We start from the raw sequence: 57,671 nt of genomic DNA, 5'->3' as shown, positions 1-57,671 counted from the left end.
AACAAAGCGGAACTGGATGAAATTGTCGAATCGTCGCTGACACAGGCGGATTTATGGAAAGAAGTGAAAGACCGGTTGTCGAATTCTGCGCTGGATTTATCCGGTGGGCAGCAACAGCGGTTGTGTATCGCCCGGACGCTCGCCAACAAACCGGAAATTATTTTGATGGACGAACCGGCTTCCGCACTCGATCCCATTTCCACCGGAAAAATTGAAGAAACGATCGACGAATTGAAGAAAGATTACACAATTGTGATCGTAACGCACAACATGCAACAGGCTGCGCGGATTTCCGATTACACCGCATTTATGATGCTCGGCGAGTTGATCGAATTCGATAAAACGAAAAAAATCTTTACAAATCCGTCCATCAAAATGACAGAAGATTACATCACCGGACGTTTCGGTTGATCTTTTTTTTTGAATAAAATATATCTAAGCGATTATATTTTATTAAATTGCAACTTGCATGAAATGACGGAAAAAAGGGATGATGCGTCAAAATAGTTTAAATATATTTTGCGAAAAACCATCTTTTTCGAAATAAAATGCTGTACTTAAACACGTTTACGGGTGAAGAGAATATGAAAGAAAAATTTCAACATTTATTAGAAAATATCAAAAAAGACCTCATTTTTTTGGCGAATGAGGTTGAGCACAGCATTCGCCAGGCAATTGTCGCGCTCGAACGCAGCGACGTAGCGCTTGCTGAGCAGGTAAAAGCCCGCGATAACGAAATCGACCGGATGGAAGTGAACATCGAAGATCAGATTTTGACGTTGCTTGCTCTGCAACAACCGGTTGCTATCGATTTGCGCTTTATCGTTGGCGGATTGAAAATGAACAACGATCTCGAACGAATCGGCGATCATGCGGTAAATATTGCCAACACGGTGATCGAATTGGGCACAACGCCGTTGGTGAGCGCCATCGGTGATATTTCTCAAATGAGTGAAATCGCCTGTAAAATGCTCCACGATGCGGTGAGTGCATTTGTGCATCAGGATTCGGATTTGGCTCGAAAAGTGTGTGCAATGGATAACGATGTGGATGAATTTTATGATCGGATTGTTGCAAATACCATTGGATCGTTGCAAAAAGATCATGATAAAATCCGGGAAGGATTTGCGATTGCCCGGGTAGTGCGGTCGCTGGAAAGGGTTGGCGATTTGTCTACCAATATCAGCGAAGATGTGGTTTTTATGAAAGAAGCAAAAATTATTCGCCACAAATTTGATGTGAGCTAAAATTTTTGGGCAAGCCCGCGTTTTTCGCTGTTTAACTCATTCAGCGAGCGTTGAATTGCCATTGAATTAAAACGAATAATAAACAATTTACGAAGCTGTTTGGTGACATCATCAACAGCTTTTTTTGTTTGTTCATCTTCTAAAATTTGGCGGATTCGCGCAAATGCCGCAGATTTTTGCATTTGTTTGAATGTGTCAAAATGCTCGCCGTAGTATCCCTGAATATCTGCATCAGTCACGCTAATTTTATCTGCGATAAACTGTTGATAATATTGTGCTTCAACAAGGCTATCCTGTAAAGATCTCATTGCTGCGTCAAAATGTTCGTGTTTGTCTAATCCGCGCAAAAGGACATCGTGAAACATCAAATCAGACTCAATTGTCATTCGTGCCAGAGCGTGTGCATCCGCAAGTTGCAGGATGGGAAAACTCGCTTCCCGAGACATTGATTCATAAAATGTGACCAGATCAGCCACTGTTTTTTGCCCGGCGTCGCTGGTGATGGCGGGTTCATCCAAAAATTTCCGCAATCGCTGAGAATTCAATTTGTAATCGCCGTTTCTGTTTTCAAATGTCCGGCAAATTTCCTGTAACACTTTATCGTTATATTTTTCGTTAAATTGCCGGTGAAGATCCTCAAAATAACTGCTCATGAATAATGCTTTTTTTATCCCGGCGAATTGCTCACTCAGGCTGTCCCGAACGCTTTCAAATGGCGGCAATTGGCGTTCGCGGGATTCCAGCAATTTGATAATAAAATATCCGTTGGCATTTTTAAAAGGTTTGGAAATCTCTCCGACAGCCAATTCGAATGCTGCCATTTCATAAATCGGATCGCGCTCGCCGATACCAAAAAATTCGTTTACCCGATAATTGTGTGCATAATTTTGCGCCAGTTGCTCAAAATTTTCGCCATTTTTTAATAGTTGATACAGCGAATCTGCCAGCGCTAATGATTGAACCCGAATATGATTCACCCGCAATTCAAGCCTGTTTTTGATATAAAACGCTGTTAATTCCTCTTCTGAAATTTCGATGTTGGCGGGGACAATCGACTGAAATAGCACGCCGTTTTTTCCGATGAGCAAATGCCGTTTCCGGTTCTGCAACATCGTTTGAACCTCGGGATTTTTTTCCAGATGTTGTTCGTATCCCGCAACCCGAAACAGCAAATCCCCAACAAATTTTTCATTCACAAATTTAATCAGCGATTGTCGCTGAACCTCTTTTTGTGTTTTGAATTCATCTGAGTTTCGATATGCCTTAATTACCGCGTCTGTTGCCAAAACCTGTCCATGAACTTCCACAAAAATATCCGGACTGGTGTCTGCACAGCCGAACACCAACACGGATGACAGTAAAAATAAATATCGTAAGTAGTTGAAAATCATCAGATAACGCCTTTATTTACCCAGCAGTTAGCTCGCTTTGTTTTTTCGAATCGGTCTAATTATAACATCGGATCAGATTGTCACAAACGAAATTTTTGGAAAATATTTCTCTTAAAGTTGTAAAAAACTATACCGAATAATTATAGCTCAGCCGAAAAGGGTATAAATTTTTGTTTCAGCTGAAATTGCGGCTTTTCTCCGTAGTAAACTCGCATTAATTGACATGAATAATTTAACAATCGAACATAACATGGAGGTTATGCTCATGTATTTTTGCCGTTCAAGGAACCACGTGTGGTCCAACAAAAGTGATGCAGAAAAATGTTGTAACGGATATAAACGAATACCGGTTTTCGGGAACAGCGTTCCGGATGATGCCGATAAAATTTATGTTGACGAAAAAACGGGTGTGCGTTACGCAAGGGTGTGGGTCAAAGAGGAAGAATTAGACAAAATCTCGAACTAATCCGATAAAAATCAATATGTTGGCGAAAAAGAACGACGCTCCGACAAATATGGAAATCGCCGGAGCATCGCTGAGGAGATGGCTAAATTAGTTCATTTGGCTGTTGATGGCATTCTGGATTCGGTTTTTTTGCCCATCCGGCGCCATTGCCATTGCTTTTTGATACAGTTTGATGGACTCAGAAGTATTGCCCTGTTGTTGATACGCTTCCGCAAGACTGTCGTAAACATTCCACGAATCTGGGTGCTTTTTAATATTCAATTTGAAAATTTCGATCGCCTGCTCTGTTTTATTATTAAATAAAAAGTTGTAACCCGCAGTATTCAAATCGGCTTCGATATCCGTATTTTTGGCTAATTCCAGGGTTTCTTTTTCAACCTTTTTCGATTCAGCCGATTTTCCGGTTTGCTCCAGCAACACAGCTTTGATCGCAAGATTTCGCACATCGCGGTTTCTGGCAACCGAATTTTCAATCCAAACCAGTCCTTCTGCCTGATTAATTTTGTTTTGGGCACAATAATTGGCAGCTTGCATCCACGCTTGCCAGTTGAACCCTGCCAAATTGGTTAATTGTTCACGATAGCTCGCCAAAACAGTCTCGTGCAAATCGATTTCCACCGTAAACGGCACTTTCAATTCCGCCCAGTGCAAATAGCCAACAGCAGAATTTTGGGATAGATTTTCGAAACCGTAATACAGCCATTCACTGAAGGGTGCGGAAACCGGTTTGGTTTTAACCCGTGCCTGATCCTGTTTTTCATCATAAAAGAAGCTGCCCCACGATGCGTTATCTTTGTTAAAAATAATTGTCCACTCGCCATTTTCGACGGGGAGCATGTGTAAACCGTATTTTCCGGCAGGTATTTGAGCGCCGTTTACGGTAACATCTGTCGAAAACGTAATGGTAGTGTTTTCGTTTGCACCTGCTCGCCAGGGGAACGGTTTGTTAAAATTGAACGGTTGACCCGGTGCCATCCCATAAGGCACCAGCCCGCCCCACACTTGCCGATTATTCACAGCCGGGCGATGATAATCGATTGTAATTTCAGTAAAACCAATTGTTTGTGAAACACTTGCGTGTGGGCTGACCCGCAGTTGAGTGAGGTTCGTTTGTGCGAAAACGGAAAACGAACCGAGCAGCATCAGCAGTGCAAGCACGCCGGCAGATCTGTTGAAACGCTGTTGCATCATAAAAACTCCCATTTAGGTTTGATGATATTTTGATACACAGGCGGTGAAATTTTCAAAATTGAATGAAATTGTTAACCAATAAAATATCGGGTAAAAACGAATCTGGTAGGCGGCTCAGATGGGGAGTAAGACGATAATTGGCTATAAAAGTTTCAAAAAAATAAAAATTTTTCGACAAAAAAGGCGGGAAAAATTCCCGCCTGATGTTCAAAGAAAATGTGATGCTGTATTACAAACGTTGAACGCCTAATCCGGGTTTATCGGAAATGGACATCATCCCGTCTTTGATGGTAAATCCACCGGAAACGATATCGCGGGCGAGATCGAGACTGCCGTCCAGATCCAGATATTTGGTTGCCGGGCTGGCGAACGCCGTATGCAACGCTGCGCTGATGCTCACAATGCTTTCATCCATGCAGCCCCACATCAGTGAAATGCCGGCAAGTCGCGCAATTTCGGCGATTTGCATTGCCGGATAAACACCGCCGCATTTCATTAATTTGATGTTGTAAATGCCGAACGGCTGCGGTTGGGCAGCCAGTTTTAACGCATCGCCGGGGGATTGAATGCTTTCGTCCGCTGCGCAAACCGCACGAACAGCTGCGTCAACTTCTTGCATCAATTCCGGTTTTTCTTTGGGAACCGGTTGCTCGATCAAATCCAATCCCAAATTTTTTGTGGCGTTGTAATATTTGGTCAATTGTGCCGGGGAATATCCCTGATTGGCATCGACGCGGATTTTCATTTTTTTGCCAACCAGCTCGAACAATTTGCTGGTGGTTTCGATATCCTGATCCACATTGATCCCGATTTTCAATTTGATAATGCGGAAACCGCGTCCCAAATATTCATCCGCTTCGGCGAGCGTTTCGTAAATATTGGGTTTGATGCCGATGGTGATCGAGGTCGGGATTTCGCGGTGCGATTGCCCCAAAAATTTTGCCAGCGGTAAATCAAAATGTTGCGCAAGTGCATCAAATAACGCAATATCGACGGCTGCGCGAGCGCCGGGTGTTTTGGGCAATTGCTCAATTTGGGTTCTGCTGATATTCACATATTCGCGGATATCTTTCCCCAACAGCAATGCTTCGGCGTGTTGCTGAAGCGCGTTCTGGCACATCTCAAACGTTTCGCCGGTGACATACGGTCCCGGTGATGCCGCCCCGATCCCGGTGATGCCGGCGCCGGTTTCGATCTGCACAAATGCGTTCTCAACAGCATCGACCGTTTTGTATGCGATGGTGTATGGTCGGGTGAGTTGCAAGTCTTCGACCCAGGTTTTTACAGATTTGATTTGATATTTCCCGTTGCTCATGGATTCCTCTAAAGCGTAAAATATGGTTGTTTATTCAAATGTCGCTTGCGATAATTTTGTGATTAGTCCGGGTGGCGGATGCATACCGGCGTCGAGCATTGCGCTTCGGGCGGCAGCGGCAGCGGGTGGCATACTTTCTGCGATGATTTGAACCGGTAACGCCGCTTTACGGAGCAATTTTTTGAACCGTTGGCTGACAATTGAGCCGTCCGACAACACGCTGCCGGCCAAAGCCATCGGATATTCGGACATTTTTGGGAGATGTTCGGTGGCATGTTTGAACAACGCCAGCAGCGATTTTGCCGCGCCATCAACAATCGTTTTGGCATCCGGTTCACCGGATTCTGCCAAATCGCAAACCAGCTTTGCGCACGATGCGACTACATTTGGCGGGTTGGCTGCAGTGTAAATGATGCTCACCAATTCTTCCGGTTGCTGTAAGTTATAAAATTCCAATAGTTTGCGTGTCAATTCGCTGATGGCGTTTCCGTCCTCCGCATCGCGGATGGATTTGCGGATTGCCCGGTTGCCGATGTCAAATCCACTGCCTTCGTCGCCGAGCAAATAGCCGCGCCCGCCGATTTGTTTGAACGCGCCATCGCTGCCACGAACAAGGCAGATCGAGCCGGTTCCCGCAGACAGCAAAATGCCGGACATATTGCCGAGCGTTGCATGATACAAAATTTCCGCATCCGTTAAAATCGAAAATTGGCGAACCCCGGCGGTGCTGATAATTTGGCGCACGTTTTCCCGCTCTTTGGCTCTGCCGGCGCCGGCGAATGCAAAAACTGCGTTACCGATCGATTCTCGGGGGATTTCTTTCAACAAAATATCCAGAATCGATTCAATAATAGCGGCGACCGCATCTGTCTTCAGCACAGCAACATTGCACGCGCCTGTCCGGCATGTCCGGAATATTGAACCGTCCGCGGTTGTCAAAACGGCTGTCGTTTTGGTGCCGCCACCGTCCACACCGATAAAAACTGGTTTTGCATCTTTCGTCATTTAATTCCAATCCTGTCAATAAATGCAGCATATAAAATGCGCAAAAACGGCTTGTGTTTTCCACCTGTAAATTAGCAAATATTGGTTGTAAAACGAATGGAAATCGCTTTTTGGGCGATAAACGCACCGATTTGAACAGTTTGGCACAGAAATCAGTTAATTAGCATTTTATTTTTCAATGCAACATTTTTAATTTCAGACAACGATAAAAATCACGAAATATCGGCACTCATCCACTTTTTTGTGCCGAAATTTTCAGATACAACATCAACGGAAGGAAAAAACATGTTGCGATTTTGTTGGATTTCCGTTTTCGCATTGGCGCTGATTTTTGGTTGCGAAAAACAGCAACCGGCGGCAACCCAAACCGTGCAAACCGGACTCGATCGCGTTGCGGAATTTACCGAGCTGTTCGCCGGAAAACGTGTTGGCATCGTCACCAACCACACCGCATACGATGCAAATAATGCGTATATCTTCGATATTATCAATAACTTACCGGATGTAACCGTAACCGCAATGTTCGGTCCGGAACACGGCATTCGCGGACAGGCGGAAGACGGTGCGCCGATTTACACCAAATCCGATCCGCTCAACGATGTTCCTATTTACAGCCTTTACGGGCAAACCCGCAAACCTACCGCAGAAATGATGGAAAATGTGGATGTGCTCGTTTTTGATATTCAGGATATCGGTGCGCGATATTACACCTACATTTACACAATGGCGTACGCGATGGAAGCCGCCGCAGAATTTGGAAAACCGTTTGTGGTGCTCGATCGCCCCAATCCGATCACCGGTTCATTGGTGGAAGGTAATATTCTGGATACGGCATTTGCCACATTTGTCGGGCGATTCCCGATGCCCGTTCGCCACGGCATGACGGTTGGCGAATTGGCAAAAATGTTCAACGGCGAAGGCTGGCTGGGCGATGGGCTGTATGCGGATTTGACCATTATTCCAATGAAAAACTGGAAACGCAACATGTGGTTCGATGAAACGGGGCAGCGGTTTATCAAGCCATCGCCGAACATGCCGTCGCTGTTGGCGGAAACCACTTATCCCGGCACCTGTTTGATCGAAGGCACCAATTTTTCCGAAGGACGCGGCACACCGACGCCGTTTGAACATATCGGTGCACCGTGGGTGAACGGAAAAGAATTGGCTGACAAGTTGAATGCACTCAAATTACGCGGCGTAACTTTCGTAGATACAACATTTACGCCGATCCCGATTCCCGGCGCTGCAACCAATCCCAAATTGCGGGATCGCGAATGCGGCGCGGTTCGGTTGAACGTGACCGACCGGAACGCGTTCCAGCCGTACCGAACGGGGATTCACATTATTAACGCCATTTACCAGCTTTATTCGGATAGCCTGGAATTTCGTGTGGCGCATTTTGACCGGCTTTGCGGCACTGACAAGATCCGGCTGGCCATCCAAAATGGCGAAGATATGAATAAACTGATCGATAGCTGGCAGGATGATCTGGAAAATTTTCTGGTGGTTCGCCAAAAATATTTGATTTACGAGTAAGTTTCTGTTTTTGAATTACCGAACCAAAACCAACTTTTTAGCGGCGGAACTATTCCCGTCGCTAAATTGGTAATAATAAATTCCTGACGGTAAATCGCGACCGTTGTTGTCCTTTCCATCCCAGATAAAATCATAAAATCCAACCACTTGTGGCGGCAAGCTTTGTGCGAAAACCTGCTGCCCGCGCACATTGAAAATCGTGACGGTGACGGCAGTTCGGCGCAAAATGCCATATCGAATGATCGTTGTACCGTTAAATGGATTCGGGAAATTTTGGGCAATTTCGAAGCCACGCGGAATGCTGGAAATATTCCCGCCATTGAAAATCAGGCGTTTGAGCACCCAATTATCAGGATCAATTTCCAGATTCGCAGGTGAAAAATCCGTTTCAAACACAAATTGTTGTTCCGGCAAACTGTCCCAAATTGTCACGGTTTGCGTTTCATTTCCGGCTGAAAGCCGCACTTGCAGCGGCATCCTATAGGGCAGATTATTCTCGTACGGCTGCGAATTCATTTGGTCGATGCGCAGCGTTGTTTGATAGGGCGCAGCATCGCCGGAAACGTCCCAATGGTAATCGTAAACCGGTCGCCCCACCCGAAACAGCCATTGTTCAAAAAACCAGGTCAGATCTTTTCCGCTGATTTGTTCGCAGGTTCGCACAAAATCGAGGGTGGTTGCGTTGCCGAATTGCCAGCGCGGATCGGTGGCGAAAGCGTTGAGCGCATCGAAAAAAACGGCATCGCCGAGCACACCACGCAGCATGTGCAGCACCCACGCGCCTTTTCGATATACCGTTGCGCTGAACATTACCGGCAGGTTGACGGTGTCGGTTACCACTACCGTTCCGCTGAACGATCCCGGATCCATGTTTCGCATTGCTGAAACATACGCGGAATCGCCGCGTGCGGATTCTTCCCAAAGCGCTTCGCAATAGCTGGCGAAACCTTCGTGCAGCCAAATATCCGGCCAATTTTTTAGCGTGATCAAATCGCCGAACCAGTGGTGTGCCAGCTCATGAGCAATTGCCCATTCGCCGGTGTGCGCGCCGTTGATGTGTCGCGCCGCCAGCGTGGTGAGCGTCTGGTGCTCCATCGATGCGCCGCTGGTCACCGACGCCATCCCGTATTTTTCGCTGAAAAACGGGTATTCGCCAAACAGCGCGGAAAACGCGCTGAGCATGTCAATCGTGGGTGCAAAATCAATTTGCGCCGCGTCCAGCAATTCGGGATAGACAAAATATTCGACGGGCATTTCCGCGCCGCCGGAAAAATAGGTGTCCGAATACCGCGTATAATCGGCAATTGCCAGCACAACCAGATATGTACTGATCGGGTATCGCGTTTTCCAAACCCATGTTTTTCTTTGATTTGGTGCAATGTCCGCGCGAACCAGCGATCCGTTGGACGCTGCCACCAGATTTTCCGGAACGGTGATGTCCAGAAAAACAGAATCGGCTTTGTCCGCCGGATCATCTTTACACGGCCACCAGGTTGGCGCACCATACGGTTCGCTGAGTGTCCAGATGCGCGGCGTTCCGTTCGATTCCGTCCAGTTGAACGAGCCGAAACCGATGCGCTGCGGATTGCCGCGATAATGCACGGTGATCGAAAATCGTTCTCCGGCGGACAACGCCTGCGGCAATTGCACAACCATCTGCTGAACCACTCGCGAAAATTGGAGCGACACACCGTTTGCCGTTACTGAATCGACAATCATGTTGTCGTATAAATCAATCGCTAAATCACGCAAATTGGCTGCTTGGCTAAATCCGTCGATTTGTACCGATCCGGCAATTTGCTGCACATCCGGACGAACATCCAATTTTAAATGATAAAATGTGACATCGTAAGGCTGTGCCAAATGGTTAATTTTTTGGGGGAAATATTTGCGTAATTCGAGATCGTGCGGTAGCGATTTATCGCCGTGAACGGTAACTTGCGCAATTGCAGCGCTGCAAAAAAACATGGCGATAGAGATCAAAAAGCCAACATTCGACGCAGTTAATTTGAGGGGATTCATCAAATCGATAGGTTTGTGACCGGATTTTTGCGAAAATTTCATCTGCGTTCAGCCGTAAGTTTTGCCCGATTTTCCCCGGAAATATACGATGCGCTGCGGCTGCCGATCAATCAAATACCGCTTTTGTATTGATTTTGGGTGCAAAGTGGCTTGATTGTTTTGCAAATAAACGGTATTTTTGCGAAAAATCGTCAGAATAAAACCGGCAAACCTGTTGCTCGCCGCCGCCGGAAATCGACGTTCAACCAGACTAATGTGGAGATAAAATGAAGTTAAAATGGCTGATACCGCTTTGCCTGCTCGCAGTGTTGATTGCGGGTGTGATTCCCAATCAGGGATCAAAAAACAGCGATTTGAAAAGCAAGCTGGAAGTGCTGGCAAAAAATTTTCACGGTGACGTGGGCATTTACGTTCGCCATCTGAAAACAGGCGAAACCATTGAAATTAATGCAGATACGTTGTTTCCCACCGCCAGTATGATCAAAGTGCCCATTTTGCTTAAGATTTTTGACAAACTGGACAAAGGGGAGTTGAATTACAAATCTGAACTGGCGTATTACGCGGATTCCATCAAATATCCGTATGACGGGCAAGTGTTGTGGTCGTTTCGCGACGGGCAAAAGCTGGCGCTGGACGCGATTGTTTCGCTGATGATCACTTACAGCGACAATCACGCCAGTTTGTGGTTGCAAAAACTGGCGACCGGCGAAGCGATTAACGAATGGCTGGATGCGCACGGATACAGCAAAACCCGGGTGAATTCCCGCACCGAAGGGCGTCGCCCGAACTGGGAAGTTTACGGTTGGGGACAAACCACGCCCCGGGAAATGGCAAGTTTATTGGTGCAGATTCGTGAAGGCAAAGCCGTTTCCAAAGCTGCCAGCGAAGAAATGTATCGGGCACTGACGCGCATTTATTGGAATGGCGAGGCGTTGTCGCAAATTCCGCCGTATGTGCAGGCGGCGTCCAAACAGGGTGCGGTTGATGCCTCACGTTCGGAAGTGGTTTTGGTAAACGCGCCGCACGGCGATTACGTATTTTGTGTGATCACCAAAAATCAGCAGGACCAAAGCTGGGATTATGATAACGAAGGCTATGCGCTGATTCGCAGCGTTTCGCGGATGCTGTGGGAAACCTTCGAGCCGGATAGCGATTGGCAGCCGAACCCCGAATCGCGGAAATTGAAAGAGTAGAAAAACGCTGTTTGTATAAATTGTTTCTATGAAAGCGTTGTCATTCCTGCGAATGCAGGAATCTTAGTTTTTATCTCAACGACCTGTTGTTCTTTTTAGTTTATGTTCAATAAAAATAGAAGTTTATCAAGTTGAAAAATTACAAATTGACCAATCAAATTGAGTGTTTTGTGAAATGGTTCTGGAATGCTAAAACCCTCTAAATCTCCCCTTGATAAGGGGAGACTTTCTTCTTTCCCCCCTTACAAAGGGGGGACAAAGGGGGGTAAAAATAAACCCGCAACACTTTTCATAAACTCAAAACTCTTTGCAACAATTGCTGCAATCAGCATTTTCGCCGGATGCGCCGGTGTGAAAATTCCTGAAAAATTCCCGTATGAAATTGCCGCGTTGAACAGTGAAACACAGCGGGTGTATCTGGCGACGCATCAGTTTCTGCGCGATGGCATCGACGGTAAATTCCCGTTTGAAGTTAGTCGCATCGCGAAAATCGATACGATTCGCTTCGACGAAAGCGCCAAAAAAATTGACATCGTGTTCAACAAAGAATTCGGTTTCATCCCGTTTCGCGAGGAAAATGTGGCGCGGATGCGCCAAACATTGCAGGCGCGATTGGGTAAAAAATTCGCTGATTTCTCGCTGAATCTTTTCGCCGAAAAATATACCATTGAACAACTGATCCCCAATTTTTATCGCGAGCAATTGCCGCCGGATGTGACGCGATTGCCAAAATCGCTGCCGGAGCAGCCGCCGGTTGTTCGCAATCTCAGCAAGCCGTTTGCAATCGAAAACGGGCTGCAAAACCGGCACATTGCGGTGTGGGGCAGTCACGGCTGGTATTTCGATGCGGCGGAAGATCGCTGGAAATGGCAGCGTGCGCGGGTGTATCAGATTGTCGAGGATTTGTTACCGACATCGTTTGTGCAGCCGTATCTGCTGCCGATGCTGGAAAATGCCGGAGCGAATGTATTCATGCCGCGCGAACGCGATTTGCAGCGCAACGAAGTAATTGTTGACGTGGCGGGTGAGGGGAGTGGTCAGATGATTTTCGCCACCGGCGATACCGTGTTGAAAGCGACGACTGCGCAGCCCGGATTTGCTATCGGCGAGCTGCCGTATTCGGATCGCGAAAACCCGTTCCGGCAGGGCAGCCATTGGCAATTTCCCGCCAGCCCAACCGAAACAGCGACGGTGCTCTGGGTGCCGGAAATCCCGGAATCCGGCGAATACGCGGTTTATGTCAGTTATCGCTCGTTGCCCAACAGTGTGGCGGATGCAAAATACACCGTGAATCATCGCGGCGGCGCGACGGAATTTTCTGTGAATCAGCAAATTGGCGGCGGCACCTGGATTTATCTCGGCACGTTTCCGTTTGAAAAAGGCATCAATCCGGATGCCGGATCCGTAACTTTGAGCAACGAAAGTGAGTCGTCAAATGGCGTTATTACGGCGGATGCGCTGCGTTTCGGCGGCGGGATTGGCATCGTTTCCCGCAACGGGAAAACCAGCGGGCGCCCGCGATATATGGAAGGGTCGCGCTATTATCTGCAAACTATGGGCATGCCGGATACGTTGGTTTACAACCTCACCGAAGATTGGCAAAATGATTACGTGGACGATTACCGGAGCAGGGGAGAGTGGGTGAATTATCTGCGCGGAGCGCCGTTTGGACCGAACAAAAATCGCATGGCAAATGGGTTGAACATCCCGATTGATGTATCGCTGGCATTCCACACGGACGCGGGCAGTACGGGCGATAGCAGCACCATTGGCACGCTGATGATTGTTGGTGTGGAGGGCGCAGATTCCACCGATTTGTTCCCGGATGGCGTTTCGCGACTGGCCAGCCGCGATTTTGGCGATGTGCTGCAAACCCAGATCGTCGATGACATTTGGCAAAATTACAACCCGCAATTCAAACGCCGCAGCATTTGGGACAAAGATTACAGCGAGGCGTTTCGCCCGAACGTTCCGGCGGCGCTGCTGGAATTGTTGTCCCACCACAATTTTGCGGATATGCAGCTTGCGCTCGATCCGCGATTCCGTTTCGATGCCAGCCGCTCGATTTATAAAGCGATGCTCAAATTTCTCGCGACCCAAAACGGGCAGGATTTTGTGGTGCAACCGCTGCCGGTCACCCATTTTTCGGCGACTTTTTCCGGCGATGGCGTCCGGCTGAGCTGGCGACCGCAAACCGATCCGCTGGAGCCGACCGCAACGCCCGAAAAATATCTGGTTTACAGGCGCATTGGCGATGGCGGATTTGACAACGGCGTGTTGGTCGAAGCACCGGAATTTTATTTGCCGAATTTGCCGTTCGGAAAAATTTACAGCTTCAAAATTGCGGCGGTGAACAGCGGCGGCGAAAGCTTTCCATCGGAAATTTTGGCGGTTTGCCGGATGGAAAACAGTCCGGCAACGGTGCTGATTGTCAACGGATTCGACCGGATTTCTGCACCGGCAGGTTTTCAAGTTCAGTATTTACAAGGGTTTGCGGATTTTTGGGATGAAGGCGTGCCGGATGTCCGGGATATTGCCACAGTCGGCAGCCAGATCGAATTTAACTCGGGTGCGCGGTTTATCAGCAACGAATCGCCGGGACGCGGTGCCAGCCACAGCAATCTGGAAACCCAGATGATCGCCGGAAATACGCACGATTTTACGATCGCCCACGGCGCAGCCATCCGCGATGCGGGCTATTCATTTGTGTCTGTAAGTGATGAAGCGATTTGGGATTCGCTGGTCAGTTTGCGCGATTATCCGGTAGTCGATTTGCTGTTGGGTGAGGAGAAAACTACGCCGGCGATGCATCCCGGGAAGCCAGCGGACTTTGAGGTGTTTCCGCAATCGCTGCGCACGAAAATTGCAGATTTTCTGCAAAATGGCGGCAGCCTGATTGTTTCCGGTGCGCATTTTGCCAGCGATTTGGTTGAGGGGAAAGAGCGCGAACACCCGGATATCGCATTCGCGAAAGATGTTCTAAAAATTCGCTGGGTGACCAATCACGCCGCGCGAAACGGCTCGGTTTCCGTCATCGATTCGACAGTTTTTCCCGGCATCAGCAATGTGCAATTCAACAGTGAATTCAGCGAAAAAATCTATCGCGTGGAAGCGCCCGATGCCTTTGCGCCAGCGGATTCGCTCGGTAAAGTGGTGATGCGCTACGCTGAAAACGGGCGTCCGGCGGCGATATTTTTTTCGGATAATTCGCGGATGTTTGCATTCGGATTTCCATTGGAAACCGTTTCAATCACCGAGCGTAAATTGTTGTTTAAACATATGTTACATCAATTGAATCCAGGGCATTTCCCGCCGTCGCAGGAATAATGTAGCGGCAATTCATGAATTGCTTTTGCGTTGAAATTTATGAATTGCCTTTGCAGAAACCGTTAACCAAACCGATCGTAACATGAAAAAAATCATCCATTTATCAGATTTACATTTAGGTTACGAAAATCTGGAAGAGCGGTTTCGCGATATGCTCGCCCGGTTGGTGTTCCACAAAACACCGGCGGAGGATTACGTTGTGGTCATCACAGGCGATCTGGTGGAAAATGGCTCCGACCCGATGCAATTCGACAAAGCCCGGTTTTACATCGATCACCTCACCGAAAACGGGTTTCCCGTACTGGTTGTGCCAGGCAATCACGATTACGGACCCGGATCGTTGGGCAATTCTGCAAACGTTGCCAAATTCAAAAAAGCGTTTTTTGGCGATGCCGAAATGATGTACCCGAAGCTGGATATTATTGAAAATATGGCATTTATCGGTCTCGATTCGATGGCGGAAGAATTGCACTGGTACGATCGTTTGTTCGCCGAAGGCGAGCTGGGAGAGGCGCAATTGCGTCGCTTACAGGATTTGTTGAATCATGATTCCGTCAATAAATGTGCCGCCACAATCATTTATTTGCACCATCACCCGTTTCATCCGCTCATGTTTCATCAATTAAAAGATACTGACAAATTTCGCGAAGTGTTGGCTGATCATCGCGTTGATGTGCTGCTGTTTGGTCACAATCACGAAGGGCAAATCTGGAACGGCGGTTGGGGCATTTCGCGTGCATACGATGGCGGCACCTCCACCGCGAAAGACGGAAAACCCTGCCCTCACCGAATTATCAACCTCGATCAATCGCCGGCATTTGATTACGACGCCAGATTTTAAAACGCAGTTTTATCGTCCGAGAATTCATTCCAACGCCTCCCAAATAACCCGACAATTTTATTTTATGTTTGAAACGAGCGGAAATATTGCCGTAAATAAAGGTATATTTTTGACTGAATCGTTGTGAGAACAAACGATTAATCTCGAAAAACATTAGCAAAAGGAGCTTCACGAATGGAAAAAATAAAAAAATTGATAGATTACGGCCAGAGCTATTGGCTGGACAACCTGTCGCGGGAAATGATCCGCAATGGCGAGCTGCGCCGCCGTGTTGAAAAAGAAGGGTTGCGCGGAATTACCTCAAATCCGGCGATTTTCAATAACGCGATATCCAACAGTAATGCGTATGATGAGCAGATTCACGAACTGTTTGCAGCGGGCAAGTCCGTCGAAGAAATTTACGAAGTGCTCGCGGTGCAGGACGTGCAGGATGCCTGCGATCTGATGCGCCCGGTTTTCGATGAATCCGACGGTCTGGATGGGTTTGTGAGCCTGGAAGTATCGCCGCATTTGGCAAATGATACCGAAGGTACGATCGCCGAAGGGCACCGGCTGTATCAGGCGGTCAACCGCCCGAATTTGATGATCAAAGTACCCGGCACCGAAGCCGGCGTTCCGGCAATCGAACAGTTGTTGTTTGATGGTGTCAACGTAAATGTAACGCTATTGTTTGCGATAGACAGTTACAACGCAGTGGCAAAAGCATATTTGCGTGCCCTGAAACGGCGTTTTGATGCGGGTAAACCGGTGAATAAAATTCGTTCGGTTGCCAGCTTTTTCCTCAGCCGGATAGATGTTTTGGTTGACAAACAGTTGGAAACCATTGTCAATTCTGCGGAAAATGCCAAAAAATCGCACAAAGCACAGCAATTGATGGGCAAAGTTGCCATTGCGAGTGCCAAGCTGGCTTATCAGGATTTCAAAAAGATATTTTCCGGCAGCGATTGGCTGGAACTGGTGGAAAAAGGCGCAGCCGTTCAGCGTCCGCTGTGGGCGAGCACCAGCACCAAAAACCCGGAATATCGCGATGTGATGTATGTTGAGCCGCTGATCGGACCGGACACGGTGAATACGTTGCCGGAACAAACCATCGAAGCATTTGCCGATCATGGCGAGCTGGTTGCCAATACCATCGAAGATGGCATTACCGAAGCGCGGCAGGCGTTGGAAGATTTGGCGGAAGTTGGCATCGATCTGGAAAAAGTGACCGATCAACTGGTGGAAGAAGGCATCCAAAAATTTGTCGATCCGTTTGTTACCCTGCTCAATTCAATCCGCGAAGAAACGGCAAAAGTGCAAATGCAATAGCAGTTGTGGCGAACATTTTGAAACATAACCGAAAACCCGGGCGATAGTCCGGGTTTTTGGTTTTTTGAGATGATCCTGTCATTCCTGCCTTCGCAGACATTTACTTTTTCTATATGAAACCGTTGTCAGAATCCAAAATAACCCCTATCTTTTTTTTGTGAATCGATAATGGGAAAACTTCGTTTGAGATCAATCGGGAAATCAAAATTATGAAACACATTACCTCGCTTTTCATTCTGGTCGTCGGGTTGGTTACAGCCGCAAACGGACAGCAAAGCTGGATCAGAATCAATCAGGTTGGCTATACGCTGGATGCCGTGAAAGTGGCTGTTTTGGGCAGCAAAGCAGAAGATCTGTCCGTTACATCGTTTGAAATTGTTGATGTGCTAACCGGAAAAACGGTGCATAAAAGCAATAAAATCAGGAGCTTCGGCGCTTACGCCAGTTTCGGAAAAATATTCCGGTTGGACTTTTCTGATTTTTCTGAAAACGGTACGTTTTTTATTCGCGCCGGAAAAGTTGAATCGCCACCGTTCCCAATCGATGAAACGGTGTATAACGGCGCGGCGGATTTCCTGCTGAAATACATGCGTCAGCAGCGCTGCGGATACAACCCGTTTTTGCGGGATTCCTGCCACACGCAGGATGGTTTTATCGTGGATTTTCCGGCGCGGGATTCGATGCACATCGACGTAACCGGCGGCTGGCACGATGCCTCGGATTATCTGCAATATGTCACCACATCGGCGAACGCAACCTATCAAATGATGTTCGCGTATCAGCAAAACCCCGCCGCTTTCGGCGATATATTCGACAAAAACGGCGATCCCGGTGCAAACGGCATCCCCGATGTTCTCGACGAAGCCAAATGGGGATTGGACTGGCTGGATAAAATGAATCCGGAAGATGGCATCATGTTCAACCAGATTGCCGACGACCGCGATCACACCAAATTTACGCTGCCGACACTCGATTCGGTGAGTTACGGAAAAGGGCGGGAACGTCCGGTCTATCTGGTTACCGGCAAGCCGCAGGGATTGGGGAAATACAAAAATCGCTCTACCGGCGTTTCGTCAACTGCCGCAAAATATGCGTCCGCGTTCGCGCTCGGCGCAGATGTGATGGCGCAATTTTATCCCGGATTTTCTCAAAAAATCACTGCAAAAGCCAAAGCCGCTTTCACATTTGCCAAATCCGATTTGGGTGTGAACCAGACTGCCAGCAACCGTGCACCCTATTTTTACGAAGAAGATAACTATGTGGATGATATGGAGTTAGCTGCTGTACAATTATTCCGGCATTCAGGGGATTCCGCATGGTTGGCCGAAGCCGTTTATTGGGGCGAACTGGAGCCGGTGACGCCGTGGATGAGCGCCAACACCGCCCGACATTACCAATGGTATCCGTTTGTGAATCTGGGGCATTTTCATGTCGCGCAGGCGGCAGACAGTTTGAATCGCGCCAAATTTATCGCATTTTTGAAACAGGGCATCGATGCAATTTACAACCGCGGACAGGAAAACGGCTTTTTGATGGGCATTCCGTTTATCTGGTGCTCGAACAATCTGGTTGCAGCAGCCTTGACACAACTCCGGATTTATCAACAACTTACGGGCGATAATCAATACGCGGAAATGGAAGCAGCACTGCGCGATTGGCTGTTCGGCTGCAATCCGTGGGGCACCAGCATGATTGTCGGTTATCCCGAAGATGGCGATACGCCGGTTGATCCGCATTCAGCGTTGACCGCCGTTTTCAATTTTGACATCGATGGCGGATTGGTTGACGGACCCGTTTACTCCTCGATTTTTAACCGGTTGCGCGGGCTGCGCATTGTGAACGGCGATGAATACGCCGAATTTCAGTCGGAACTGTGCGTTTATCACGATGATTACGGCGATTACTCCACCAACGAACCGACAATGGACGGCACCGCCAGCCTCACGTTTTATCTCTCTTCGCTGGAAAATCACGATCGATCGCCGAAAAATATACAGATGCGCCACGGTGCCATCGTTCGCGGCGATACAACCGCGAAAAAAATCCATCTGGTATTCACCGGACACGAATTTAGCGAAGGCGGCAAGCACATCCGAAACGTGCTGAAAAATAAGGGAATTCCGGCGCACTTTTTTTTCACCGGCGATTTTTATCGCAATCGTGCAAACAAAAAGCTGATCGAACAGTTGCGAAAGGACGGGCATTATCTCGGTGCGCATTCGGACAAACATTTGCTGTATGCAACTTGGGAAAACCGCGATTCGTTGCTCGTTGATAAATCGTTGTTTATTAGTGATTTAAAAAATAATTATCGCGAAATGGCAAGGTTTGGCATCACCCCAAAAGACGCCCCATTTTTCCTGCCGCCATACGAATGGTATAACAGAACCATTGCCAAATGGACCCGGGAACTGGGGCTGACGCTGATCAATTTTTCGCACGGTACGCGCTCGAATGCGGACTACACCTGGCCGGAAATGGGCGACAAATATGTGAACAGCGAGGTTATTTACCAATCCATTCTGGATTACGAACGCACATCGCCAAACGGGCTGAACGGGTTTATTTTGCTGCTGCACATCGGCACCGATCCGGCGCGAACCGATAAATTTTATCTCAAATTGGAAAATTTGATCGATGAACTCATGAGCAAAGGCTATCAATTTTCAACGATTGCCTTTTGAAAATCCGGTTGCTTTGCGAATTTCTGAATCATTTTTCGCCGCCGGTAACAGGAATAAAGATTCTGTATTTCTTTTTTGAGATACAATTCATTAAAATTAAGTATTCAAAACAATGAATTTAAGAAAATTGAAAATAACGCAATTGGAGATTTTATCATGAAAATGTTTTTCAAAATCGCTGTGCCGGTGTTGCTCTCAGCCGTTTTTTTGATGGATTGCAGCTCCGTTCCGCTAACCGGACGCCGCCAACTGGATCTGGTGCCGAGTTCAACCATGTTGTCCATGAGTTATCAACAATACGATCAATTTTTGAATGAAAACAAATTGAGCAACAATACCCAACAAGCTGAAATGGTAAAACGGGTTGGTCGCGGTATACAGGCAGCTGTTGAAAAATATATGGCAGAAAACAATTTGAGCAGCCATCTCGATGGCTATCAGTGGGAATTTAATCTGGTGGAAAGCGGCGATGTGAACGCGTGGTGCATGCCCGGCGGAAAAGTGGTGGTGTACACCGGCATTTTGCCGATCACGAAGGATGAAAACGGTTTGGCCGTTGTGATGGGGCACGAAATTGCCCACGCCATCGCCAAACACGGCAACGAGCGTATGAGCCAGGGATTGCTTACCCAGCTGGGCGGCGTGGCATTGGCGGTCGCGTTAAAAGATAAACCGCAGCAAACCCAGCAGCTGTACATGGCAGCTTTCGGCGCAGGTGCCCAGGTGGGCGTTTTGTTGCCCTTCAGCCGGTTGCAGGAAAGCGAAGCCGATCGCCTCGGGTTGATCTTTATGGCGATGGCGGGATACGATCCCAACGGCGCAGTTGCCTTTTGGCAGCGAATGGCGGATCAGGGCGGCGCAAAACCACCGGAATTTTTGAGCACCCACCCATCGGATGAAACGCGTATCCGCAAAATCAAAGAGCAGATGCCGGAAGCTTTGAAATATTATCAAAAATAGCGGTTTGATTATTTCCCGATAAACATTTGACCAATAGCATTTTCGATTGGAAATGCTATTGGTCGTCCAATTTTCTCGCACAATTTTTCATAAAATAGACTGCAGCTCGCCTTTCGATGCCTTTTGGAGGCATATCATGCAACACCGCAAATATCTGATTTGGGTAGTTTTTTTCTGTTATTTTTCAACGGTTTATGCAACGGCACAGCATCATTTCGCGACGAATCCGGTGAATGGTGATTATTTTAGGGAATGGCTGGTCATCGGTCCGTTTTTTCCGGACGATTTGGCAGCGGATTTTTTGGCCGATGTCGGCGGTGAAACGGGAGTTGCGCCCACAGCCGGCGACACTGTTTTGACTGCTAACGGAACACCCCTCATTTGGCAAAAATACCAAACCAACAGCAGTGTCATCGATTTTTTTGATACGATCGGGAAAAATGATCATGCAACCGCATATGCATATTGTTCAATTCAAAGTGAAAACAATGAAGCCGTACAAATCCAAATTGGCAGCGATGACGGTGTCTCGGTGTGGATTAACGGCGAAAATGTGCATCGGAATGCGGTTAATCGCTGGCTAACCATCGATGAAGAACAGTTTGAAGCACAGCTTTTGACCGGTGAAAATCGGTGTTTGGTAAAAATATCGCAATACATCGGCAGTTGGGGATTCTCAATGCGCGCCTCACCGGCCAGTCAACCACTACCCAACATTCCCAAATTTTACATGTCGTTAAATGATCTGGAAATCGGCTATTATTTATCCGAAGGGAAATGGAAATATCATCCGGGTGATAATATTGCATGGGCAACGCCCGATTTTGATGATACCAATTGGCAAATTGTTGATCCAAAACTTACTGAATCCGGTTTGACAGATATCGACTGGCAGGGGATTGGCTGGTTCCGGCTGCACATCGAAACGGATTCGCTGTTGATCAACAAACCGATGGGTTTGACCATTATGCAAGCCGGAGAATCACAATTCTATCTCGATGGCAAGCTGAAATATTCATTCGATGAAAACAATAATAGCTGGAATGGTGTTCCAAAACTCATCTCGCTGAACGGCGGACTGCGCCACGTAATTGCGATGCGTTATTCCAATCCGTCCGTCCAGAAATTTAAGAATGCGGGCTTCTATTCAGGATTTATCCTGCGTTTGGGAAAAATGAGCCAGATGGTCGAACAAAAAATCCAAAGTTTGGGCAACCTCACCAGATACCAGATGTTTTTAACCGCACTTCCATTTGCGATCGGTTTGCTGCATTTAATTTTGTTCCTGTTTTATCCGGCATCGAAACAAAATCTGTTTTTTGCATTCTTTTTATTTTCCTATGCCGTTGCCATATATTATGATTATCAAATTTCGTTATCGACAGATATCGGTCAGCAATTGTTCTCATTCCGAATGCACTGTGCCGCAATTCCCTTTTGGATATTGTTTCAATTGCGATTTGTATATTCGCTTTTTTATGAAAAATCGCCAAAACATTTTTGGTTTATTTTGTTGCTGGCGGTTGGTTTGAGTGCGTTTATCATTTACAAACCGAATGAGAATTTTGATTATTTTAGCATGCTTTACCTGGTGTTGTTTCTGGAACTTTACAGAGTCATCCGCATTGCTATTTTTACAAAAAAAGATGGTGCGTTGATTATTGGGTTTGCATTTCTATTTCTTGCCGTTTTCGGGATTTTGGACACACTGATGGATGCGGGTATTATTGTCGCTTTTAGGGAAATGGAAAATCCCTATGCATTTGGTTCTATTGGGTTTATCATTGCGATGTCCGTTTATTTATCGCGCGATATTGCTCGCACGAATCAAAAAATCGTTGAGCAGGAAATGGAGCAGAAACTATTGGAAATGGAAAATGACCGTCAATCAAAAGAGCTTGAGGACGCTCGCCAGCTGCAGCTTTCCATGTTGCCTAAAAAGCTGCCACAGGATCCGAATCTCGAAATTGCTGTATTTATGAAAACAGCAACAGAAGTCGGCGGCGACTATTATGATTTCAAACAACAGGATGGCGATAAGCTGACTGTAGCTATTGGCGATGCGACCGGTCACGGGCTGGGTGCCGGAACAATGGTATCGGCAACAAAAAGTTTATTTCATGCGCTCGCAGATCAACTGCCACCCGTTCAATTCCTGAAAAAAAGTTCCGAAGCGATAAAAGCAATGGGTCTGAAAAAAATGTTTATGGCGTTAACCATCGCAAAATTTGAAAATCAAAACTTGCAGATTGCGGCTGCAGGGATGCCTTTTCCACTGATTTATCGCTCAGCGACCGGAAAAGTTGAGGCGGTTGAATTGAAAGGGATGCCATTGGGCGGCTTTGTCAACTTTCCGTATAAAGAGAAAAAACTACATTTGAAAAAAGGGGATACAGTGCTGCTCATGAGCGATGGATTTGAGGAGATGTTTAATCCCCAAAATGAAATGCTCGGCGATGAAAAAGTAAAAACGCTTTTCGAAGAAACCGCTGCAAAATCGCCTGAATCAATCATTAATCATCTGAAAAAAGCCGGAGAAACCTGGGCAGCCGGAAGAGATCAGGAAGACGATGTTACATTTGTTGTCGTAAAAGTTAAACAATAGGGATAAAATTTATGTTGAGAATACAAGATATATCGGAAAATATGAATTTGGAATGGTAGAAAAGCGGAACAGTAAACATCTGTAAACGTTGCATTTAAAAACAGAGCCGGAAATCGGATTTGAACCGACGACCTACTGATTACGAATCAGTTGCTCTACCAACTGAGCTATTCCGGCTTGTTTTAATTTTGCGGGTCAAATATAAAATGATTCGCAATCCAAATCAATTCAATAATTAAAAATCGGAAGTTGGGATTATGTTAAATCGGAAATTTTGCTCACTTGCATCCATGTCTGGCGATGAGGCGCTTTTTGGCACCGCACCGAATTATAAAATATGGGTGTTGATCGAATACCGGCTGCCGTGGCGAAAAAAAGCAGTTACAGATAACGAATTATCTGAAAATCAGCAGGCGCATTTATCTGCGTTGATGGAAAAGAACCCGGATCTCCAGATTTTGTTTATCAAACAAAAAGCTAATTCCCACCCTTCAATCAATATATTTATTGCGCGATTGGGCATTCAGTCCACATTATCCAGAATTATATTGACGAGCCATGCAGATATGTTGAATATCTCTAATGATCAAATAATCAATGGGCATCCCGATGAAATTATAGTGAATGAACCCCACTTTTTTGTGTGCACAAACGGCACCCGGGATGTTTGCTGCTCGAAATTCGGTTTACCGGTTTATCAATCGTTAACTGAAATTGCCGGTGAGAATGCCTGGCAGTGTTCACACATTGGCGGACATCGATTTGCACCAACGATGCTGGTTTTTCCGTTGGGAATCGCATTGGGGCGTGTGCAGCCAGATGATATTCCGGATGTTATCCAATATATCAATTCCGGAAAACTGCCGCTTGCGCATTTGCGGGGACGGTTGAATTATCCGGGTGTTGTGCAAGCTGCGGAATATTTAATTTTATCCAATCACAAAAAATCAGCGGGAAAACTGACATTCTTGGAAAGCCGGAATATCGAAAAAGATGAGTGGCAAGTGAAGATGACTGACAGCGAAAATAATATTTACACTGTTAACCTGCTGGAAATAAAGAAATTACCTGCAATCCAATCGGATTGTGATCCCACCATCCCAAAGCATGTAAAGCAATACAAGCTAATAAAATTTTCATGATGATGTTGTGGTGAATGGCGCTTCGGTAAAACGACAAATGCCCGTCGGATAAGGACGAGCATTTGCTGTGTATCTTTGTAACAACTTTTTTTCCGCAAATCCGGTAAAATTGATTACCGGGAGTAAAATTCGATAACCAGCGAGATTTCACCAATCACCGGAACTTGTTCGCGGGTGGGCATATCCGTTAAGGTTACCGACATGTTCGGTTTGGATAATTCCAGATATTCCGGCGGATTGGACATTTTAACAGCATCTGTAAATCCGGGCATCCGGCGGCTCTTTTCGCGAACGGTTACAACATCGTTCGGTTTAACCTGATAGGATGGGATATCTACTTTTTTGCCGTTGACCAAAATGTGTCCATGAGAAACAAATTGACGAGCAGCATAAATGGAGCGTGCCAAACCGCCACGAACAACTACAGCATCCAGTCGTGTTTCCAGAAACTGAACAAGGTTGTCTACTGTGTTGCCGGCTTTAGCGGAGGCTTTTTTGTAGTAGTTAACCATCTGACGTTCGCCGATATTGTATTGGGCGCGAACGCGTTGTTTTTCCAAAAGCTGACGTTTGTAATCAGACATTTTTCCATCAACCCGTTTGGTCGGACCATGCTGACCGGGCGGATAGCTTTTCTTTTCCAAAATTTTGGATGCTTTGGGAGAAAGCGGAATACCTAAACTGCGCGAAAGTTTAACTTTCGAACCTCGATATGTGGACATACAACAACCCTTCTTTAACGTTCAAGCTCACAGTGTTAAAATTCGTGCCGAAGATACACACTTCTCCGACCGTTTTCAAATGTTTTTTTATTTTCTGGCCAGCTAAACTCTATTTTCCTGACAGATTTCAAATATGCAAAAAATAATTTCGAAAAACAACAGCAGGTTCAGTTTTATCTGCAAAAAAACCTTTTTGGAACGATTGCAATTGCATTCTAAATTCAAGTTTCGTTTAATCCAGTGGATGAAAAAAATGCGAGATAAACATGACCGATAAAAATATGCACGAAAATGTTCACAAATTACAGCTTCGTTACCTCGAACCGGGAGATTATCTGACGGTTCGTGGGATGATGACAACGATCTTTTCCGAAATGGGTGGCGCATGGACAAAAGCGCAATACCAATCGATGCTCAGTCGTTTTCCCGAAGGACAAATTTGTGTGGAGGATCAGGGAAAAGTGGTTGCAGCCGCATTTAGCCTTGTAGTGAAATTTGATAAATTTGGCGCATCGCATACATATGAAGATATTGTTGGCGACGGGCATTTGCGAAATCACGATCCGAAAGGGGACTATCTGTACGGCATCGATATTTTTGTTGATCCGGAATACCGTGGGATGCGTTTGGGACGCCGGTTATACGATGCACGAAAAGAACTCTGCGAAAAGCTGAATTTGAAGGGTATTTTGATTGGTGGGCGAATTCCCAATTTCCGGCATCATGCCAGCCAGATGAGCGCTGCGGAATATATTCAGATGGTAAAGCGAAAGGAAATTTTTGATCCTGTGCTCACTTTTCAGTTGTCGAATGATTTTCACACAAAAGCGTTGTTAAAACGATATATGCCGGAAGATACCGATTCCAAATCGCATGCAGTGCTGTTGGAATGGAGCAATATTTATCACGAAGATCGCCCGAAATTGATCGGCGGGAGAAAAACGTATGCACGTTTGGGTGTTGTGCAATGGCAGATGCGCATCTTCAATTCGTTTGAGGATTTTTTGCAACAGGTTGAGTTTTTTGTCGATACGGTTTCGGGATATAAATGCGATATCGTGTTGTTCCCGGAATTTTTTAATGCACCGCTGATGTCTGCTTTTAACAAAGAGGAGCCGCACGAAGCTGTTCGGAATCTGGCGGATTACAGTGAAACGCTGCGCGTTGCATTGCAGGAAATGGCGGTGTCATACAATATTAATATTGTTGCGGGGAGCATGCCGGAGTATTATGATAAACGGCTGTATAATGTGAGTTACCTCTGTCGGCGGGATGGCACGCACGAGCGGCAATACAAACTGCACGTTACGCCTGACGAAGCTCAATATTGGGGATTGCAGGGCGGCGATTCGCTTCGGGTGTTTGATACGGATATCGGAAAAATTGGCATTTTGATCTGTTTCGATGTAGAATTTCCCGAACTGTCGCGCTATTTGGCGGATAAGGGCATGCAGTTGCTACTGGTGCCGTTTTGGACGGATACCAAAAATGCCTATTTGCGGGTGCGGCGATGTGCGCAGGCACGCGCCATCGAAAACGAATGTTACGTTGCCATTTCCGGCAGCGTTGGCAATATTCCTCGCATCGAAAATATGGATATTCAGTATTCACAGGCGGCAGTGTTCACACCCTCGGATTTTGCATTTCCGCACGATGCCATTGCAGCGGAGGCAACGCCAAACACTGAAATGACGTTGGTTGTAGATCTCGATATGGATTTGCTGGAAGAATTGCGCCAGCAGGGGAGTGTCCGTAATCTGCAAAACCGGCGCACCGATTTATACCAGATTCGCTGGATGAATCAACTAAAATAAAATCCCGACAATTTCTGTTGAAAATGAAAAAGGCGCGAAGTACATTTCGCGCCTTTTTTCGTTTACACTAATTTTGGGATCGCCGATGAACATCATTTTACAAACCGTTTTACTGCTGATTTGTTCAAATGTTTTCATGACATTTGCATGGTACGGACATCTGAAAAGCCTCGGTAACCGGACCTGGTTGTATGCCGCAATTGTGAGTTGGTCAATTGCACTGTTCGAATATTTATTGCAGGTGCCTGCAAACCGGATCGGATTCACCCAGCTATCATTGCCGCAACTTAAAATCCTGCAGGAGGTGATAACGCTGTCGGTTTTCGCGCCGTTTGCTATTTTTTACATGAACCAGCCGTTGAAATGGGATTATCTCTGGGCTGGTTTGTGTATGGTTGGTGCGGTGTATTTTATTTTCCGAAGTTAATTTCGGCGACCGCCTTTTAGTTTATCCTGCAATTTTTCCAGTTCTTCCCAGGCTTCTTTGGCTGCCAATGCAGCCTGTTCCGGCCAGGTTGTGGGATCTGCCAGGTTAAACCGTCGTCCGGCCTTTTCGATGATATTTTTCAAATTATTGACTTCGGTTTTGGCCAGCACTGCCAGATCGTTGATACCCGAATCCTGCAGAATGGATGCCAGTTTCGGTCCAATCCCTTCGATGATCGTCAGATCAACTTTTTTTGGCGCTTTTTTCTTTGGTGCAGCAGCTTTTTTTGCGGATGCTACTTTTTTGGCAGGTGCTGCTTTTGCGGGTGCCGCTTTTTTGGTCGATTTTTTGGCAGCACTACCTTTCGGTAAATCGCGAACGATAGCGCCCAACTGGTCCAGATGCCAATCGGCACGTCCGTAAAATCCGGCCAATTCTGTATTCTTCGGCGCATCAATCTGGAAATAGGTTTCGCCGCCTGTGCCGCCGTAAGTTTCGGAAGATCGCTTGTTCGTGTTGAATTTCAGGCTGTCGATAAACCAGCCGGAACGCCCGCTGATGCCGGTCAGATATTCGCCATCTTCGAGCGTGAACACCTGCAATTGCCCCGATAAGCCGCCAACCGGTCGAAGCTCGCCAATGTTGCCGTCTGCATCTGTATAAATCAATTGAAGTGCGTTGACATATTGATCGCAGAGCAACCGGATTTCCCGCAAACGCGCACCTTCGGGCACCTGATAATTATCAAAAGCCAGCCCGCCTTCGCCGCCGGTGGTGCCAATTTTGTTATAAGCCATTGTCATTTCCTCCATTAATAAAGTCTTTTGGTTTCGTAATTAGTGTTTAACAAAGATTCAAAAAATGTTGAATAAATTTTTACAAATATTAGAATTGTCTATTGCACAAAAAATCCATAACTCAGTCGATTTCGTTATCTATCAATCTTCCCGTTTGACAGAAAAAACATGGGTGGGGAACATAAAAACGCATTCAATTGGTGCAATGTTCTCGATTTATCGGTTCATAATAAAATTAAAAAGATATTCAACATTTCGCAAGCGATCGTTCAGTTATTGCGCAATTTAAGAGCAATCATTCCTGACTTTCGGACAGCACCAGACCGGTTGGGAGCGATTCGCCAAACAGCCAATCCTGCTCCTCTTTTCCAAATTGATGCTGCGATTGGGACAGTCGTTCAACCAGTGTTTTGCCCTGCGGTAATTCCGTCAGAAATGTTGCAACGCGTTGCCGCAAATCTTCCGGAATATCACGGCTGCGATCGCCGGTGTGTCGTGCCAGTTGCACCAAAGTATTGCCCAATAATTCGGGTTTTCCGGTTTTTTGTTTCAGCAAATGTTCGATCCAATGGGCAGCTTCGGTTGCCGGAATCAGCTTGTCCAGCGTGCCGTAAAACGGTTGGCGGGCGCCAAAACGGCTAATAGCCCACAAATCACGCGGATTGGTGAGGCTTAATTTTCGGAGCAGCGCATTGCCGAGCAGTTGTTTGTCAGCAGCGGGAAGCCGCTCGAAATTGGCAAGCGCCATCCAGATTTCCTGTTCTTCGTGCGGATTCAGTTTTGGTCCGCTCTTTTTCTTTTTGCTTTTTCCAGATGCGGAAATTTGCAGCGATGGCTGAATTTTCTGGAAAATTTGCAACTGTTTGCCCGGCGTCAATCCGCCGGCGATTCGCCGCCAGAATGTCCACCATTCGGTTCGCGCCTGTGCGTTGTTGGCAAACGCGAGTTCCTCAAAATACAATTTCCAGATTTGTTTCATTCGCCAGTCGTCCAGCGGATCGCCAAAGCCGGGACGCAAACAGTAGCCGAGCAGGTTCAGCCAACGGGCTTCATGGGCAGCGCTCAGTTTGCGACCGTCCATTTTTTCGAGCAGTTTGTCTGCCATTTTGCGAATCAGTGAAGTTGGCCAGCGTTCTTTTTTCATTTCCAGCGCATTTTCGAGCTGTTTGGTGAGGCCTTCGGGATGCGCCGAACTGTCGCCGATGGTAAATGTTGATTCGATGAGCGCCAGCGCCGCGTCAATCAATTGTTGATCAACCGTTTCGCCGACGGATTGCGGCTGTCCGTCGCCGGAACGATCTGCATCCTGTCGTACATCGAACTGCAATTGCCAGCGATGGTGGGTTTGTTTCGATTCGCAGAACAGATCCAACGTGCCGATTTCCGTCAGCCGGACACCCAAATTCACCGGAATTTTGCGGGCTTCGTCGCGTTTGCCAAAGCGCAGCACTGTGCGGATCGGCGGCAGCACGGTCGTTTCATCTTCCGCCAAAGTGACGATATCGCCCAGCTGATCGCCCACCCGGGTGCTCGACGTGAACAATTGAAATGCCACCGGCTGATTGGCAAGCGCCTCAAAATTGAGCTGATCCAGTTTGATCTCAAAACCTTCTTCCGTGCCGCGCGGAACGAGGCAAACGGATTCCTGTTTCCGGCTTTCTTTTTGGGATGCAACCGCAACGTAATACGCCCGGGGGCTGCCGCTGCCGACGCGAACGCCTTCGCCAAGTCGTACCATTCCGTAATATGCGGCACCGATCGCCACCGATAATTCCGGGCGCGGATTGGGCAGTTCCTTCGGCATCCAGTTGCTGCCGGCGATGGGCGAAAACCAGTTGCGCATCAGCATCGTCAAATGCCAGCGCAGCGATTGCGGTGTGAGCGCCCCGCCATTGAACAACACAAAATCCGGGAAAACGGCATCGCGTCCGGTTTCCTGGCGCATCAGCGGTTCGAATCGCCGCCAAAATGCGGCCATGTGCCGCGTAACTGCCGGATCCGCCACATACGGCAAACCGAATTCGGTGAGCCCGCTGCGTTTGGTTTCCGGCGTTTCATCAGCGGAAACTTCCGGGAAAAAGCCTTCAAAAATGATATTCTGGATTTCCTGCTGATCGAGGTTGCCTTTGAGCGTTCCGCCGATCAGGCTGCCCGCCTGACCCATTACGGTGATGTCCATTTTGGATTGACCGTCCGCGGAGCCGAGCAGGGTTTCTTTGGCTTTGCGGCACTGATAAACGAGCTGGTGCCAGCGCCGTGCATCCAGCTTTCCGGCGCTGCCGGTAATTTTTTGTTCGAGATAACGCCCGAGCGCCAAATCCATATTATCGCCGCCGAGCATCAAATGGTCACCGACTGCCAGCCGGTTGAATCGCAGCCCTTTTTCGCCTTCGCGAATACCGACAATCGAAAAATCCGTTGTGCCGCCGCCGACGTCGCAAACCAGCACCAGTTGCCCGTCGCTCATTTGGTTTTGCCAGCTATCTTCGTTATTGGAGAGCCATGCGTAAAACGCGGCGAGCGGTTCTTCCAGCAAAATTACCCGGCTGATGCCGGCATCGCGGGCAGCGGCGATGGTCAATTCCCGGGCAACTTCGTCAAACGATGCGGGAACGGTCAGCACGATCAATTGTTGGTCGAACTGCCACTCTTCTTTTCCGCGACGCATCAAATGATCCCACGATTCGCGGATGTGCTGCAAATAGCGCATACTGGCGTCCACCGGCGACACTTTGGGGATGTCGCCTTCTGCGCCCCACGGCAAAATATTTGCGCGACGATCCACACCGCCGTGGCACAGCCAGCTTTTCGCTGAAGCCACCAGCCTTCCGGGCACTTTTGCGCCCTGTTCGCGGGCAAATTCGCCAACGATAAATTCTCGCTGATCATCCCATTGCAACGCAAAACTGCCTTCCGGCAGATCGTATTTCCCCGGTAAATATAAAAATGACGGGAGGATGGAGCGTGCCCCAACTTCATTCGGGGCAACCACTTGCGGCACTTCGAAAAAGCGGATTTTGCGTCGCGCTTTTGGCGAATCCTGGGTTAGATCCACATAGGCGACAGCTGAATTTGTCGTGCCGAGATCGATACCGATGATATAAGAGAAATCGAGATTCTCAAGTTGAAAAAGGTCGTTCATCTGTTCAATTCTGTCAAAAAGTTAACGGATCAATTTTGCATCCCAAAGATAAAACGCAGGATTGCCCGGGCAAGTGAAAAAACAAAATAAGCAACGATATTTCAATTTATTGCTGCTGTTTATCGAACAATAAATGATCCAGCGAAAATCGCCCGCTGCCGCCGATGAGCAAACACATATAAATGAGCAGATACAACAACCCGAGTTCCTGTTTGCTGAACGGATCTGCGGCGTGCTGAATGAACACCGCAACCCCCATTGTAACAATTAACGGAATGGCAGCCAGCCGCGTTCCCAGCCCCAGAATGATGAAAATGGAGCAAATTACTTCTGCGAAAACAGCCAGCACTAACGAGACTTCCACACCCAAACCGATTGGATCGGCAAATTTAAAATTTCCGTTAATGAGTTTGATTAATTTCGGAATACCGTGAGTTAGCATTAGCGAGCCAACGCCAACTCGCAACACCAGAAGCATTGCATGTTTGTAATCTGCAATCGCCCGCGTGTCTAATAATTGGTTCAGCATGAATTCTTCTCCTGTTTCATTGAAAAAGATTGTTGTGCAATATTGATTTCGATTTGTATAATTGGCATCTGAAAAAAGCAGTGTTACAGGTAATTTCAAAAATAAGGGAGTTTACACGTTACATGGAAAACCTGATGTCCTATCTGAATCCGCTGATCGAAAATGTAATTTTATTTGCACCAAAATTATTAAGTGCGATAACCATATTAGTGATTGGATTTTGGCTGATCAAGAAAGTTCATATTTTGCTGGAAACGGCGCTTCATCGCATCAATTTTGATGCTGCAATCACTTCATTTCTGATTTCGATGGCAGAAATATCGATGAAAGTGGTGGTGATTCTGATCGCCGCCGGTGTGATCGGTTTCGAACTGGCAGGTTTGATGGGCATTATGGCCGGCGCTGCGTTCGCGATCGGGTTGGCGCTGCAGGGCAGTTTGAGCAATTTTGCGGCGGGTATTTTGATCGTCGTATTTAAACCGTACAAAGTGGGCGATTGGGTAGAAATCCAGGAAAAATTTGGCAAAGTTGAAGAAATACAAATATTTAACACAATCATCGCGACGCCGGGAATGAAAACGTTGATCATCCCGAACGGGCAGGTGATTGATGGGGTGGTCACGAATTTCTCCAAAAAAGGGTTTATCCGGCTGGAGCTGACCGTGACAATGCCGTATGCGGAAAGCTTTCCGAAGGTGGAGAAAATCATTCGCGAAGTGCTCAGCGATACACCGGGCGTTCTGCCGGAGCCGCTCCCGGAAATTGGTATCGAAAGTTACGACAGCCACAATCTCATCGTCGCGGTTCGGCCGTATGTAACGCCTGATAATTATTGGGAAGTGACATTCGAAGTTCACCGGCGCATAAAAGCGGCGTTTAGCTCAAACAATATTGCCGTTGCCTATTCCGAAGGCGTGGAAATGGGCAAAATTGGTGAATAATAAAAAACGCCCCGAAACCGTTGCCGGTGCGGGGCGCAAAGATGGACAGTTGCAAATCAGTATTTTTTTTAAAACGAACAATCAATCACCACCCCCGTAGTCCATCAGATATGCCGTTTCAATAATTCTTCCTTCGGCAGCTTCGTGCTCGGCTAAAAGTGCTAACAAATTTTCGACATCGTTACAAATCAGCGACATTTTCTGTTCGCTCAACGTTTCCATATTTTTTAACTGATGGATGATGCCTTCCAGATCTTTGGCTATTTTGTGATGTTCCATTTCCAGTTTGTCAATTGCGCCGATATGCTGCGGGGCAATCCGCACAACATCACTCATGAAACCGCCCTCTTCTTCCAGATCAAAATGTTTTTGCAGATCGTTGTAAAAATCGCGCATTAACCAGATAAACTCCAGCCGCCATTTTGGGAACTCCGCAGCAGTAATATCGCAATTCATCATTTCGCGAATGGTGTTCATTTCTTTTTTTAAGTATTCATGTTCTTCATGAATTTTGTCTGCAATGATGTTTTTATTTAACGGCATTCTGTTCTCCTTAAGTCTGGATATCTTGTTGTTTATATTGAACTAATGTTTTGCAAATGACAAGATCCCATAATCTATTTGGCGGGTTTTACCTGCCCGTAAATTTTCGGATGGGTAACCCGGTTGATCAGCGGTGTTGCGGCATTCATCAGCAAGATGGCATACATTACGCCCTCCGGCAAGCCGCCGAAATTGCGGATGACGATCACCATTATTCCGATTCCGGCACCGTAAATCCAGCAGCCACGCTGGGTAATGGGCGAAGAAACCGGGTCGGTTGCCATGTAAACAGCTCCCAACATTAATCCGCCGGAAAATAAATGAAACAGCGGTGGTGCAAATTTATCCGGGGAAATGAAGTATAAAACGCCGGACAGAACAAAAACCGTCAGAAAAATGCTGACGGGTATTCGCCAGTTCATAAAATTGCGCCAGATGAGATAGAGCCCGCCTAACAGGATGATGAGTGCGCTGGTTTCGCCAATTGAACCGGTGACGTTCCCAAAAAACAAATCGCTGGCTTGGGCGATTTTGCCCTCAAATTTCATCTGCGAAAGCGGTGTTGCGGATGTTACGCCATCGGCTGCAGATTTCAGAAATGGCAGCGCAAATGAGTTCCCCCGAACCGTTGCAAATGTGCCGAAATCGCCGAACGGCGACCAGGTGGTTATCGCAACCGGAAACGATGCCTGCAAAAATGCCCGTCCCACCAGCGCCGGGTTGAAAATATTGCCACCCATCCCGCCAAACAGCAGTTTCCCGAGTGCAATCGCGATCACCGATCCGGAAAGCGCAATCCACAACGGAATACCCGGCGGTAAAACGAGCGCCAGCAACAACCCTGTAAGCGCAGCACTGCCGTCTTTACGGTGTTTCGCTGATGCCGGGTGAGCAGCCATTCCGTAACCATAGCGCCGGTTACGCACACCACAATTACCATCAACGCGCTGATGCCAAAATAATAAATTCCCGCAAACGCCACCGGCAGCAACGCATAAATGACGTGCCGCATAATGGTTGGCGTATCTTCCACCTGTTTCAAAAAAGGGGAAGTGGTGAGTAGCAGCCGGGCTTCAGTTGATTTCATTCAAATATCACAATTTTTTGATAATTTCGATTTTTTTTGCCGGAAATTCCAATCATCCGGCTTTTTTCTGCCGTGCCTGTTTTTCGCGGAGCAGCACTTTTGCTACGCGGAATCGTTGAACCAATGGAATATTGGACGGACAAACATACGAACACGAACCGCATTCCACACAATCCATAATATGGAAATCCATCATTTCTTCATAATTCCGGATTTTTGCCAACGCACCCAATCGGCTGGGATTGAGATAAACCGGGCAGGCGTCCACACAGCGCAAACAGCGGATACACGGATATTCCTCCCGAACGCCAACCTGCTCATCCGTAAGGCAGAGAATGCCGGATGTGCCTTTCATTATTGGCACATCCAGGTGCAGTTGCGGGCTGCCCATCATCGGCCCGCCGAACAGAATCTGGCGGGTGTTATCTTTGATGCCGCCGCAATAATCGAGCACATCTACCAAACGGGTGCCGATGGGCACCATCAGGTTTGCAGGGCGCTCGATGCCCGGTCCGGTCACCGTTACAATCCGTTCGATGAGCGGTTGCCCGAATTTAAACAAATCGCCGATGCCCGCAATTGTGCCGACATTGTTGACAACAACGTGCACATCGATGGGCAATTTGCCGCTGGGCACCTGCTTTTGCAGCACCGCTTCGATGAGCATTTTTTCCGCACCCTGCGGATATTTCGTTTTTAGCGGAATCACTTCGCAATTTAAATCTTCCGGAACCCGGCGCGCCAAAAGCTCAATGGCGTCCGATTTGTTCAGCTCAATGCCGATATAAACTTTGCTAACATTCAATATTTTCTGATAGATACGGATACCGTTGAACATCGAATCGTAATGCTCGAGCATCAGCCGGTGATCGCTGGTGAGATACGGTTCGCACTCCACGCCGTTCACAATCAGGCAGTCTGCATGTTTGCCTTCCGGGATGGCCAGTTTTACGTGAGTGGGGAACGCCGCGCCGCCCAACCCGACAAATCCGGCTTCCTGAATGATGCCGAGTATTTCTTTAACACTCAGTTTTTCCCATAACATCTGGTGTTCGTTATACAAGGTTTGCGGGGAAAACGGATCGGTTTCGATCGTGATGGATTCAACCATTTTGCCGCTGGGGTGATGCCGTAAATCCAGCGATTTTACCGTTCCGGTAACCGATGCGTGCAGCCCGACAGACACAAATCCGCTCGCTTTGGCGATCAGTTGCCCGCGATACACTTTGTCCCCGGTTTTGACCAACGGTACGGAGGGCGCACCAAGATGCTGGCTGAGCGGCAGCACAACTTCGCTCATAAACGGCATGCGCTCGATGGGCAAATGGCGCGTCATCACTTTGTAATCTTCCGGATGAATGCCGTGCCCGAACGATTTTGCGGCTGTTTGCAATGCGTTCATTTATGGGTGATCCTGTTTTATCTGATCGTTGTTATTGTTAATCATTTTCACCGGCAAATTCCCGCAGCGATTTTTGGAGTAATTCCGGTGATCCGTTGGCATAAAGCCGGATCAATTTTTCGGTTAATCGCTGATGATAAATTTGCCAATGTTGCGCATCCAGCGCAGCCAACTGTTCGCTGTATTCGGCAGCAACAGCTTCCGTTTGGCTTCGGGTTTCTGCGTCGGCTTCCGCCCGGATTTGATCGATGATTACCCGATTGACTGCTGCGCGGGTGCCGGCCAACTCCTGCAATGTTTGCCAAAAACGCAATCGTTGTTCGGCGATTGCCACCAGTTTTTCGGAAACGCGAATGCGAACTTTTTGTTTTTGCTGATTTTCCAGGGTGATAACGGCTGTAAATTCCGCCCGTTTTTGCGGTTCCAGTGCCAGATATTCGGCAAGCGGCAGCTGATTATCCTGCCATTCTGATTTATCCAGCGCCCGGAATTCATTGCGAAAACGCCCTTCGCTGACCGCCCAATGCGCCACAGTCAATTGGTCGTCCACCGTACGGGAATTTTGGCTAAGCTGTTGTTTTTGTTGAACCCAATCGTTTGAATAATCGATGTTTCCGGATAAATCAAGTCGTTCCGAAAAGCTGCCGGCAACGGACGGATCATACAAAAATAGCGGAAACGCCCGTGTCGCAACAGCCAATCTTTCCTGACGCACCACCATATTGGTATCGATACCGTGTTGAAACGGTTCGGCTGTGTACAAATGGAAAACTGCTGCGCCGGGATAACGGAATCCCCTCCGCAAGCCCGTCAAACTATGCGCCGGAACACCGGGGGTAGATTGCAACACAAATGTTTCCGGGTGGGTTAGCGCCCAAAGTCCGGTTTCCGGTGGCGTTTGCGGATTGCCGTTCAAAATTGCCAGTTTCACTGGAAAATGACCGGAGAGCATTTTGGCAAATCCCGTTAGCGATTGCGATGGCAGGGTAGATTCTTCGATGAGCACCACCAGCGGCGGCACCAGCGCTTTTTCAGATGGCGTAAATTGCTGCCATCCGATTGGCGCATCGGGTGCATTTTTTGAGGGAGTAAATTCATCTTTGGCGATCAATGTTGCTCTGCGAACGGCAGCAAATGTTTCGGAATATTGATTCACGATGCCGTTGAATACCTCTGTGGCCAATTTGCTGATATCGCCTTTTGCCGCATGCAGCGAGGGAAACGGAAACGCATTATGCGGATAATTGGCGCCCCAAATGGCAATCCGGTCACCGTTGAATAGCAGCGATAAATTCGCTCTGGTTTTATGCAAATCGCGCAATTTCTCAATTTCGGCGATTGTTTGGCTCAGTTGTTCCAGTTTTTTGCTGTCCAGCTTCGGTTTGTTGGATTTGTCATCCAGCAAACCGGTCACATCCTGAATCGATACATTGCCGCTTTCCAGCTTGGCCAATTTTTGTCCGAACACCTCAAAATCATTCACCTGAACAGCAGTGGTCAGCAGATTTTGCGCTTTTGTTTTCAGCGTCGAAATAAGCGAATCCAGCTCAGCCAAAAATGCTGCTATTCGCGGCTGCATTTCCATTTCCGCGCTGGCGAAAATAAGGTGTGCAGCAGTTTTGCTGCCGCTGCCGGGATAAATATTATCGCCGCCAAATTGGGAGTGATACACCCGACGGTTCATCATCAAATAACCGTTGCTGATCGGGTTTTCTTCGGTAACAAATGTGCTCATCTGCTCAATGGAATTTTCCGGCAAGTTCATAGAAAACTGCCAGTTACGGCGATAGTTGGCAATTATATCTTCATTTTGCGCAACCATTTCCAGCGCATTTTCCGGGCAGACCCGAACGCATCCGCCGCATGCGGAGCAGCTCGAAGGATTTACCGTCAGACTGAACATCATGCCGGAATTTTTTTGCTGTTGCTGCGGATCGTCAAAAAAAGTTTTTGTTCGAACGATGGGGAAGTGCCGCACCATTTCCGAAAGCGGTGCAAATTCGCCTTGCAATGTGGCAAGTGCATCGTCCGTAAGATTCATTTTTTCAACGAGTTGCGCGAAAGCGGCATCCAGCAAACTGCCGAGTGTGCGGTGTTCCCGCAATTCGTCAGCTGCAAAAATACGGTAGGCGACTTTGCCCAGCGGGTCCGCAACGCGCTGCAATTGAATAACACTGTGCCCGCGCTGTTGGCAATCTGCAATGCCGGTTTTGATAAACGACGCCACATCCTGAACCGTAACGGGCAATGCACTTTCCGGGCAATTGATCCAGCAACTGCCGCACGCGGTGCAGTTTTCGGGAATCAATTGGGGAATTTCGCTGCGCAAATCGGATAAATCGCGGGCGGCTGCACTGCTTCCCGGCATGCTGGCTGTTGCCAAAAATGGATCGGTGAGGGTTTGATCCGCTGTGCCGGTTGCATAAAAATACCCGACGGAGTCCCAAAATCTTGCCGGATCGAACACGCTGCCATCTTTTTTCTGTTGCTGCCGGATGGCCAGTGGCGCGGCAATTTCGGTTGCCGGTTTTCTGGGGATTTCCGGGAAGCTTTGCCAGTCGATGACTGTTTTGCCGGACATCCCGTTTTTAACGGCGGTGGTAAGTTCTTCCAACAGGACCGGGTTATCCGAAAATTGTTTTGCCAATCGCTGTCGCAAAAATTTCAGCAATGTCTGCTGTTCGCCATCGATAATGGCGTTGTGAGCCAAAACCGCACCGCAAAGGGTTAACTGGCGAATCAATTTTGCATATCCGGGAATATCTGTATTAACTGTTGCGGTATTGACCACCCAGATTTTCAGCTGTTTTTCCTGGATTTGGCGGCGCACGGTTTCGCTAAAATTTTTCCAGATCCATTCACCGGATTGGGTGGATTGGATGATCGCCAAACCATTGTTTTTTAAAGCACTTAAATTGTTCGCGAAAACTGTTTGGGAGAAAATCATCGCATCGCAACTGGCATTGGAAATGTGCACCGTTTTGTTGTCTTCGGTCATCTCGATGGAATACGCCTGCGAGCGACGGTTCGCCGCAATTTCTGCGAACGTCCGTACAGACATCCCGGTGCTGTCGGCGAGCGTTTTTGCAAGAACGACATTGACATCCGCGAGCAATTCTCCGGGAGAAACCACAATTTTTATTTGCCGGAAATGGCTGGTTGCCAGTTGTTCCAGAGCCGGTTGCCGGCTGCTCAAATTCATCTTTTCCAACTGCGGATAGCTGCGTTCAATGCGCTGCGAAAGCGTTTCCAGCATCGGGTAACGGCTGTTGCTTTGCGCAAATGTAACACCTAAATAAAAGCGTTTTTTGGCTTCTTCGCCGGGCAGCATATTTTCGATTGCCGCGCTCAATTCGGCAAAACCCGGTTTGTTATCCGCCATTTGGAAAATGCCGGAAAAAATTACCGGTCGATCCGCCGGTTTGGCGAATACAGCAAAATCGGGGTGGGGAAGTGAACCATTTTTTTTGACGCTGCCGTTTTCTTCAGCGCATTCGATAGCGGAGCGTATCTCTTGCAATATGGTCGGGTTATCTGTTGTGTTGGCGTTTGAACATTCGAGAACCGTAACCGCTTTTTTGCCTTTTAGCAAATGCGTCATCGCAGCCGATGGAAACGGTCGCAACTGATTTAAGCTGAGAACGGTTAACCGGATTTTTTTTCGGGTGCGGATATTTTCGGCGACTCTTTCCGCATCATCTGAAATAGCGCCGTTTGTAATCACGAGATATTCCGCAGCGTCCACTACACGATTGATGATTTCATAATTTCGACCGGTCAGACCGGCAAATTCTTTGATACTCAATTGGATCAGATTCGGCAAATGCGATTCAAAAAATGCCTGTTGGGCAATCGCTGCGCGATAATGCAATTCGCCGGCGTTGAAATCGACCAGCCCCAACGGGCGATCAAAATCGAGCCATTTCGGGACGCGACGGCGTTTTTCGCCAAAAACCATCCGCTGCGATTCTGTCGGTGCATCAATCTCGGTTTCTGCAGAACCCAAATATTTTTTGACCAGTTTTTCATCTGGGATATGCACCGTTTGGATGGATTTTCCGGTGTATTCAAAATCGAACGCAACAACACCGGGAACCAGCGCAAGCTCGGCAACGCGTCTGGCAATAAGCGTAAAATCCAGCATTTCCTGCACATTTTTGGCGATAAACTGGAAAAATCCGCTTTTTCGCAAATGATCCAGCGCAACGTAACCGGTTGGATTTTCTGCAGATGCGTTTAGCATCAATTGTATCACCTGCGGCGATTTCCAGAAATTCCCGGTTCGCAGGCTTTCCACAATCATTGCAGAATCGCTATCGGATAACAGCGTTGCCGCCCGTTGCCCGCTCAGCGAAACACCTTGTCCGGTGAGCCAGTTGATTTCCTGACCGGTATTTTGTCCGCAAATCAACGTGTTGAGTCGCTGCAATGCGCTCAATCCTTCAACGGTTGACCGTTTTCCGGGGAACGGATGTGCGGTTATTTTATCCGAATTTTTTTTGAATAACATAATAAGTTTACCCGTTTTCGATTCTGGAAAAATTCCGGTTGATTTCCGGGAATTGCTGGCCTTCCAGCCAGATAATCGCGTTGGTGGGGCAGCGCAACGTGGCAATTTCGGTTTCTTTATTGGCAAAATCCGGGTTGATGACCGGCAGGTTGTTGACCATTGAAATCAGTCCTTCCGGTGCATCCGCAGCGCAGCGGCCACAACCGGTACAGGCAACCTGACACAACTCCAGTGCGGCGTCACCTTCCAGCAGCGATTTACATTGCACAACCAGATGCCGGTTGATGGGCATTAGCTCAAAAAGCCCTTTCGGGCAGATTTCCACACAATCGTTGCAGGCGGTACATTTTTCGTAATCAACAATGGGGAGCCCAAATGGTCCCATGCTGATGGCGCCGAATGTGCAGGCTACTTCGCAATCGCCCAAACCCATGCAGCCGTAAACGCAACCTTTGGGACCGCCGCTAACCAACGCTGCTGCCCTGCAGGATTCAAATCCTTTATAAACACCGGCTTGGACAGCGACATTTATGCCGCCGGCACAGAGCAAACGCGCCACTTTTTTAACCAGCGATCCGGGCTCGACACCCAGATAATTGGCAATATATGTTGCTGTTTCCACACCGCCGACCGGACAACCGCTGGGTTGCTGGTCGCCGGTAACCACTCTTTCTGCAAATGCGCGACAGCCGGGAAATCCGCAGGCACCGCAATTTGCACCCGGCAGCATATCCGAAACAACCTCGATTCGCGGATCTTCGTACACTTTCAGTTTGGCGTTGGCGATCACCAAGATAACCGCCAGCAACACGCTTAAACCGCCCAAAAATGCGATTGCTGTCAGTGTTGTCATCTATTGCGTTCCTGTTTGTTCGATCCATTACCGGTGAAAAACGCCGGTTTGATTAATTAAATTTGGCTGCCCGTTGAACCAACGCATCAAGATTGGGCTCGTTGGGATTTTTCGGTTTGCCGGGGTGAATAATTTTTACCGGGCAATTTTCTGCCGCTTCCACCAATTCGCGGAAACTGCCGGCGGATGCATCTTTTATGTAAGCCTGTTTGTTCGCATCGTATGCAAAAATCAGGCTGTTTTTATTGATGCAATCGTTACAGCTGGTGCACAACGGCGAATCGATGTATGGTTCGTCAAACGACAATGCTTCCTCTTCTTCGTCGGGTTGTGCGGGTTCCGCTTTGGCTTCGGCGGATGCGGCCGGAGCCTCGGTTTTCGGTTTCGGCGCTGCTGCCGGCTTTTGGACCGGCATTGCAGGAATCGCATTGCCCATGCCCTCGCTGAGCATTCCTGCGGCAATTCGCGAAATGATATCGCGGCTCAATTCATCCGTGTTTTTAGAAATTTCTGTTTCGTGGGCTGCTTTCAAATCCGCAATTTGCTGCTCAAATTCTGCACGAACAGCTGCTTTTTCCTGCGCCAGAAGATGCTTTGCATGTGAATTTTCGATACCGCCAAATTCCTGCAACAGTCGCCAGTTGTTCGCAAAATTCCGGGCGATTTCCACCAGTTTTGCGGGCGGAATTACCCGCCACAATTGGCTGTTTTCATCGACCATTTGCAAATACGGCAATTTGTCTTTGGATTTTCCGGACAAAAATTCATCGAGCGGCAGCAAATTTTCCGCCCAGACACCCGGCGGAACCGGTAATAATTGAGCGCCATTTTGCGAATCCATCAGCATGAAATCGGTTGCGGTAAATGGCAATTCGGTACTCTGGCTTTTGTCGCTCGCATCGCGATAACTGATAGCCGAAACAGCCCAGCGGTTTTCGTTTTGCGGCGTTTTCGTCAGCTCGAATTTCTCCCGCCAACTGTCGCCCAGTGCCGGATTAAACCGGAAAACCGGGAAAATACGGGCTTCCGCTGCTGCTGCGCTGCGCAAATATGCCGGTAATTGCTCCGCAGTTTCCGTCGGTGCAAAAATTGAAAACAGTGCGATTCCGGGATATTTTGTGCCACTTTCGAACCCGTTTAACACTGCTGCCACATTCGCCGCAGGCGACTGAAAAACAAACGCGCTATTGAGTTGCACAGCCATTTTTGCGGTGGCGAGCGTTGCATAATCCGGTGAAAATGGTGCATTTGCAAGTTGTGTATTTTCAACGATAAACAGCACTTTAATTGCATGATCACCGGCGAGAATTTCCGGCAATTTCAATTTGTCTGCGTCGGAAATTGTGCCGGCGGAAAGGTGCAGCAATACCGGCGGAACCAGCTCCATTTCTGATTGCGACAAAAATGCCGCACCGAATGTTGCGAAAAGCGCCGGATGTTTTTCATCGTTAAATTGGTTGGCAGCCTCCAGCCGGGCAATATGCAATTGTTTACAAAAATCCACCCAGTTGTCAAAATTAGCGTTGGCTTTCGCCAAAGCTTCGTCGCAGGAATATGCCACGGCTGGTGTTACTGCCGGATCAAAAAATGATGTCGAGGCAGAAATCAGCGTTTCAACAGCCTGTTGGATGCGTAATCGGCGCGCTTCCGGCAAAGTTTCACGGACGCGGCTGTCATTGATCATTGCCGAAAGCGTACCAAAATCCAATTCTTCTTCGCCGGTTTTCCCGAGCGATGCCTGCAACCGTTCCTCATTTTGAGTATCGTTGCCGGCGTGTTGGTCTGCTGCCAGAATATCCTGCAGCGTTCCGCAAAGCGATTCCGCTTCATCTGCCATCGCACGCGATTGCTTTTGCCAAAATCTTTTGGCTGTTTCTTGCAATAGCTGCTGCTGCGATTCTGCAGAAAATGGCAGTAACCGGGCATTTGCGGGCAATGCCTGGCTGATCGCTTTGAGATGTTTTGCAATAACATCTGAATTTGTTTTCGGTTTGTGATTGTCTTTTTGAACAATCTGCAGTGCGGTATCAAATGCAGTTGCAAGATTGATTTCGTTGTTCGTGACAACCGCTTTTTTGATCTCCGCTTCAACCCGGAACAGTTCACGTTTCAGGCGTTCTGCGTCATCACCTTGAACAGCTTGTGCTGCCAACAGTGCGTCAAAAATGTCGCGGAGTGGTTTTGCCACTTGCTTTGCCGAGTCATTCAGCAGGCACAGCGGATAGTCGTGGCGAATCTGGCTCAAATCGCGAACTGCGAAAAGCAAAGCGGGCGTCAGCTGTTGCGGCAATTGCCATTCCCCGGCAACTGCCGGTAGTTTGCCGGTTGCGTAAAAGGCTACGGCGTTTTTGAACGGAACTGCTTTTGCAAATGCTTCGCTGTTATCGTACGCTGCTTCGCGAAGGTTTGTATCCACATTTTCGCCGGCTGCAGCCGGTTCTTCGGCTGTTTGCCCAGCGGAAATTTCAAATGCTTTTAATTCTTCCAGCAATGCTGTGTTATCGTCCAATGACGATTTCGGCGAAGGAACATTCGCTGGTTTATCTGCCGTTTTCACCCGAATTCTCCTTTGCAGTTTTTGGGGGATCGATGCCGAATTTGTCAAATTCCTGCTCCAGTGCAGCTTGTTTCAATTCAGCGGTAAACACCCGTGACGGTTTGCGGAGTTCATCGTAAGCGGCAATATTTTCATCGCGATACAGGATGCCGACAGCCAGTTTTTCGCCCTGATCGGCCAGTTCGCGTGCCCGGGCCATATCGGACGGATCGTGCTCAATCTGGTTTTTATACACTTTTTTGAGCGCATCGCTGGATTGAATGCCATCTTTGTGATTCAAAAAGATGAGGTTGTTCGGGTCGCGCATCAGCGGATCGAACATCAGGTTTGTGTAGTGCGGGCAGCGTTGCATAATCCGGATAAATGAAAATCCGTGATGATTGTATGCTTCTTTAATAATGGAATACAGCAACTCCGGAATCCACTCAACAGCTTGTGCAACAAACGACACATTTTGCACGCCAAGTGTGGTAACTGTCGGGTTCAGCGGTTCCAGAAATGTGCCTTTTGGGGTGGTGTTGCTTTTCAGCCCCAATGGCGATGTCGGCGATGCCTGCTTTTTGGTCAGCCCGTAAATGCCGTTGTCGTGCATCATTGCCACAATATTCATATTGTAACGGAGGGCGTGAATCCAGTGCGCGGTGCCGATACTGCAGCAATCGCCGTCGCCCATATTTACGAACACTTTGAGATCCGGACGCCGGATTTTAACACCCTGTGCAATCGGCAATGCCCGACCGTGCAATCCGTGAAAACCATACGTTTTCATGTAATGCGGAAAACGGCTGGAGCAACCGATACCGGAAACAAAAACGGTTTTTTCCGGCGGCAGTTGTTCATCCCGGCAAAGTTTTTGAACGGATGCGAGAATGGCGTTATCGCCGCAACCGGGACACCAGCGCGGCACATTACCCTGGTAATCTTCCAGTGAGTAATACTTTTGGTCGATATCTATCAGATTATCTACGCTTACACCAAACATTTGTTTTTCCTCAATTTAAATAATTTTTATTCTCATGAATTCTATCAACGAAAATGCGCTTTGAGATCACACAGGCGATGTTTCGTTGAGTTCCGCAATTTCCAGCCGGATGCGTTCTTCGATGTCGTGTGGCTTCATCGGCTGACCGTGAACGTTGGAAAACGTGTCAACATCCACAAGGTAGCGGGAGCGTAGCAGGAATTGCAGGTTTGCGTATCTGCGGTTGTCTTCGTCGATCAGCTCGTTACGGATATCATCCGAAAAGTTGATCTCAACCGTCATCACTTTTTTGAATTTTTTGAGAATATCTTTGATGCCCGATGCCATCGGATTCAGGAATTTGAGGTGCAGCGATGACACTTTCAGACCGGCTGATTGTGCACGGCTGACAGCTTCCTCAATTGAACCGCGAGTGCTTCCCCAACCCACAATCAAGAGGTCGCCTTCCGGTTCGCCAAAAACTTCCGGAGTGCGCAGGGTTTTCTGGAATGCCGCCATTTTCAGGCTGCGATGGTCGCACCCTTCCTGATTGACGCCCGGACCGTAGGCAACTTTGCCGCCGCGGGTGTGTGCCAATCCGGTTACGGTGAACATGCCGTTCGGTTGCCCGGGCAAGATTCGCCGGGAAAGCCCGGTTTTGGGATGCCAGTCATACGGCTTGCTGTCCGGCGGCAGCGGCGATTGATCGATCGCGGGTGCCAGCCATTCTTTGTTAAATTTCGGGCGGGTAAACGGCTGCTGTCCGGTTGCAAGGTTGGCATCGGTGAGCACCATAACCACCGTCCGGAACGTTTCGGCAATTTTTCGTGCGGTGATGATGCTGTAAAAGCAATCTTCGATGGTCGATGGTGCCAGCACAATTTTTGGCGCATCACCGGGTGCACCGAAGATTGCAGCGAGCAGATCGCCCTGTTCCACTTTTGTGGGTAATCCGGTGCTCGGTCCGCCGCGTTGCACATCCACCAGCACCAGCGGAATTTCCGCCATAATTGCCAGTCCGATCAATTCGGTTTTCAGTGCCACACCCGGTCCGGATGTGATTGTCACTGCGCATTTTCCGGCATACGATGCGCCGATGGCAAATGCACAGGCTGCAATTTCATCCTCTGCCTGATGCACAACACCGCCCATATTTTCGAACACTTCGCTCAAATAGTGCGATGCGGATGTCGCAGGCGTAATCGGATACATCGCGCACACGTCCATCCCGGATGCCATAATGCCCATACCCGTTGCAATATTGCCGTTTACGACGATTTGCGGTTCTGTCATGCCCGTTCCCGGAATGACAAATTTCATGCTCAGTGTTTCTTCTGCCCATTTGTAACCGGCTTCCAGAAGCTCAATATTTTTGAGCAGCACTTTTTCGCTTTTTTTGCGGAAAACAAAATGGAGTTGGTCCGATGCCATTTCCATATCGCGGGAATAAATGCTGGTGAGTATCCCCAAAACGAACATGTTTTTACCGCGCTGCGGGTTGTCGGTTACCCTCATCGTTTCCTTTTCCAACGGAATTTCGGTGATGGTATAACCTTCTTCCCGGATTCGTGCACAGGTTTCATCATATTGTTTGGCGATCATTGTGTTGGGGTGATTTTTCCATTTATCATCCAACAAAATCGTGCAGTTTTTTTTCAGGTTTCCGGCGATGATCCGGCCCCACAATGCCTGCTCGTTAAAAGCGATAACCAAATCTGCCTCATCACCGGCGTTGGTTACGTAAAACGAACCGATTCGAATCCGAATACCGGAAGCACCGGCAGCCGTTCGTGGGGGCGGTTCAATTTCTGCAGGTATGATTTCGACAGTCCAGACACCATTTCCCGTTCGTGCGGAGATAGTGCCAAACGCTTGCCCAACGGTTTGGGCTCCTTCGCCGGCATCGCTGACTATCTCAACAATGTGTTCCTTAATTTGAACGGGTTTTTTGGTGGCGAGCTGTTCGGATAAAGCGTCGCTTGAGCCGGATAAAGTTGCCATTGAAAATCCCTCATATAGATTGCTGTTATGGTGCCGGGCAAATTGTGTGTCCAGACACCAGTTTTTACATCATAGGCAATAGACCGGAACGGTCCTCTTCCATTTTGTGGTAAAAACTACTTTTTATGGTTGGGGAAAAAAATGAGGATTGTCAGTGAAAAAGATGATTTACATCAGGTTTTCTGAATTAAAACCATATAAAACCATGCCGGTTTTGAAACCTGCACGGTTTTATGCCCGAACGTCAAATTCCAGTTTCCACCGGCGATCATCATCGCGGGATACGCACCACAATTCCAGCGTGCCCACTTCGGTAACCTTGCTTTCCAGCCAAACGGGGATAACGGTGCCGCCGCCGGCGTCGGATGAAGCCGGTAAACTGACTTCCAGCGTTGCGACTTCCTGAATATCGCCGCTCCAGTCTTCGACAATTTCACCGGCGGCATCGTTTTTATTGTGCGTTGCAGCCAGCAAATGAAATACAGCCGGCTCGCCCACAACCAGCCCGAATTCTTTATTGCGGATTTCCGCTTCGCTGCCTTCTTCCATGCCAAAAGGCACAACGCACAACGCTTTCATGGGTGTCGGGATGCCGGGAACCGCCGGCATGCTGCTTTCGACACCAATATAATACGTCCGGTTGATGCCCGCACGAATGCGGATGCCTTTGCCCTGACGCGCCAATCCGTAATACGCTGCGCCGTATGCAACCGCCAGATCCAGATCCATCGATGGCAGCTCGCGAATGGGCTGATCGCTCCATTTTTCCAGCGCGGAAAGTACATTTTGGCGCATCTCCGGGGCTTTCATCACGCCACCGTTGAATAAAATTGCAGATGGAAATGCTACTTCATCACTGCCGCTTTCGGAAATTTCATGATGCAAAAATTCGGCTAAATGACGGGTTACGGCGACATCTTGCGCATACGGCAATCCCATTTCCCGCATGCCGACGCGCGTTTGAACCTGAGGAAAATCATGTTTTTCGCCGATGGGGAAAAATCCCTGCAACAAAACGGTTTGCAATTCTTCGCGGGTGAGTTCGGTGCGAATCGTTCCGCCGATGAGCGATGAACCGCGCCCGAGCAGCGCAATCGGCTCGCTGTCGCGGGTGGGATCGTTCAGCAATTTTTCCTTTGCCGATCGGCAGGAAAACCACAAACTGCGGAACTGCCATTGATCCAGTTTGGTGCCTTTTTGCGCGAGTTTGGCCTGGATAGCGTATGCGAGGGTGAGGTCCATATTGTCGCCGCCGAGCAAAATGTGATTGCCGACTGCGATCCGGTTTAGCTGCAAATCGCCGTCATCTTCAGTAACGCGGATGAGGCTGAAATCGGTTGTGCCGCCGCCGACATCGCAAACCAGCACGGTTTCCCCGACGCTGATCTGTTTTCGCCAATCGTTTTTTTGTGCTTCCAGCCAGGCGTAAAATGCCGCTTGCGGTTCTTCCAGCAAGGTCAGGTTTTGCAATCCCGCGGTTTGGGCAGCTTGCGCGGTCAGTTCGCGGGCAACCGCATCAAAAGATGCGGGTACAGTGAGATACACTTCCTGATTTTCCAGCCGCAGCGCTGCATCGTCGCGGGCAAATTCGTTATTCCAGGCATAGCGGATGTGCGAAAGATAGCGGGTGGTCGCTTCCACCGGCGAAACCCGTTGGGTATCCTCCGGCGCATCCCACGGCAAAATGGGCTGGGTGCGATCCACACCCGCGTGGCACAACCAGCTTTTTGCGGACGAAACCAGCCGATTGGGAATTTCTGCACCGCGTTTCCGGGCGAATTCGCCTACGGCGTAAGTCATGGTGTCATCCCACGGCAGCGAAAGGCTGCCTTCCGGCACATCATGCGGTCCGGGAAGCAGCAAAAATGACGGCAGCAACGCCTGTGTTTTCAACTCGTTTGGGCTGACAATTTGGGGAATTTGCAACAGCCGGATTTCCGGCGATCCGCTTTCCGGCTGATCTTTTTGGGTATAAGCCAACACGCAATGTGTTGTGCCTAAATCTATGCCAATTATGTATTTAGCGTCACTCATCGATACACCTCCCGGTAAAAACAATACCGCAAAATCCGTTTAAATTTCAACTTCCGCAGCAGCCAAAATCATATCTTTTTCATCAGCTTTCATGATTTGGGGCAGGTTCACGCGTTTCACCCGCCAGCCGCGATGCATCAATGCGCCATTGAACGGCGGCTCGCCCGTTACGTTGCCAACCAGCCGGATTTCGCTGGTGTTAAATCCCGCCGGAACGGTGATGCTTTCGCCCTCACTGCCTTTCAAAATCGGTTCGATCACAAAATATTCTTTCAGCGCTTTTTGGCAACCTTCGTGAATGTTACGCACTGCCGCACCAATTTGCGCGTCATCGAACGGGGTCAAATCTTCCTGCAAAAAGTCGATCAATCGACCCTGCCGCTGCAAAATGGAGAGCAACTGCACGGCTGCTGCATGCGGCGGAATTTGCGGTTCCGGTTTCGGTTCGGGCTTTTTCGGTTGCGGTTTGGTTGGTGCGGGTTGTTCTGCTGTCGCTTTTGGCGCAACCAGTTGCAACAATCCCCACAAAACCAGCGCACCGGCTCCGGCAATGCCAAACAGCGTGGTGGTCAAATTGTTTTGCTGAAAATGCTCTGCCGCCAAAAAATAAATGCCCGCCGAAACACCGCCAACAGCCAGCAGCGATATTAATAATGATACAATTTTAAATGGACTGCTTTTCATTTGTTCATCCTCAAATATGCCAATACGATTGTTTTTTCATTAAATCCGGGCAAAATTAAACGGAAACCAACGCTTACGCAAGCAATAATGAATGTTGATGGTTAGATGGCTCAAAAATGCAAAAATCGCTGCACTCAATCGTTCAAAAAATCGAGAATCAGCCGGTTGACCTGTGCCGGTTCTTCGTGCTGCACCCAATGGCTGGCGTTTTCGATGAACGCCAGTTCACCGTAATCGCAATAATCGATGCTCGGTTGCGCCATCACATCGCTGAGGGCTTTGTCGCGCATGCCCCAAATCAGCTTGGTCGGCACGGAAATTCGCGGCGATTGCCGTTTGACAAACATCATCCGCACCGATGAGCGATACCAGTTGATCATCCCCGTAAGCGCTCCGGGTTGCGCCCACGCCTCGCGATATTTTTCGAAATCCTGTTCGGTGAATGTCCCTTTGCGGCTCGTTCGTTCAAGAATTTTGACCATATTTTCAAAATTATTTTTGCCGAGTACAAACTCCGGCATTTTTGGCAACTGAAAGAAAAAAATATACCAGCTTCGGCGACGCTGATCGGGATTATTTTTGAGGTTTTTTACCATCACTTTTGGATGCGGGATGTTGAGATTGACCAGTTTGATCAGCCGTTCGGGATGATGCATCGCGAGATGCCACGCCACCACACCGCCCCAATCGTGCCCGATGAGACAGGTTCGTTCGATGCCGAGTTGATCGAGAATCCCGATGATATCCGCAGCCAGATAATCGAGCCGATACGCGAACCTGCCCTGCGGTTTGTCGCTGCGATTGTAGCCGCGCTGATCGGGAATTATCACCCGGTACCCGCTGTTTGCCAGCGCATCAATTTGCTTTCGCCAGCCGTACCAAAATTCCGGAAATCCGTGCAACAGCACAACTGGTTTCCCGTTCGGATCGCCGGTTTCGTGCACTTCCAGCCGGATGCCGTTGGTTTCGATGAAACGGCTGCGCATTGCGGATGCGATGATTTCCCCAATCGATTTATCACTCATAGCCCAATATTGCTTTGTTTATGAAATACGTTTTTTGTTGCCGGCATTGTCGGTTACAAACCATGTGGCATGCGACGGTTTTACGGTTGCGCAAATCGGTGCGCCTTTGTCGTCGGTCATTCGCAGTTCCACGGATAATTTTTGTTCACCGGAAAGGCATTTTTCTACCGTTTGCCAGCCAATTTCCGAAAGATGGATTTTTGCCCGGCGAAACAGATCCCGGTGTGCGTGCGGTTTTTGGACGAGCCAGTTCAGATAAAAAAATCGCTGTTTGGGGGTGCCGAATGCGAATGGCCCGAGAAAATTTGGCGATCCGTCCGGTTGCTGTTTGATGCGGAAAACGGGTCGAAAAATCACCTCCGGCGCATCGCCCGGATGCAGCTCAATTGCCGTGCGGTTTTCCTGAATGCCGAGGATAACAGGTTCGCGAATCGTAAGTTTTCCGACATTTTCGTCTTCAAAACGACGTCCGGGCATTTCCCGGCAAATCACAGTAATCAACAGTTCGTCTGTCATGGTGCACCAATTTTGAATTATTCGACAGTTATTTCCATCATTTCCAAAAGCGCAATTGCTTCCGGCAGCGAAAATTTGGCTTTTGCCAGTTTGTTGTTTCGCGGATCGATACGATAATTTTTTGCGGATGTAAAATCCGCTTTTGTCAACGATGTGTGGCTGAACTGGCTGCCTTCGAGATCGCAACCGCAGAACGCGGCGTTTTCCAGATTGGAGTCGATAAAGTCGCATTCTTTCACCACGGATTCGCCAAATTGCAAATCGGGGAGCGTCATCCCGGAAAAATTGGCGCTGGAAATGATGCAATTTTCAAACCGGAAATCGAGAAAAATAGGGTTGCAGCCGCTAAAATCGAGCCCGATCAATTTGCAATCTGCAAACGAAACATCCTGTAATTTACAGCTTTTCAAATCGACAATGCTCAACAGGCAATGGCGAAATTGGCATTCGGCAAACCGGCTGTCCGAAAAATTGATGTCGTGAAATTCGCAGTGCTCAAACAGGCAATTGTCAAATTTCCGCGATGTAAGGCTGGCGTTTTTCAACACCACATTTTTAAAATGAACATCCTCAAAATCAAACTCTTTTGGCGAAATGGTTCTTAAAATTTTCATAACATCGGCAATGGTTTAATTGAGTAATTTCAATAGTTTATCTGAGTGATCGGTCATCCAGCCAACTTGCTACCGTTTTGGCGAAACGGGCGGCACTGGGCTCGTCCATCCGAAAATACAGCGCAGGTTCGATCAACTCCATTTCCATTATGGCAAAATGATCGCCGGAGAGGCGCACAAAATCGATGCGCGCATACAAGAGCGGTTCCGGCAAACTGCCAATCGCGGCATCTGCCTGCGCTTTCAACCCTGCCGATGGCTGCACAGCGGTGATGATGCCGCCGTGTTCCTCCTGCACCCGGAAATCGCCGGTTTTCGGCGTTTTCAAAATGGTGTGGCTGTATTCGCCGCCAAAATAGAACAGCGAAAATTCACCCTCGCTGATCACATTTTTTAAAAACGGTTGAATCATAAATGGGCGATGGCTGAAGATGTTTTGAAGCTGTGGAAAAACAGCGTCAATTTGATCGGGACGCAACCGGAAGGTATTATCCGCGTTCGCGCTTATCACCGGTTTGATGATTATTTCGTCCGAATCGAATGTAGTGAAAGCAGAAACGGCGCTATCTTTTGCAATATTGCCGTTTTTCCAAATTGTCGGAACAATGCGATTGCCGCGATTTTCCAAATCCCGCAAATACGTTTTGGCGATATTCCAGCGCACGGTTTCCAGATTATTGTGCAATTGCGCACCGGACGCCGCAATTTGTTCGAGCGTTTTCAAAAATGCTCCGGCATCATTTTGGTAATCCCACGGCGTTCGGATGATGACCATTTCGTACTGTTGCCAGTTTTGCGGCTGTCGCCACGACAACGTTTCCACATCCCAGCCCAACTGCCGGAGCGGCTCGATCGCCAACTCGTCGTCGCTCACAAAATCGTACATATTGTCCATCGATAAAAAAGCCAGTTTCCGCATGAAAATTCCCGATCGGTTGATGTTCCACAAAAATAAAGGGGCGAAAAATGTCCGCCCCAGACAATACCAAATTTACAATATTTTTGTGAAAATTACGAATTTTTGTTGTAAACAATAGCCGCCCGATTGGACGTCGAGTTGCGGATGTCATGTTGTAAACAATAAATTCACTGACCATCGGGGAGCAACCCGGGATGGTTCACGTTCAAAAATGGCGTGGGAAATTTTATCACGAATTTTCTCCTCAAAAATATCGGCAGCTTGCTGCAATCCGGTTTTCAACAACTTCGCAGATGTCCTATTCAAAAAATAATCCGCGTTCGGGTGCTCCATACGTGATCGTAATAAATTTCCAAAATTTCTATTTCAACCGAAAAAACTGAAATTTAGGCATCCGGTATGGTTTCCAATAAGTGATTTAGTTTCACTTGTTGAACGCCATTTCATTTGCGGAATTAGTACTTCAAAATTTTCGATATATTCCAGCCGATTGATAAGTATCCTATTTTGTCAAAAACATCTGGTTTTCCAAATGAAATTAATGAAAGTTAGGAATAATATTGGGAATTGCGGAATTAAGAGAGGTTTTTTGAGCGAAACGATATTATTTTTCGATTCTTAATTGTGAAAGTGGTGAGGTTTTTTAATGAGCGATGCAAAGAAACAACCCGTAGTATGGTTCGAAACCCAAAACGATTGGGATAAATGGCTGGCAAAAAACCACCCGGAAAGTAACGGCGTTTGGCTGAAAATCGCAAAAAAAGGAAAAGGCGTAACGTCTGTAAATTACGCAGAAGCATTGGATGTGGCAATTTGTTACGGCTGGATTGACGGGCAAAAACAGAAATTTGATGATCAGTTTTTTCTCCAAAAATTCACGCCGCGCCGTCCGCGAAGCCTGTGGTCAAAAATTAACCGGGAAAAAGTAGAAAATCTAATTGCTGCCGGAAAAATGAAACCGGCCGGAATGGCAGAAGTTGATGCTGCCAAATCCGACGGACGCTGGGACGCCGCATACGATTCGCCCGGAAATATGACGGTTCCGGAAGAATTGCAGGCTGCGCTCGATGCCAATCCCACAGCCAATGCCTTTTTCGAAACCTTGAACAAAACCAATCGCTATTCATTTTGTTTCCGGGTGCAAACCGCACGAAACCCGGAAATCCGCAAAACCCGCATCGAAAAATTGATTGCCATGCTGGAAAATGGTGAAAAATTTCATTCGTAATAAAGGAAAAAATCTCGAAAAATCTCGAAAGGAAATCATGAGATCGATACATCAATATTTTGCAATTGTCTTTTTATGGTGCACAGTATCTGCTTTTTCGCAAATCCAGTATTCGTGGAGCGAACTGCCGAACGCGCCGATCGCCGCATCGCGGCACGATGACACATGGTTTGTAAACGAGCGCATCGGTTGGGTGGTAAATATTCGCGGTGAAATTTATAAAACCATAGATGGCGGTAATTCGTGGGTTAACCAGCTTGTTCAGCCGGAAACTGATTTCCGCAGCTGCACATTTATCGATTCGATGAAAGGATTTGTCGGCAACCTCGGCACGGAGGAATATGGCGGCGGCACGGACACCACTATTTTGTATCGTACGCTCAACGGTGGCGAAACGTTTGAACCGGTCGAAAACATCATCGGGCAAAAACCGCGCGGCGTTTGCGGGATGTTCGCAGTCAACGACAGCGTGATTTACGCATCCGGCAGGGTGCGCGGTCCGGCGTTCATCATGAAATCTACCGATGGCGGCGAAACCTGGTATTCCACCGCAATGGACAGCCTCGCAGCCGGACTCATCGATTGCTATTTTGTTTCACCGGACACCGGTTTTACGGTCGGTTTGAGCAATTCGCTGCACGGCAATTCCAGCGGTGTCATCCTTTCCACGGTTGACGGCGGGCAAACCTGGCAAAAAGTTCACACCACCAGCCGCACCGGCGAATGGTGCTGGAAAATCTCGTTTCCGTCGCGAAAAGTGGGCTATGTGTCGCTGCAGCGCAACAGTTTGTCGCCCATTTATTTTCTGAAAACCACCGACGGCGGTGTTACCTGGGAAGAAAAATTATTTCGCAACGAATATTATTATGTGCAGGGCATCGGTTTTGTGAATGAAAATGTGGGCTGGATCGGCGGGAACAATACCCACCCGACCTACAAAACCACCGACGGCGGCGAAACCTGGACAAACGCCGGATTCGGCAACCGCCTCAACCGTTTTCGCTTCGTGAATGATACGCTCGGATACGGTGTCGGCGTGACGGTTTACAAATTGAAAGCCGAGTCAACCGTTGGTATTGCAACGGATGAACCAATCGCGGAATCGGTCAGATTGTATCAGAATTATCCGAACCCGTTTAACCCGACCACAACCATCGATTTTGAACTGGCAAAAGCGGATAATATCACCATCAAAATTTTTGATGTGAGCGGCAGCGAAATAACCACACTTTTTGAAGGGATGAGCGAGCCCGGATATCATTCCGTCAATTTCGATGCGGGTGATTTGCCGTCCGGCGTCTATTTTTATCAGCTGCAATCCGCGACAATCAACCGCACCGGAAAAATGGTGCTGATGAAGTAAACTGACGAGTGAAGTTTGCTAATGCACATCGCCCATTCAGTCGATAGAAATGTTATGGCTACTGTCAATTAGTGGTCATTTCTGCGCAGGCAGGAACTCGAACCGTTAATTACTGCAATGGCTTTTGAACGGTTTGAAAATGTGATTATATTTGCCATAAATAAAACTGGCAACGTTAAATAACATCGAATGTAACTCGTTAAAAAACAATTATGAACATTCTGGGAATTTCCGCATTTTATCATGATAGCGCAGCCTGCCTGGTTCGCGATGGCGAAATCATCGCTGCGGCGCAGGAAGAACGCTTTACGCGCAAAAAGCACGATCACAATTTCCCGGAAAACGCCATCAATTATTGCCTTTCAGAAGCGGGGATTGATGGCAAATCGCTGGATATCGTTGCGTTTTACGACAAGCCTTTCCTCAAATTCGAGCGGCTGCTCGAAACCTATCTCCAATATGCGCCCGCCGGATTAACATCGTTCATCATGGCGATGCCGTTGTGGATCAAACAAAAATTGTGGATGAAAGTGCAAATTCAGGAATTGCTCGATTTTAACGGGAAAATTCTGTTTCCGGAGCACCATATTTCCCACGCGGCGTCTGCATTTTATCCGTCGCCGTATCAGGAAGCCGCATTTTTAACGATGGACGGCGTCGGCGAATGGGCGACAACCAGCTACGGCGTGGGCAAAAATAATCAGTTGGAAATTATCGCGGATATCAATTTTCCGCATTCGCTCGGGTTGTTATATTCTGCATTTACGTATTATACGGGATTTCGGGTCAACTCCGGCGAATACAAAGTGATGGGACTCGCGCCGTATGGCGAACCGAAATATGTCAATCTGATCAAACGCGAACTCATCGATATTCATCCTGACGGTTCATTTCAGATGAACATGGCGTATTTCAATTACTGCGCCGGTTTAACGATGACCAACGACAAATTTCACCGGTTATTTGGCGGCGAACCGCGCAAACCGGAAAGCAAACTCACCCAGCGTGAAATGGATTTGGCGCGCTCCGTGCAGGATGTTGTCGAAGAAGTGGTGCTAAAAATGGGCAACCACATCCGGCAGGAAACCGGGCAGAAAAAACTGGTGCTGGCCGGCGGGGTTGCGCTCAACTGCGTTGCCAACGGCAAATTGCTCCGCGCTGGCTATTTTGACGACATCTGGATTCAGCCCGCAGCCGGAGATGCCGGCGGTGCGCTCGGCGCTGCGTTGGTTTCATGGTATCAGTATTCCGGCAAGCCGCGAACTGCAACACCGGGCGATGCGATGCGCGGCAGCTACCTCGGTCCTTCGTTCCAAAACGGCAGCATCAGCGGCTTTCTGAAATCACAAAATGTTGAATATACTGAGCTTACGGATGATGAAATTCCTGAAAAAATTGCCGACTTGATCGGGCAGGAAAAGGTGATCGGCTGGTTTCAGGGGCGGATGGAATTTGGTCCCCGCGCGCTCGGCGGACGCTCCATTATCGGCGATGCGCGCTCCCCGAAAATGCAGGAAACCATGAATTTGAAGATCAAATTCCGGGAAAGTTTCCGCCCGTTTGCGCCGTCGGTTGCGGCGGATCGCGTCAGTGAATATTTCGAAATTGACCGTTCCAGCCCGTACATGCTGTTGGTTGCGGATGTCAAAAAGTCGCGCCAGAAACCGATGTCCACTGATGAATCGGAGCTGTTCGGGATCAGTAAACTCAATATCGTCCGGTCGGAAATTCCGGCGATTACTCATGTGGATTATTCCGCGCGCATCCAGACCGTTCACCCGGAAACCAATGCGTTGTATTATCGCACCATCAAAAAATTTGAGGAAAAATACGGCTGTCCGGTGATCATTAACACGTCGTTCAACGTGCGCGGCGAGCCGATTGTTTGCACACCGGAAGATGCGTATCGCTGTTTTATGCGAACTAATATGGATTACCTGATGCTGGGCAATTACCTGATCGACAAATCCGGTCAACAACCGCTCGAAAACGATTCCGACTGGCAAAAAGAATTTGAACTGGATTAATTTTTTCCAAAATCCTTAACCCTTTATTTTTGAAATTATGTTAAAAGATGAACTAAAAAATATTCCCGGTACCCGCAAAGATTTGCGCAAGTTCGGGCTGGTTGTGGGTGTTGTTGCCGCCGCTATCGGTGGTTATTTGCTTTGGAAAAACAGCGAGTTTGCACCGATTTTATTGGGTTTCGGCGGTTTTTTGATTGTATTCGGTCTGATTTTCCCAACCGCGTTGAAACCGTTGCAACGCGCATGGATGACGCTCGCCGTAATTATGGGATTTGTGATGACGCGGGTGCTGCTCTCGCTGCTGTTTTTTCTGGTGATGACGCCGATCGGCTGGATCGCAAAGTTGACCGGAAAACAATTTCTGGATGTGCAATGGCAGCCGGGAAAATCGCAAAGCTATTGGAAATATCGCGACAAACAATCGATTGACTCGAAATCTTTTGAGCAACAGTTTTAATAAGGATAACGCGTGAATCGAATTTAAGTAGCGGTCTGATAACCAACCGGAGATCCCTGACTTCGCAGGAATGACCAAGCTATCAGCATTAATAATTTTCAGCGAAAAAGAATGAAGAGAAAATGATTTTAAATGCACCAACGTTAAGGAATTAAAATGAGCAAATTGTCAATTATCGCAGAGTTTTGGGAATTTTTAAAAGTGCGCAAAAAGTGGTGGCTGCTGCCGATTGTGGCATTTTTGGTGCTGCTCGGCACGTTGATTGTGTTGACACAAGGTTCCGCA

41 protein-coding genes, 1 tRNA gene and 1 pseudogene (2 of these 43 only partly in view) are annotated in these 57,671 nt (G+C 48.0%); 19 read left to right on the top strand and 24 right to left on the bottom strand.

Annotated elements, in window-relative coordinates; genetic code table 11:
- Together pstB and phoU are read left to right on the top strand one after the other, a co-directional pair.
- On the top strand, positions 1-411 hold the 3' portion of the coding sequence (pstB, locus tag H6629_18590) for a phosphate ABC transporter ATP-binding protein (GenBank protein ID MCB9069791.1). It extends 393 nt beyond the left edge of the window; 411 of the gene's 804 nt are visible here — the last part of the coding sequence; the start codon falls outside the window, past its left edge; it ends in the stop codon at positions 409-411.
- A 173-nt stretch (positions 412-584) separates the two neighbouring features.
- Positions 585-1,247: a phosphate signaling complex protein PhoU gene (gene phoU / locus H6629_18585; GenBank protein ID MCB9069790.1), complete on the top strand. Its 663-nt coding sequence runs from the start codon at positions 585-587 to the stop codon at positions 1,245-1,247.
- Here the strand turns inward: phoU and H6629_18580 are convergent.
- The 4 genes from H6629_18580 to H6629_18565 form a co-directional block, all read right to left on the bottom strand.
- Positions 1,244-2,638, bottom strand: a complete 1,395-nt coding sequence (locus H6629_18580) for a peptidyl-prolyl cis-trans isomerase (GenBank protein MCB9069789.1) — start codon at positions 2,636-2,638, stop codon at positions 1,244-1,246. The genes phoU and H6629_18580 overlap by 4 nt on opposite strands.
- Before the next feature lie 553 nt (positions 2,639-3,191).
- Complete coding sequence (locus tag H6629_18575; GenBank protein MCB9069788.1) at positions 3,192-4,295, bottom strand: DUF2911 domain-containing protein; 1,104 nt, start codon at positions 4,293-4,295, stop codon at positions 3,192-3,194.
- A 229-nt stretch (positions 4,296-4,524) separates the two neighbouring features.
- Positions 4,525-5,610 carry a dipeptide epimerase gene (locus tag H6629_18570; GenBank protein ID MCB9069787.1) on the bottom strand — a complete coding sequence of 362 codons (1,086 nt, stop codon included), beginning with the start codon at positions 5,608-5,610 and terminating at the stop codon, positions 4,525-4,527.
- Positions 5,611-5,640: 30 nt separating this feature from the next.
- Positions 5,641-6,615, bottom strand: coding sequence for a hypothetical protein (locus tag H6629_18565; protein MCB9069786.1), 975 nt, complete (start codon positions 6,613-6,615; stop codon positions 5,641-5,643).
- 285 nt (positions 6,616-6,900) lie between these two features.
- Between H6629_18565 and H6629_18560 the strand changes: the two genes are divergently transcribed.
- Positions 6,901-8,151, top strand: a complete 1,251-nt coding sequence (locus H6629_18560; GenBank protein ID MCB9069785.1) for a DUF1343 domain-containing protein — start codon at positions 6,901-6,903, stop codon at positions 8,149-8,151.
- 15 nt (positions 8,152-8,166) lie between these two features.
- On the opposite strand, the gene H6629_18555 is transcribed toward H6629_18560, so the two are convergent.
- Positions 8,167-10,215 (bottom strand): T9SS type A sorting domain-containing protein, encoded by a 2,049-nt coding sequence (locus tag H6629_18555; protein ID MCB9069784.1) that lies wholly within the window; start codon positions 10,213-10,215, stop codon positions 8,167-8,169.
- Between the two features lie 224 nt (positions 10,216-10,439).
- Here H6629_18555 and H6629_18550 point away from each other — a divergent pair, with 224 nt between their 5' ends.
- The 7 genes from H6629_18550 to H6629_18520 all read left to right on the top strand — a co-directional run bounded on the left by H6629_18550 (position 10,440) and on the right by H6629_18520 (position 23,091).
- On the top strand, positions 10,440-11,366 hold the full coding sequence (locus H6629_18550) for a serine hydrolase (protein MCB9069783.1): 927 nt from the start codon (positions 10,440-10,442) through the stop codon (positions 11,364-11,366).
- 351 nt (positions 11,367-11,717) lie between these two features.
- Positions 11,718-14,693: a xanthan lyase gene (locus tag H6629_18545; GenBank protein MCB9069782.1), complete on the top strand. Its 2,976-nt coding sequence runs from the start codon at positions 11,718-11,720 to the stop codon at positions 14,691-14,693.
- An 82-nt stretch (positions 14,694-14,775) separates the two neighbouring features.
- Entirely contained in the window at positions 14,776-15,534 is a 759-nt protein-coding gene (locus tag H6629_18540) for a metallophosphoesterase (protein ID MCB9069781.1), read from the top strand.
- A gap of 174 nt (positions 15,535-15,708) precedes the next feature.
- Entirely contained in the window at positions 15,709-16,842 is a 1,134-nt protein-coding gene (gene tal, locus H6629_18535) for a transaldolase (GenBank protein MCB9069780.1), read from the top strand.
- A 209-nt stretch (positions 16,843-17,051) separates the two neighbouring features.
- Complete coding sequence (locus H6629_18530; protein MCB9069779.1) at positions 17,052-19,526, top strand: glycoside hydrolase family 9 protein; 2,475 nt, start codon at positions 17,052-17,054, stop codon at positions 19,524-19,526.
- 156 nt (positions 19,527-19,682) lie between these two features.
- Positions 19,683-20,486, top strand: a complete 804-nt coding sequence (locus H6629_18525) for a M48 family metallopeptidase (protein MCB9069778.1) — start codon at positions 19,683-19,685, stop codon at positions 20,484-20,486.
- A 136-nt stretch (positions 20,487-20,622) separates the two neighbouring features.
- Positions 20,623-23,091 (top strand): SpoIIE family protein phosphatase, encoded by a 2,469-nt coding sequence (locus H6629_18520; protein MCB9069777.1) that lies wholly within the window; start codon positions 20,623-20,625, stop codon positions 23,089-23,091.
- Between the two features lie 104 nt (positions 23,092-23,195).
- Here H6629_18520 and H6629_18515 read toward each other — a convergent pair.
- A tRNA-Thr gene (locus tag H6629_18515) sits at positions 23,196-23,268 on the bottom strand.
- Between the two features lie 80 nt (positions 23,269-23,348).
- On the opposite strand from H6629_18515, the gene H6629_18510 reads away from it, so the two are divergent.
- The gene (locus H6629_18510) at positions 23,349-24,233 is read left to right on the top strand and encodes a hypothetical protein (protein MCB9069776.1); all 885 of its coding nucleotides are present in this window, start codon (positions 23,349-23,351) and stop codon (positions 24,231-24,233) included.
- A 113-nt stretch (positions 24,234-24,346) separates the two neighbouring features.
- Here the strand turns inward: H6629_18510 and rpsD are convergent, their stop codons facing one another.
- Positions 24,347-24,955, bottom strand: coding sequence for a 30S ribosomal protein S4 (rpsD, locus tag H6629_18505; protein MCB9069775.1), 609 nt, complete (start codon positions 24,953-24,955; stop codon positions 24,347-24,349).
- Positions 24,956-25,221: 266 nt separating this feature from the next.
- On the opposite strand from rpsD, the gene H6629_18500 reads away from it, so the two are divergent.
- Both H6629_18500 and H6629_18495 read left to right on the top strand, forming a co-directional pair.
- The gene (locus H6629_18500) at positions 25,222-26,769 is read left to right on the top strand and encodes a GNAT family N-acetyltransferase (GenBank protein ID MCB9069774.1); all 1,548 of its coding nucleotides are present in this window, start codon (positions 25,222-25,224) and stop codon (positions 26,767-26,769) included.
- An 85-nt stretch (positions 26,770-26,854) separates the two neighbouring features.
- A complete protein-coding gene (locus H6629_18495; GenBank protein MCB9069773.1) occupies positions 26,855-27,196 on the top strand; it encodes a DMT family protein in 342 nt (113 codons plus the stop codon).
- Here the strand turns inward: H6629_18495 and H6629_18490 are convergent.
- The 3 genes from H6629_18490 to H6629_18480 form a co-directional block, all read right to left on the bottom strand.
- Complete coding sequence (locus tag H6629_18490) at positions 27,193-27,993, bottom strand: hypothetical protein (GenBank protein MCB9069772.1); 801 nt, start codon at positions 27,991-27,993, stop codon at positions 27,193-27,195. The two genes, H6629_18495 and H6629_18490, sit on opposite strands and share 4 nt — an antisense overlap.
- Before the next feature lie 295 nt (positions 27,994-28,288).
- Positions 28,289-31,135: a hsp70 family protein gene (locus H6629_18485; GenBank protein MCB9069771.1), complete on the bottom strand. Its 2,847-nt coding sequence runs from the start codon at positions 31,133-31,135 to the stop codon at positions 28,289-28,291.
- A gap of 106 nt (positions 31,136-31,241) precedes the next feature.
- Positions 31,242-31,664 (bottom strand): DoxX family protein, encoded by a 423-nt coding sequence (locus H6629_18480; GenBank protein MCB9069770.1) that lies wholly within the window; start codon positions 31,662-31,664, stop codon positions 31,242-31,244.
- 122 nt (positions 31,665-31,786) lie between these two features.
- On the opposite strand from H6629_18480, the gene H6629_18475 reads away from it, so the two are divergent.
- Positions 31,787-32,605: a mechanosensitive ion channel gene (locus H6629_18475; protein ID MCB9069769.1), complete on the top strand. Its 819-nt coding sequence runs from the start codon at positions 31,787-31,789 to the stop codon at positions 32,603-32,605.
- 81 nt (positions 32,606-32,686) lie between these two features.
- Here the strand turns inward: H6629_18475 and H6629_18470 are convergent, their stop codons facing one another.
- From H6629_18470 to H6629_18405, 14 genes and pseudogenes are all read right to left on the bottom strand, one after another.
- Entirely contained in the window at positions 32,687-33,148 is a 462-nt protein-coding gene (locus tag H6629_18470) for a hemerythrin domain-containing protein (protein ID MCB9069768.1), read from the bottom strand.
- A gap of 74 nt (positions 33,149-33,222) precedes the next feature.
- Positions 33,223-34,235, bottom strand: a pseudogene (locus H6629_18465) (RnfABCDGE type electron transport complex subunit D).
- A gap of 52 nt (positions 34,236-34,287) precedes the next feature.
- The gene (gene rsxC / locus H6629_18460) at positions 34,288-35,637 is read right to left on the bottom strand and encodes an electron transport complex subunit RsxC (GenBank protein ID MCB9069767.1); all 1,350 of its coding nucleotides are present in this window, start codon (positions 35,635-35,637) and stop codon (positions 34,288-34,290) included.
- 37 nt (positions 35,638-35,674) lie between these two features.
- Positions 35,675-40,147, bottom strand: coding sequence for a 4Fe-4S binding protein (locus H6629_18455; GenBank protein ID MCB9069766.1), 4,473 nt, complete (start codon positions 40,145-40,147; stop codon positions 35,675-35,677).
- 7 nt (positions 40,148-40,154) lie between these two features.
- Complete coding sequence (locus H6629_18450) at positions 40,155-41,000, bottom strand: RnfABCDGE type electron transport complex subunit B (GenBank protein MCB9069765.1); 846 nt, start codon at positions 40,998-41,000, stop codon at positions 40,155-40,157.
- A gap of 52 nt (positions 41,001-41,052) precedes the next feature.
- The gene (locus tag H6629_18445; protein ID MCB9069764.1) at positions 41,053-43,557 is read right to left on the bottom strand and encodes a ferredoxin; all 2,505 of its coding nucleotides are present in this window, start codon (positions 43,555-43,557) and stop codon (positions 41,053-41,055) included.
- Complete coding sequence (locus H6629_18440; GenBank protein ID MCB9069763.1) at positions 43,541-44,539, bottom strand: 2-oxoglutarate oxidoreductase; 999 nt, start codon at positions 44,537-44,539, stop codon at positions 43,541-43,543. The genes H6629_18445 and H6629_18440 overlap by 17 nt, the downstream gene beginning before the upstream one ends.
- A 66-nt stretch (positions 44,540-44,605) precedes the next feature.
- On the bottom strand, positions 44,606-46,519 hold the full coding sequence (locus tag H6629_18435) for a 2-oxoacid:acceptor oxidoreductase subunit alpha (GenBank protein MCB9069762.1): 1,914 nt from the start codon (positions 46,517-46,519) through the stop codon (positions 44,606-44,608).
- Positions 46,520-46,750: 231 nt separating this feature from the next.
- On the bottom strand, positions 46,751-48,553 hold the full coding sequence (locus tag H6629_18430) for an Hsp70 family protein (GenBank protein MCB9069761.1): 1,803 nt from the start codon (positions 48,551-48,553) through the stop codon (positions 46,751-46,753).
- A gap of 39 nt (positions 48,554-48,592) precedes the next feature.
- Complete coding sequence (locus H6629_18425) at positions 48,593-49,237, bottom strand: DUF2760 domain-containing protein (protein MCB9069760.1); 645 nt, start codon at positions 49,235-49,237, stop codon at positions 48,593-48,595.
- A 134-nt stretch (positions 49,238-49,371) separates the two neighbouring features.
- Positions 49,372-50,223 (bottom strand): alpha/beta hydrolase, encoded by an 852-nt coding sequence (locus H6629_18420; GenBank protein ID MCB9069759.1) that lies wholly within the window; start codon positions 50,221-50,223, stop codon positions 49,372-49,374.
- A gap of 57 nt (positions 50,224-50,280) precedes the next feature.
- Positions 50,281-50,778 carry a hypothetical protein gene (locus H6629_18415; protein MCB9069758.1) on the bottom strand — a complete coding sequence of 166 codons (498 nt, stop codon included), beginning with the start codon at positions 50,776-50,778 and terminating at the stop codon, positions 50,281-50,283.
- 17 nt (positions 50,779-50,795) lie between these two features.
- Entirely contained in the window at positions 50,796-51,392 is a 597-nt protein-coding gene (locus tag H6629_18410) for a pentapeptide repeat-containing protein (protein ID MCB9069757.1), read from the bottom strand.
- A 37-nt stretch (positions 51,393-51,429) separates the two neighbouring features.
- Entirely contained in the window at positions 51,430-52,311 is an 882-nt protein-coding gene (locus tag H6629_18405; protein MCB9069756.1) for a hypothetical protein, read from the bottom strand.
- A 646-nt stretch (positions 52,312-52,957) separates the two neighbouring features.
- On the opposite strand from H6629_18405, the gene H6629_18400 reads away from it, so the two are divergent.
- From H6629_18400 to H6629_18380, 5 genes are all read left to right on the top strand, one after another.
- On the top strand, positions 52,958-53,539 hold the full coding sequence (locus H6629_18400; GenBank protein MCB9069755.1) for a YdeI/OmpD-associated family protein: 582 nt from the start codon (positions 52,958-52,960) through the stop codon (positions 53,537-53,539).
- A gap of 37 nt (positions 53,540-53,576) precedes the next feature.
- Positions 53,577-54,902 carry a T9SS type A sorting domain-containing protein gene (locus tag H6629_18395; protein MCB9069754.1) on the top strand — a complete coding sequence of 442 codons (1,326 nt, stop codon included), beginning with the start codon at positions 53,577-53,579 and terminating at the stop codon, positions 54,900-54,902.
- A 212-nt stretch (positions 54,903-55,114) separates the two neighbouring features.
- Positions 55,115-56,929 (top strand): carbamoyltransferase, encoded by a 1,815-nt coding sequence (locus tag H6629_18390; protein MCB9069753.1) that lies wholly within the window; start codon positions 55,115-55,117, stop codon positions 56,927-56,929.
- Between the two features lie 37 nt (positions 56,930-56,966).
- On the top strand, positions 56,967-57,386 hold the full coding sequence (locus H6629_18385; protein MCB9069752.1) for a hypothetical protein: 420 nt from the start codon (positions 56,967-56,969) through the stop codon (positions 57,384-57,386).
- Between the two features lie 156 nt (positions 57,387-57,542).
- On the top strand, positions 57,543-57,671 hold the 5' portion of the coding sequence (locus H6629_18380) for a hypothetical protein (protein ID MCB9069751.1). 30 nt of this gene lie beyond the right edge of the window; only the first 129 of its 159 coding nucleotides appear in the window; the start codon lies at positions 57,543-57,545; its stop codon lies beyond the right edge, outside the window.

The organism is Calditrichia bacterium (assembly GCA_020634975.1).
Lineage (GTDB): Bacteria > Calditrichota > Calditrichia > RBG-13-44-9 > J075 > JACKAQ01.
Note: the sequence above shows the minus strand (reverse complement) of the source record. Positions and strands in the feature narration are given on the sequence as shown.

What these genes read in the sequence shown, in the direction of transcription:
- phoU (MCB9069790.1), top strand. Translation starts at nt 585, where the DNA reads ATGAAAGAAAAATTTCAACATTTATTAGAAAATATCAAAAAAGACCTC.
- H6629_18580 (MCB9069789.1), bottom strand. Translation starts at nt 2,638, where the DNA reads ATGATTTTCAACTACTTACGATATTTATTTTTACTGTCATCCGTGTTG.
- H6629_18575 (MCB9069788.1), bottom strand. Translation starts at nt 4,295, where the DNA reads ATGATGCAACAGCGTTTCAACAGATCTGCCGGCGTGCTTGCACTGCTG.
- H6629_18570 (MCB9069787.1), bottom strand. Translation starts at nt 5,610, where the DNA reads ATGAGCAACGGGAAATATCAAATCAAATCTGTAAAAACCTGGGTCGAA.
- H6629_18565 (MCB9069786.1), bottom strand. Translation starts at nt 6,615, where the DNA reads ATGACGAAAGATGCAAAACCAGTTTTTATCGGTGTGGACGGTGGCGGC.
- H6629_18560 (MCB9069785.1), top strand. Translation starts at nt 6,901, where the DNA reads ATGTTGCGATTTTGTTGGATTTCCGTTTTCGCATTGGCGCTGATTTTT.
- H6629_18555 (MCB9069784.1), bottom strand. Translation starts at nt 10,215, where the DNA reads ATGAAATTTTCGCAAAAATCCGGTCACAAACCTATCGATTTGATGAAT.
- H6629_18550 (MCB9069783.1), top strand. Translation starts at nt 10,440, where the DNA reads ATGAAGTTAAAATGGCTGATACCGCTTTGCCTGCTCGCAGTGTTGATT.
- H6629_18540 (MCB9069781.1), top strand. Translation starts at nt 14,776, where the DNA reads ATGAAAAAAATCATCCATTTATCAGATTTACATTTAGGTTACGAAAAT.
- tal (MCB9069780.1), top strand. Translation starts at nt 15,709, where the DNA reads ATGGAAAAAATAAAAAAATTGATAGATTACGGCCAGAGCTATTGGCTG.
- H6629_18530 (MCB9069779.1), top strand. Translation starts at nt 17,052, where the DNA reads ATGAAACACATTACCTCGCTTTTCATTCTGGTCGTCGGGTTGGTTACA.
- H6629_18525 (MCB9069778.1), top strand. Translation starts at nt 19,683, where the DNA reads ATGAAAATGTTTTTCAAAATCGCTGTGCCGGTGTTGCTCTCAGCCGTT.
- H6629_18520 (MCB9069777.1), top strand. Translation starts at nt 20,623, where the DNA reads ATGCAACACCGCAAATATCTGATTTGGGTAGTTTTTTTCTGTTATTTT.
- H6629_18510 (MCB9069776.1), top strand. Translation starts at nt 23,349, where the DNA reads ATGTTAAATCGGAAATTTTGCTCACTTGCATCCATGTCTGGCGATGAG.
- rpsD (MCB9069775.1), bottom strand. Translation starts at nt 24,955, where the DNA reads ATGTCCACATATCGAGGTTCGAAAGTTAAACTTTCGCGCAGTTTAGGT.
- H6629_18500 (MCB9069774.1), top strand. Translation starts at nt 25,222, where the DNA reads ATGACCGATAAAAATATGCACGAAAATGTTCACAAATTACAGCTTCGT.
- H6629_18495 (MCB9069773.1), top strand. Translation starts at nt 26,855, where the DNA reads ATGAACATCATTTTACAAACCGTTTTACTGCTGATTTGTTCAAATGTT.
- H6629_18490 (MCB9069772.1), bottom strand. Translation starts at nt 27,993, where the DNA reads ATGGCTTATAACAAAATTGGCACCACCGGCGGCGAAGGCGGGCTGGCT.
- H6629_18485 (MCB9069771.1), bottom strand. Translation starts at nt 31,135, where the DNA reads ATGAACGACCTTTTTCAACTTGAGAATCTCGATTTCTCTTATATCATC.
- H6629_18480 (MCB9069770.1), bottom strand. Translation starts at nt 31,664, where the DNA reads ATGCTGAACCAATTATTAGACACGCGGGCGATTGCAGATTACAAACAT.
- H6629_18475 (MCB9069769.1), top strand. Translation starts at nt 31,787, where the DNA reads ATGGAAAACCTGATGTCCTATCTGAATCCGCTGATCGAAAATGTAATT.
- H6629_18470 (MCB9069768.1), bottom strand. Translation starts at nt 33,148, where the DNA reads ATGCCGTTAAATAAAAACATCATTGCAGACAAAATTCATGAAGAACAT.
- rsxC (MCB9069767.1), bottom strand. Translation starts at nt 35,637, where the DNA reads ATGAACGCATTGCAAACAGCCGCAAAATCGTTCGGGCACGGCATTCAT.
- H6629_18455 (MCB9069766.1), bottom strand. Translation starts at nt 40,147, where the DNA reads ATGTTATTCAAAAAAAATTCGGATAAAATAACCGCACATCCGTTCCCC.
- H6629_18450 (MCB9069765.1), bottom strand. Translation starts at nt 41,000, where the DNA reads ATGACAACACTGACAGCAATCGCATTTTTGGGCGGTTTAAGCGTGTTG.
- H6629_18440 (MCB9069763.1), bottom strand. Translation starts at nt 44,539, where the DNA reads ATGTTTGGTGTAAGCGTAGATAATCTGATAGATATCGACCAAAAGTAT.
- H6629_18435 (MCB9069762.1), bottom strand. Translation starts at nt 46,519, where the DNA reads ATGGCAACTTTATCCGGCTCAAGCGACGCTTTATCCGAACAGCTCGCC.
- H6629_18430 (MCB9069761.1), bottom strand. Translation starts at nt 48,553, where the DNA reads ATGAGTGACGCTAAATACATAATTGGCATAGATTTAGGCACAACACAT.
- H6629_18425 (MCB9069760.1), bottom strand. Translation starts at nt 49,237, where the DNA reads ATGAAAAGCAGTCCATTTAAAATTGTATCATTATTAATATCGCTGCTG.
- H6629_18420 (MCB9069759.1), bottom strand. Translation starts at nt 50,223, where the DNA reads ATGCGCAGCCGTTTCATCGAAACCAACGGCATCCGGCTGGAAGTGCAC.
- H6629_18415 (MCB9069758.1), bottom strand. Translation starts at nt 50,778, where the DNA reads ATGACAGACGAACTGTTGATTACTGTGATTTGCCGGGAAATGCCCGGA.
- H6629_18410 (MCB9069757.1), bottom strand. Translation starts at nt 51,392, where the DNA reads ATGAAAATTTTAAGAACCATTTCGCCAAAAGAGTTTGATTTTGAGGAT.
- H6629_18405 (MCB9069756.1), bottom strand. Translation starts at nt 52,311, where the DNA reads ATGCGGAAACTGGCTTTTTTATCGATGGACAATATGTACGATTTTGTG.
- H6629_18400 (MCB9069755.1), top strand. Translation starts at nt 52,958, where the DNA reads ATGAGCGATGCAAAGAAACAACCCGTAGTATGGTTCGAAACCCAAAAC.
- H6629_18395 (MCB9069754.1), top strand. Translation starts at nt 53,577, where the DNA reads ATGAGATCGATACATCAATATTTTGCAATTGTCTTTTTATGGTGCACA.
- H6629_18390 (MCB9069753.1), top strand. Translation starts at nt 55,115, where the DNA reads ATGAACATTCTGGGAATTTCCGCATTTTATCATGATAGCGCAGCCTGC.
- H6629_18385 (MCB9069752.1), top strand. Translation starts at nt 56,967, where the DNA reads ATGTTAAAAGATGAACTAAAAAATATTCCCGGTACCCGCAAAGATTTG.